This window comes from Nocardia halotolerans (assembly GCF_042650145.1).
Classification (GTDB): domain Bacteria; phylum Actinomycetota; class Actinomycetes; order Mycobacteriales; family Mycobacteriaceae; genus Nocardia; species Nocardia halotolerans.
The window spans coordinates 1-56502 of the sequence record NZ_JBHSDL010000042.1 but is presented as its reverse complement, the minus strand read 5'-3'; the positions used below and the strand labels follow the sequence as shown (position 1 = coordinate 56502).

Genomic DNA, 56502 nt, shown 5'->3' with positions numbered 1-56502 from the left:
CTCCACCGGCACCTCGAAGGGCTGGGGCGGGTCGATGCACATGTACGACACCACCACTCGGCTGCTGGGCGGCTACGCCATCGTCGGCGGACAGGTTCCGCTCGCGGTCGGGGCGGCGCTGGCGATCGACTATCACGGCAAAGACGATGTGGTGGTCTGCCAGATGGGGGAGGGCACCACGAATATCGGGGCCTTCCACGAGTCGCTCAATATCGCGGCGCTGTGGCGGCTGCCGGTGGTGTTCCTGGTGATCAACAACCAGACCGGCATGGGCACCACGGTCGAGAATTCCTCGGCCGAACCGGAACTGTGGAAGCGCGCCGCTTCGTATCGGATGCGCGGTGAGCGGGTCGACGGCACCGATGTGCTGGCCGTGCGCGATATGGCGAGCGAACTCGTCGAGGCCGCTCGCGCCGACGGCGGACCCGCGTTGCTCGAGGCGGTGAGCTACCGGCTCAAAGGTCATTCGGTCGTCGATCCGGCCAAGTACCGCAGCACCGACGCGGTCGCCACGGCCAAGGAGCACGACCCGATCGCACTGTGGCGCGCACGCCTGCTCGCGGCCGGGGCGCTGACCGACCGGGCGCTCACCGAGATCGATGACGAAGTCGCCGAGGGTGTGGCCGCCGCCGTCGAATTCGCCGATGCCAGCCCGCATCCCGAGCCGTCGACCCTGTTCGACTACAACTACGCCACCCCCGTGCCGGGCGATTCCCGCCGGTTGCCCGCCGATCCGCTCTTCACCTTCTGAGGACTCCCACTGTGCCTGTCATGACCTATCGCGAAGCGCTGCGCGAAACCCTGCGCGAAGAGATGCGCCGCGACGACGACGTATTCCTGATCGGGGAGGAGATCGGCGTCTTCGAAGGCTCCTACAAGATCACCGCGGGCCTGCTCGACGAGTTCGGGGAGAAACGGGTGCGCGACACTCCCATCGCCGAGGAAGGCTTCGTCGGGGCGGCGATCGGGGCGGCGATGCTGGGCCTGCGCCCGGTCGTGGAGATCATGACGATCAACTTCTCGCTGCTCGCCCTCGACCAGATCGTCAATCACGCCGCCAAGATCTACGGCATGTTCGGTGGGCAGACCTGCGTGCCCATGGTCATCCGGACCCCGGGCGGCGGCGGTCAGCAGCTCGGCGCGACGCACTCGCAGAACATCGAGCTGTACTACGCGTTCGTGCCAGGTCTGAAAGTGGTGGCGCCCAGCACCCCCGCCGACGCGCGGGCCCTGCTCAAGGCCGCGATCGAAGACGACGATCCCGTGCTGTTCCTGGAGAACCTGTCGCTCTACAACACCAAGGGCGAAGTGCCCGAGGACCTTCCGCCCGTGCGCATCGGCAAGGCGGCGATCACCCGCGAAGGTACCGACATCACCGTGATCGGCTACTCCCGGATGGCGACGGTCGCTACGCAGGTAGCCGAGCGTCTTGCCGCCGAAGGGGTTTCGGTCGAGGTGATCGATCTGCGTAGCCTGCGTCCGCTGGACCGCGACACCCTCGTGGCCTCGGTCCGCAAAACCGGGTGCGCCGTGATCGGCGAGGACGACTGGCTCACCTACGGCATCGGCGCCGAGATCGCCGCCACGATCTCCGACGGCGCGTTCGACTACCTCGACGCACCGGTCCGCCGGGTCGCCATGGCCGAGGTTCCGCTTCCCTACGCCAAACCGCTGGAAAAGCTCGCGTTGCCGTCGGCGGACTCGCTGTACACCGCGGTGACCGAAACGCTGGCCGCCGTCGGTCGTCGGCGCTGAGAACCGCCGAAGACAAAGGACACGTTATGCCTGAAATCATCATGCCCCGGCTGTCGGACACCATGGAGGACGGCGTCGTCGCCGGCTGGCTGAAGCAGGTCGGCGACCGGGTGACTCGCGGGGAGATCATCGCCGAGATCGAAACCGACAAGGCGCTGATGGAGCTGGAAGCCTACGACGACGGGGTACTCGAACAGATCCTCGTCGAGGCCGGCACGCGCATTCCGATCGGTGAGCCGATCGGAATCGTCGGTGACGGCAGTGGCTCGAGCGTATCCGTCCCGGCGCCGAGCAGACCGGTGGCCACCGGAACACCGCAGGCGACGGAATCCGCTGCGCAGCGGCAGGCAGCGGCAACCGCCGGTGGGTCGAACACGCAACAGGCGCCGCGGAAGAAGACCTCGCCGCTGGCGCGCAAGGTCGCTCGTGAGCTCGGCGTGGACATCGACACCGTGGTCGGCACCGGGCCAGGTGGGCGGATCACCAGACAGGATGTCGAGACTGCACACCAGCATTATTCCGCGGCAACCGAATCCGCACCCGCCCTGCCCCGGCAACCCGCGAGACCCGGTGGCGTGTCGGCAACGTCGGGGTCCGACGATGTCGAGGAGGTCCCGCTCACCGGCATCCAACGGGTCTCCGCGGCGCGGTTGACCGAAAGCAAACAGCAAGCGCCCCACATCTATCTCACCAGTGCGATCGACGTCACCGAGCTGCTCGCCTTCCGGTCACAGCTCAACGAGACGCTGGCCGCGGTGGGGGAGAACAAGGTCAGCGTGAACGATCTGCTGGTGAAGTCGGCGGCACTCACGCTGGGGCGGGTTCGCTCGGTCAACGTGAGCCTGCGTGGCGACACGCTCCTGCGGCACAAGCGGATCCACATCGGCGTCGCGGTCGCGACTCCCGAGGGGTTGCTCGTGCCGGTGATCGACGACGCGGACCGCAAGAGCGTGTCCGAGATCGCCGCCGAGACCCGCGACAAGGCGACCCGGGCCCGCGAACGCACCTTGCGCGCCCACGAGATGTCCGGGGGCACCTTCACCATCTCCAACCTGGGCATGTTCGGCATCGAGCATTTCACCGCGGTGATCAACCCACCGGAGTCGGCGATCCTGGCCGTCGGCGCGGCCGCCGACGAGCTGCGACTCGACAACGGTGCGGTGGTCAGCCGCAAGATACTGCGGGTCACCTTGTCGGCGGATCATCGTGCCATCGACGGCGCCGTCGCCGCCGAGTTCCTGGCGCAGCTGAAGCAGCTGCTCGAGAACCCGCTGCGCATCGTGGCCTAGGGGACGCCGGGGCGGGGATCAGCCTTGGTGCACCGACTGCGCGACCTACTCGATCCCCGCGCCACCGAAGGCGTCACCCGCACCGAGGCAGCGGCAGTCCTGCACGCCGATTCCACCCACCTGATCCGTGCGTTCCACCGCGAGTTCGGGATGCCACCCCACCAATACCTGATCTCCCGGCGCGTCGACCTCGCCCGCCCGCTGCTACTGGCGGGCATGCCCGCGCGAGATGTGGCCGCTGCGACCGGGTTTCACGACCAGCCGCACCTGATTCGGCACTTCAAACGCATTTTCGGCACCACCCCCGGGACAATATGCGCGCAGCGCTGAGCGCTTCGCATGAACCTCGACGACGCCGCGGGTAATCTCCGGTGATGAGTCCCGGTCGCTCGTCACTTGTCCTGTTCCACGGCGTCACCATGTCGTCGGCGGCATGGGACGAAGTCGTCCCGCACCTGAGCGAACACCACGAGGTGTTCGCCCCGACTGCGCTCGGGCACCGGGGCGGGCCCGAGGCGCGGCAGCGTCCGGTCCGGGTGCGCGACGTCGTCGACGCGGCCGAGCGGATGCTCGACGATCGAGGTATCGGACAGGCCCATCTCGCGGGGAACTCACTCGGTGGCTGGATCGCGATCGAACTGGCGCTGCGGGGGCGGGCGTTGAGCGTCTGCGCGCTCTCACCCGCCGGATTCTGGAACGCGGGCGGGCACGGGCAGACCGCCGCGGTCAGGAAACTGCGCCGCCTGGGCGCCCTCACCCGGTCCACGCACCGAGTTCAGCCGCTGGTCTTCCGATCGGCGATGGTTCGGCGGCTCGCGATGCGCGATATCGCCTGCCACGCCGACCGTTCGACGCCGGCGCGAGCACTGACCGCGGCTACGGACCTCGTCGGATGCACCGTCACCGACGACCTGCTCGGCACCGACGAACAGATGGCTGCCGTGCCCGAGCTGCCGTGCCCGATCACGCTGGCCTGGTCGGGTGAAGACGCGATCCTGCCGCCCGCGATCAACGGCCGCATCGCCCGCGAACGGCTGCCGCGGGCTCGCTTCGAAATCCTGCCCGGCGTCGGCCATGTCCCGATGATCGACGATCCGGAACTGGTCGCCGCCACGATCCTGGCGACCACCGGCGCGGCCTCGCCCCCGCACCGCACCTAGGCATTCGGCCACTCGGCATAAGACTCGGAACGAAAGGTTGCATAATCGGGCGGTGCACTCTGGTGATGGCCTTTTCGATCGACGCCTGTCCGACCGCGCGCGAGAAGTGATCTGCCAAGGTGCCGAGATCGCGCTGAACGCGCCGGCGGAGTGGCTCGACGAGCTGTACGACGCCACGCTGCTCAAGACCAGCCTGCGAACGATCGCCGGCGACCCGTTGCTGGCCGAGGCGGTTCGGCGGGTCAATCGGGCCAATCTGCTGCATTGGGCCTCGGCCAATGTGGCCGATCCGGGGATGCCGGTGCCGATCAACCTCGGTGCCGACCAGATCGCCATTGTTCGCGACCTGGTTCGTCGCGGCATGAACGAGGCCGCTCTGCAGGCCTATCGCGTGGGCCAGGACGTGGCCTGGCAACGGTGGATGACCATCGTTTTCATCCTGACGCCCGACCCGTTCGAGTTGCGCGAGGTATTAGAGGTCACCGCCGCTTCCATCGCCAGATTCGTGGACGGCACCATCGAGGCGATCACCGAGGTCATCGGCAGCGAGCGCGACCAACTCGCCCGTGGCTCGTACGCCGAACGGCGCGAATTGATCTCGCTCATTCTCGAGGGCGAACCGGTCAATCTCGAACGCGCCGGGTCCCGGCTCGGATACCGGCTCGACACCGCGCACACCGCCGCCATCGCCTGGAGCGACGTTCCCGGCGCCGAACTCGACGAACCGCATCGGGTGACCAGAGCCCTCACCCAGGCGGCCGGCGCGGCCACAGCACTGAGTGTGCTCGCCAGCGCGGCCACCCTGTGGGTGTGGGTCCCCGGACCGACACCTCCTGACACCGCCGCCCTGACCGAAGCGCTGGACGATATCCCGGGCGTGCGCATCGCCATCGGCTCGACCGGACGCGATCTCGCCGGCTTCCGGACCAGTCACCTCGACGCGCAGGCCGCGCACCGAATCCTGGCCCGCCCGTACAACACTCGTCGCCTCGTTACGTTCGGTGAGGTGCAACTGACCTCGCTGATCACCGAGAACGGCGCGCAGGCGGACCGTTTCATCAAGTACACCCTCGGAGACCTGGAACACGCCGACAGCGAACTGCGCGAATCGGTTCTCGCCTACATCGACGAGCAGTGCAACGCCACCCGCGCGGCGGCGCGCCTGTTCACCCACCGGAACACGATCCTGCGCAGGATCGCCCGCGCGGACGAATTGCTGCCCCGCCCACTGGCGGAGAACAGCGTCCACGTCGCGGTCGCGCTGGACGCGCTGTACTGGCGGCAGAACACGCCGCGGCCCGGGCGAACTATGGCGCCGCGGACACCGGGGTGAGGTGGTGGGTGCCGCGCAGGCCCTTGAGACTCGCGTCGCGACCCGCGCCGATCGCGAGACCGGTACCGGTGCCGATCGCCGCCAATACCGGCTCGCTGACGAGCACCTCACCGCCGTCGGCCTGCGCGGTGACCCGCGCGGCCATGGCGACATTGCGTCCGAACAAGTCATCACCCCGGCGCACGGAACTCCCCATGTGGATACCGATCCGGACCCGGAAATCGGCGGAACCGCGCGACGATTCGGCGTCTTTGCACAGCGCATTCTGGATGGCCACGCCGCAGCCGACCGCCTGATCCGGCGCGGCGAAGGCGATCATGTACCCGTCGCCCTGGTTCTTGACCACGTGTCCGCCGTGTTTCTGCACGCATCGTTCGACGAGGCGTTGGTGGCGGTCGAGTAGCTTGACCCAGGCGCGGTCGCCCAATTGCTCGTTGAGAGCGGTCGATTGCTCGATGTCGGAGAACATGATCACGACGTTGCCGTCGGGTGCCAGCCTGGCCAGGTCGGGACGTTCGACGCGCGCCCAGCCCGCGAGGTCTTCGATGGAAGTGAGCACGGCTCCACGAAACCCCTTGGCCCGCACCAGATCTGCGGCCTGCCAGGCGGTGCGCACTGCTTCGCGCCCGCTCACGACCAATCGCTGCGTCGTCGTCGCGCGAGGCGGTTGTCGCCGTTTGCGCCTGCTGCGGGCGAGCAGGATCGACAGGGTGATCAAGCCGACGGCTTCACCGGCGGCGATGATGGAGAGGGCCACGATCGCGACTGTGGTCATCGGAGGATTCCCGGCGGAGTAGCGTGGCTTTCCGACGCCTGTACCGGCTGCGCGCCCGAGCTGTTCACGGCGAAATAGTACACAGGTGTTCACTCGAATATCGAATGGCTTGCTGGTGCTCTGATTGCGGCCGACATCGCGGCTGTCGCCGTTGCGTCGGCGAGCGAACCGTTCGCGGTTCCACCAGTCGAAGGGCTCATGTACTGCTGATATGACCCGACCTACGTGACCACCTATGGCGCGGCGCGGTGTCGGTCGAGGTTGCCCGACGACGGGTGCGCCGGGTGGGTCGGAGCGACGGATGCGCCCGTGTCGGTGTACGGGTGATGCCCTCCTTCGACGGCTTGTGGTGCATATTGCACATCGAAAGTTCCATTCGGGTGCGAATCACCATTGGAAAGGGGTGCTCTCAGGCGCACGATAGGGCGCAAACAGCGGAAAGTAGGAAAAGTGCGCATGCCCGACAGCGTCCTGTCGGCCCAGCCGGGAACTATGGCAGGTCAGCCGATTCTCGATCATCTCCCCGCCGCGTCGACGATCGCGGCCGAGATCATGAGTCGATTCGTCGTCGTCAGCGCGCTACCCGGAAGGGTGCCCGTGGCGGTTCTGCGCCGCGAGGTCACCGCGATGGCGAATGCCTGCCTCGAGGTGACCGCCGGACTGCTGACCGGTGACGACGTCGAGAAGCCGCTGGCCGATGTGCGCGCCGCCGTCCGGGAGTGGGCGCACGAGGGCGTCCCGATCCACGCGATGTTCAAGGCGGTCCACCTGGGTACGCGGAAAGTGTTCGACCACCTCGCCACACGGGCGAACGACGGTGCGGAGTGCACCGCACTGATCGACACGTTTCGCGTCTTCGTAGAACTCGCTAGCCGGCTGTCCACGGCGATCTCACAGGCGTATCTGGATCAACAGCGCACGGCGCACAGCGACGACGCGGACGCGGTGGCCGCCGCCCTGATCGCCGGGAACGCGACACCGGCCATGGCCCGCGCCCACGGGGTCCGGCTGGCCGAAAGCTATGTCGTCTTCGCCGTGGAGTTCCCGGGCCACAGCGACGCGAGTGAGCCGGACCGCCGAGTCGCCCGCCGGTTGCTTCGCAGAGTCAGGGCCGAGGTGCGCGACCGCTACGGTGACCATGCGCTGATGCAGACGGGAGCGGGCACCGCGACCCTGCTGATTCCACGGAACCAGTTCGACCCCGCCGGCGCACGACGATTGGCGGACAACATCGCCGCCACGGCGCACACCAGGATTCGTGCCACGTATCTGGCGGTGGAAACCGGCGACATTCCCGAAGGAGCCGAGCGCGCGAGCGCGGTGCTCGCCATCATGCGCCGCCTGCGCCGCAACGGGCTCGAGCCTTTCGACAACCTCTCGCTGGAGTACCAACTGTCCCGGCCGGGCGCGGCAGCCGGACATCTGACCGCACTACTGGAACCGCTCGACAAACATCCCGTTCTCCTGGAGACATTGACTACGCACCTCGCGAGCCGGGCCACCCGGCTGCGTACGGCCCGCACGCTGCATGTGCACCCCAACACCGTCGACTACCGACTGAACAGGATCGCCGAGATCACCGGGTTGGACCCGATGCAGCCGGACGGCATGTGGCGTCTGCGTTCCGCGCTCGTGGCCCGCATGATCGGTGCGGTCGAGGACGAACCTGTCGACCCCGATCAGACCGCGACCACCGCGCGAGCGTGCTGATCGGGGTCGGCCGTCCGGCAGCCAGATCCTGTCGAACGGGTCCCGGGCGGTGCGCGGGTTCGGTCCGCGATGCGGCGGGCGGACGGAGCAGAGGACGGAAAGGTGCAGCATACGGCCTGGAAATTCGCGGCCGGTGCGGTCGAGGGGTATACCAGCTCGTCACCTGGCTTCTCGACGAAAACCATTGCTTAAAACTGAAACACGTTCTATCTTCTCGGTATGGCTTTGAACGTCGCAGATCTTCTCGAGCACGCCGTGGATGCGGTGCCCGACCGCACAGCAATCATTTGTGGGGATCGTCAGGTCACTTATCGTGAGCTCGACGAGCGCGCCAACCGGTTAGCGCACCACCTGGCCTCGCGGGGAGTCGGCAAGGGTGACCACGTCGGGGTCTACTCGCGCAACTCGATCGAGGCGCTCGAGACGATGATCGCGACGTACAAGCTGCGGGCGATTTCGGTCAGCGTCAACTACCGCTACACCGCCGACGAGGTGCGCTACATCGTCGACAATGCCGATTTGGTGGCGCTGGTACACGAGCGCCGATACGCCGACACCGTCGCCGAGGTGCTGCCCAACACCCCGAAGCTGACCGATGTGGTCGTGATCGAGGACGGTTCGGACTGCGACTACAGCCGATATGACGGCGTGGAGTACGGCGCCGCGATCGAGGCGCAATCACCCGAACGTGATTTCGAGCAACGCAGCTCCGATGATGTCTACATTCTCTACACGGGCGGCACAACGGGTTTCCCGAAGGGGGTGATGTGGCGGCACGAGGATGTGTGGCGCACCCTCGGTGGCGGGATCAACCATGTCACCGGGGAGTATGTGAAGGACGAATGGGAGCTGTCCGAGCAAGCCAAACAGTCCCCGGTCGGCATGGTCATGGCGCCGCTGTCGCCGCTGATTCACGGGGCGGCACAGTGGGCGGCGTTCATCGGGCTGAATTCCGGCGGCACTATCGTCTTCGTGCCGCAGTTCGACGCCGAGGAAGTCTGGCGCACCGTCGAAAAGCATCGAGTCAACGTACTCACCGTCGTCGGTGATGCGATGGCGAAGCCGCTCCTGGATGCCTACAAGGCCGGCAGTTACGACACCTCGTCGCTGTGGTCGTTCAGTAGTCACGCGGCACTGTTCTCGCATTCGCTGAAACAGGAATACCTCGAATTGTTCCCGAATGTGTACATCACCGATGTCATCGGATCGTCGGAGAGCGGCGGAACCGGACTGGGTGTGGTGACCAAGGACGCCGACCATACGCAGGGACCGCGAGTGAAGTTCAGTGCGCAGGCCGCGCTGATCGACGATGACGGCAACATCGTCGAGCCGAAGGCGGGCGCCGTGGGCCGGATGGCTCGTACCGGGCATGTCCCGATCGGCTACTACAAGGATCCGGAGAAGACCAAGACGATCTTCGTCGAGGTCGATGGCAAGCGCTATGTCGTCCCGGGCGACTATGCCCGCTACGAGGCGGACGGCACGGTCACTCTGCTCGGCCGCGGCTCCGAGTGCATCAACACCGGCGGCGAGAAAGTGTACCCGGAGGAAGTCGAAGGCGCTCTCAAGTCGCACCCGGATGTCTTCGATGCTTTGGTGATCGGGGTGACCGATGAACGATACGGTCAGGCAGTCGCCGCGCTCGTTCAGCCGCGGCCGGGCGTGGCATTGGATCTCGCGCAGCTCGACACCCACGCGCGAACGAAGGTCGCGGGGTACAAGGCTCCACGTACCTACTGGATTGTCGATGAGATGATGCGCCAGCCCAGTGGCAAAGCGAACTACCCGGCCGCGAAGAGGTACGCCGCTGACCACGCCGAGCAGGCGAAGTCGCCGCGCCAGTAGTTGTCAGCTGCGATTCAGCGGCGAGGTGGCGGGCCGGACCGCGGTGACGTGTGTCCGGCCCGCCTGCCTGTTCGTTCACGTCCGGTCCCGCTGTGGCCGATGCGCGTCCATTGCGTCGAATTGAAACGTGTTCTAGATTTTCGGCATGGCTTTCAACGTCGCTGATCTCTTCGAGCACGCCGTCGACGCGGTGCCCGATCGCATCGCGGTCATCTGCGGGGATCGGCAGGTCACCTACCGCGAGCTCGACGCACGTGCCAATCGCTTGGCGCACCACCTCGCCGCGCGGGGAGTCGGCAAGGGCGACCACGTCGGCGTGTATTCACGCAACTCCATCGAAGCACTCGAGACCATGATCGCGACCTACAAACTGCGCGCGATCTCGGTCAGCGTGAACTTCCGCTACACCGCCGACGAGGTGCGCTACATCGTCGACAACGCCGACATGGTCGCGCTGATCCATGAGCGCCGGTACGCCGGCATCGTCGCCCAGGTCCTGCCGCACACCCCGAAGCTGGCCGATGTCGTCGTGGTCGAGGACGGCTCCGATGCCGATTACAGCGGATACAACGCTGTCGAATACAACGTGGCAATCGACGCCCGCTCGCCGGAACGCGACTTCGGCGCACGTAGCTCCGATGATCTCTATATTCTCTACACCGGCGGCACCACGGGATTCCCCAAAGGCGTTGTGTGGCGGCACGAAGATGTGTGGCGCGCGCTCGGCGGCGGGATCGACCACGTCACGGGTGAATACGTGAAAGACGAGTGGGAACTGGCCAACCGAGCCGAGCAGTCCGCAGCCGGAGTCGTGATGGCGCCATTGTCGCCCCTCATCCATGGCGCGGCGCAGTGGGCGGCCTTCATCGGGCTGAACTCCGGCGCCACCATCGTTTTCGTACCGCAGTTCGATGCCGACGAGGTCTGGCGCCTCGTGGCGAAGCATGAAGTCAACACGGTCACTGTCGTCGGCGACGCAATGGCCCGGCCGCTGCTGGACGCCTACCGGGCCGGCGACTACGACACGTCGTCACTGCGGAAGATCAGTAGCCACGCCGCACTGTTCTCACAGTCCCTCAAGCAGCAATACGTCGAGATGTTCCCGAACGTCTTCATCGTCGATGTGATCGGTTCGTCGGAGAGCGGTGGCACCGGAATCGGCGTGGTCACCAAGGACAGCGATCATTCGCAGGGCCCGCGAGTGAAATTCAGCGCCCAGGCTGCGTTGATCGATGACGACGGCAACCTGGTCGAACAGAAACCCGGTGCGGTCGGGCGGATGGCCCGGACGGGGCATGTGCCGATCGGTTATTACAAGGACCCGGCGAAAACCGAAAAGATCTTCGTCGAGATCGACGGCAAGCGGTATGTGGTGCCGGGTGACTACGCCCGCTATGAGGACGACGGCACCGTCACACTGCTCGGCCGGGGCTCGGAGTGCATCAACACCGGCGGGGAAAAGGTGTTCCCCGAGGAGGTCGAGGGCGCACTCCGGTCGCATCCGGACATCTTCGACGCGTTGGTGATCGGCATCGAGGACGAACGATTCGGCCAGGCCGTGGCGGCGGTGGTCCAACCCCGTTCGAGCTCGGCTCTCGACCTGGCCGACCTGGACGGCCACGTTCGTACGAAGGTCGCCGGCTACAAGGCGCCGCGTGTTTACTGGATTGTCGATGAGATGATGCGGCAGCCCAGCGGTAAAGCCGATTACCCGGCGGCGAAGAAATATGCCGCTGAGCACGCTGGTCTCGCCGAACCCGCTCGATGAGAAGGAATCAGTGGATTTCGGTATCGGCGTTACTGGCCGTCGTCGTATCAGGGGCCCTGACGGCGGGAGCGGGTGTCGCGGTGCCGGACTCGCTCGCGGCGCCGAACCCCTTTCTGGGGCCGGTCGGTACCGCGACCATGCACGGAGACGCGGGGTCCTCGGACGCGGTGCCGCATCCGGGGCCGGGGGTGGGTGCGCAGGCTGTCGGTGGCTATCCGCTCGGTGCTGCCTGCCCCACCCTGCTCCAGGGGTCCGACGGTCTGGTCGTCGCCTTGTGCACGGCCGTGACGGATCGCGCGCCCGTGGTGCATCTCATCGATCCGTCCGGCGAGGGGCTGCTCGGTGGTGGCTCGGACGGGTCTGTCTCCGGGTCGGCGAGTGCGCTGACCGGATCGCTGGCGCAGTTGAGTTTGACCAAGGGCGGTCTGCTCGGCGGGGTGTACGCCTATCTCGACAATGCCGATCGTCTGGTCGTGGTGGACGGCACCCGCACCCTGAAGCGGATCGCCCACGAACGCACCGCCGCGGGCTGGGAACTTCGCGTGGCCGAATCCGTCGACCTCACCTCGGCTGTCCCGGAGGGTGACAGCGTCACCGGTCTGGTGCCCGACTGGTCGGGCACCGTGTGGTTCGCCACCGCGAACGGCATTGTCGGCGTGGCGAAGCCGGGCGGGGGAGTGTCCACGCTCGAGCTGCCCGACGGGGAGAAAGTGGCCAACAGTATCTCCGCCGCGCCCACCGGCCGGGTAGCTGTGGCCAGCACGCACGCGCTCTATGAATTCGCCGCCGATGCCTCGGGCGATCCGACCCAGCTCTGGCGTGCAGCCTATGACCGGGGTCCGGCTCGTAAGCCGGGGCAACTGTCCTGGGGCACCGGATCGACGCCGACCTACTTCGGTCCGGCCACCGGGGCCGACTACCTCACCATGGTCGACAACGCGCCCGGTCGAGTGCGGGTCCTGGTATTCCGTTCCGGCAGCGGCGAACTCGTCTGCGGGCAGCCGGTGTTCGCCAATGATGCTGCGGGTAGCGAGAATTCGCCTATCGGTATCGGTGGATCGGTCTTCGTAGCCGCTACATACGGGTACCCGTATCCGGCGGTACCGGAGGACGCAGGCCCGGCGCAGCCGGAAACCGCGCCGTTCACAGGTGGGATGACGCGCATCGATGTGGACGATGACGGCTGCCGCACAGTGTGGGAGAACGCTGTGCGCAGTGCCGCCGTTCCCCATGCTTCGGTGGCGGACGGGCTGATCTACACGGTCGGCCGCAACGGGCTGCCGAACACGACGCCGCTGGACGGCTACTCCTTCACGGTGGTCGACCCGAACACCGGTGCGGTGGTGAGTGAGGGTGCCATGCCGAGCACCGTGCTCGCCGATCCGCTGCAGACCTCGCCCTTGATCATGCGCGGGGGTGGGGTGCTGCAGGGCACCACGACCGGGATCGTGCGCATCGAAGGTTGACCCGCTGTGCCCTGGGAGTCCTCAGGTCAGTTCCTGGAACCAGGTGAGGTAGGCGGTGGTGGCTTCGCGTAGCGCGTCGACCGCCCAGTCCGCGGGGAGCAGCTCGGTGGGCAGGACCGGGTCGGTGGTGATCAGGTCGAGGCCCGCGCACACCGCCGCGAATGTGGCGGCCGGGTCGGCGCCCTCGATGGCTCCGAGCAGTCCCCGTGCGCGGCGGGCGATGTCGGTCAACGGCCACAGGCGGGTGCACAGGGCAGCCGGGTCTTCGACGGCGTGGGTGCGCAGTGTGATCGTGGTGTCGCCGAGGTCGTCGGGCCGGTCGCGCACGAGGTTGGCGGGACGCATCCAGACGCCTTCGCGCAGTTCCGCCAGGCGCAGCGAGAGCAGCGTCGCACGCAGCGCGGCGCGGTCCGCGGCGGGTCGTCCGGTCGCGGTGACCACGACCTGTTCCCAATCGCCCTGCCACGGCACGGTGTGTGGCGCGACGAGGTCGTCACGCCGGGCGCGCAGGTGTGGGGCGAGAGTGTATGCGCGGTGTTCGCGTACGAGGTCACCGGCCGCGACCATGCGGGACACGGCCACGCGCACCGTGGCCTCGGGGTAGCCGACGGCGGTGGTGGCGGTGCAGATTTCGCGCGATGTCATCGTCGGTGAGTCGGCGGCGATGAGGATCCGGATCAGCGCCGAGCGTGCGGAGACCGGACGGACTTCCACGCCGGGGCCGGTGAGAGCGGATTGCACGGGTCGAGTGTACATATTTCACTATTGTCACGACTGTCAGGCATATGTAATGTCGCCGGGCATGACGACTTCTGATCCCACACCCTTGGCCGGACGCACCATGATCATGTCCGGCGGCAGCCGCGGCATCGGGCTGGCCATCGCACTCGCCGCCGCGCGACAGGGCGCCAATATCGCGCTGCTGGCCAAGACGGACGTTCCCGACCCACGGCTACCCGGCACCATCCATACGGCCGCCGCCGAGATCGAAGCCGCCGGTGGTCGAGCACTGGCCGTGGTGGGCGACGTCCGCGACGAGGCGTCGGTGACCGACGCGGTGCGCCGGACCGTCGAGCGGTTCGGCGGCATCGACTACTGCGTCAACAACGCCTCGGCCATCGCGCTCGCTCCGACCGAAGAGCTGCCCGTCAAGCGCTTCGACCTCATGCAGCAGATCCAATTGCGAGGCACCTACCTGCTCGCCAGCACCTGCCTGCCGCACCTGCGCCACAGCGACAACGCCCACATCCTGAGCCTGTCGCCACCGCTGAATCTGGCGCCTGCCTGGCTGGGTGCCCACCCCGCCTACATGGTCGCGAAATACGGTATGTCGCTGCTGACACTGGGCTGGGCCGCCGAGTACGCCGAGCACGGCGTCGCCGCCAACTGCCTGTGGCCCGAGACCCTCATCGCGACCGCCGCGGTGCAGAACTTGCTCGGCGGTGACGAGGCGACCGCCAAGGCTCGCACGCCGCAGATCGTGGCCGACGCGGCGATCGCGATTCTCGGCAAAGACGCGCGAACGGTCACCGGGAACACCTTCCTCGACGTGGAGGTGTTGCGGGCCGAGGGGCACACCGATTTCTCCGCTTATGGCGGCGACGGTGAACTCGAGTACGACATCTTCGTCGACCCGCCTCGTGTCTGATCCGTCGGGCTGATGCCGTCCGCTGACGGTCTCAGGCTGGAAAGACGCCGGCCAGGACGGTGCCGATCTGCGCCACCGCGCGGTCGACACTGCCGGTCGGCTGGAACAGGTGACTCAGGGTCAGCCGGACCATGATCTCGACGATCGAGGTGAGTTCGTCGTCGGATGATTCGGCCAGCCGGTAATGGTCGCGGACGGTGACGGTGAGCGCGGCGACGGCCCGGCCGAGCACCGGTTGCGCATCGCTCACCAGGGCGGGGAGCAGGGCGGTGTCGGCGTCCTGGCGAGCGGACAGAACGGCTTTGATCAGTGTGTTGTCGCCTGCGGTGCGCAGGATGTACTCCGCGGCGGCGGTCATCCCGGCGAGCGGGTCCGCCGGGTGCTCGCCCAGTGTTTCGGCCACCCCGTTCAGGTAGATGCCGGTCTCGCGCTCGATGAGGGCGTCCGCCAGTGCCTGCTTGGTGCCGATCTCCTTGTAGAGGACCGGTCTGCTGACGCCGACCTCCTTGGCGACGCGCGACATGTTCACCGCGCCCCATCCCTCGGCGACCACCATCGTGCGGGCGGCGTCGAGCATGCGATCGCGCAACAGCTGACGCATCTCGGACTGGAAGTTCGGCGATTCGGCCACTTGATCATCGTACATGTGGGTCGAAGTTGCAGATCCGTTGACAACTTGTGCTGATGTGTATTTACTGAGAACACATTTGGTTAAGTTGTAAACAGCGGCAACAACCGGGCGCCCCTGTCTCGGTGATCAGGAGAACGAGATGACGACATCGCGAAACTACGACGAGCCGCCCGCGGCTCTGCACTGGCGTGATTCCAAGCGCTATCTGTGGTTGTTCGGCCTGGTCGCCCCCAGTGCGGCACTGCTGGCCACCGGATTCGTCTGGTTGTTCAACCAGCTCGGCTGGCAGGCAGTGGCGCCGGTGTGGTGGTGGCTCGGGCCGATCCTGCTGTACGTCCTGCTGCCGGCCCTCGATCGCTTCTTCGGGCCCGACGGCGCGAATCCGCCGGAGGAGGTGATGGCACGGCTGGAGAACGACAAGTACTACCGCTACTGCACCTACGCCTACATTCCGGTGCAGCTGTCCAGCCTGGTCTTCGCCTGCTACCTCTGGACCGCGGACAACCTGTCCTGGCTCGGCATCGACGGCGGCCTCGGCCTGGCCTCGAAGATCGGCCTGGCCTTCACCATCGGTGCGATGGGCGGCGTCGGCATCAACACCGCGCACGAGCTCGGCCACAAGAAGGACGAACTCGAGCGCTGGCTGTCGAAGATCACCCTGGCCCAGACCTTCTACGGGCATTTCTACATCGAGCACAACCGCGGCCACCACGTGCGGGTCGCGACGCCGGAGGACCCGGCCAGCGCTCGCTTCGGTGAGTCGTTCTGGAGTTTCCTGCCACGCAGCGTCTGGGGCAGCCTGAAGTCAGCGTGGGAGCTGGAGGCCACCCGCCTGCGACGGCTGGACAAGGGCCCGTTCTCGCTGCGCAACGACGTGCTCAACGCCTGGCTCATGTCGGTGGTGCTGTGGGTGGCACTGATCGCGGTGTTCGGTCCATCGATCCTGCCGTTTCTGCTGATCCAAGCGATCTACGGCTTCTCCCTGCTCGAGACGGTGAACTACCTCGAGCACTACGGTCTGCTGCGGAGCAGGACCGCCTCGGGTCGCTACGAGCGCTGCACCCCCGAGCACAGCTGGAACTCCGACCACATCGTCACCAATATCTTCCTCTACCACCTGCAGCGCCACAGCGACCATCACGCCAATCCGACCCGGCGCTACCAGATCCTGCGGCACATGGACGGTGCGCCCGAGTTGCCCAGCGGGTACGCGAGCCTGATCGGCTTGGCCTACCTCACCCCGTTGTGGCGCAAGGTGATGGACCATCGCGTCCTCGCGCATTACCAGGGCGACATCACCCGGGTGAACATCCAGCCCAGCAAGCGCGCGAAGATCCTGGCGCAATACGGAGCGAACTGATGGCCGCCTACCTGTGCCCCGTGTGCGATTACGTCTACGACGAGCGATTCGGTGCGCCCCGTGAGGGTTTCGCCGCAGGCACCGCCTGGTCGCTGATTCCCGAACAGTGGTGCTGTCCGGACTGCGGTGTCCGCGAGAAGGTCGATTTCGAAGCGAAGGACGTGTGACGATGAACGACTACCGACTGTTCCAGTGTGTCCAATGCGGATTCGAGTACGACGAGGCGCTCGGCTGGCCCGAGGACGGCATCGAACCGGGTACCCGATGGGACGACATCCCCGAGGACTGGTCCTGCCCCGACTGCGGTGCGGCCAAGGCCGACTTCGACATGCGTGAAGTGAGCCGGGGGTGAGCGGGCGGATCGTGATCGTCGGCGCGGGCGCCGCCGGTGCCACCGCGGCACAGACGCTGCGCCGCGAGGGGTACGCGGGTGAGATCGTGCTCGTCGGTGCGGAACCGAATCTGCCCTACCGGCGGCCCGCGGTGTCGAAGGAACTGCTCGCGGGCACCGCGTCGCTGGACCGCGTGCTCCTGAAATCGGCAAAGTTCTGGGCCGACAACGCCATCGACCTGCGCCCCGCGACGCGGGTCGACGCGATCGACATCGACCGCACGTCGGTGCGATTGAGCACGGGTGAGCGGCTCGGTTACGACAGCTTGCTGCTCGCGACCGGCGCACGGGCGCGTGCGATCGACACCGTGTCCAGCCGGGTGCACACCTTGCGGACACTGTCCGATATCGCGGCGCTGCGGACGGCGGTCGACACCGGCCGGTCGCTGCTCATCGTCGGCGGTGGGCTGATCGGTTGTGAGGTCGCCGCCACCGCCCGCGGCCTCGGTGCGGAGGTGACGCTGTTGCACGCGGGCCCCGCACTGCTGGACCGGGTGGTGCCGCGGATCGTGTCGGAGCTGGTGCGCGACATCCATGTCGAGCGCGGCGTGTTCATCCGGACAGGCGCCGCAACAACGCAGCTCGCCGACTCCGCGGACGGTGTCACCGCCACCGCGGCCGACGGACGCAGCTGGTCGGGCGCCGCCGCCCTGGTCGCCATCGGCGCGACCCCGGAAACCACCCTCGCCGAATCCGCCGGTCTCGCCGTCAACGACGGCATCATCATCGACCAGCACTACCGCACCTCGGCACCGGGAGTGTTCGCCGCGGGCGACGCCACCACGGCGTTCACCCCGCGCCGCGGCGAATTCGTGCGCGGCCAGCAGTGGAACTCGGCGGTGTCCGCCGGTGCCGCGGCCGCCGCGGCGATCCTGGGCCGCCCCGCCACTCCCGCCGAGGTCCCCTGGGGTTGGACCGACCAATACGGCTTCTCCATGCAATTCGCCGGCTGGTTCCACCCGCACGACGAACTCTTCATCGAAGGCGACCTGGAATCCAGGGACTTTCTCGCGGTGGCCGTTCGCGACGGTCTACCTGTCGGCGCCGTGGCAATGTCGAGGCCACGGGAACTCCGCGCCGCGAGGGCGATCATCGCCGCAGGTGAGCCGTGGCCGACAACGCGTTCCGCCGTTGTGGCCCGCATCCGGTAGCTCCGATCAGCGAGGCCGCCGCGCCGTTCGCGCGAGCTCGCGCAGGTACTCGCACACCTCGTCGATCGCCTGCCCGGCCTGGGCGAACACCGCGACCTCGGTGAAGAAGCCGTGGAAGACGCCGGTGTACCTGGTCGACGACACCGCGACGCCGTCGCCGCGCAGCCGTTGCGCGTACGCCTCGGCGTCGTCGCGGATCGGGTCGACCTCCGCGGTGATGATCAGCGCGGGTGGGAGCCCGCGCAGTGACGGCGCGCGCATGGGGGCCGCGAGGTGGTCGCCGCCCGGGTGTCCGGCGCCGACGTAGCGCTCCCAGCACCAGTGCCCGTCCGCGGCGCCGAGTAGCGGCGCGTCGACGAATTCGGACCACGAGGGCCTGGTGAACGTGTCGTCGACGGCTGGGTAGGCGAGTACCTGCGCGATGGGCAGGGTGTTGTCCTCGTCGCGCCGGTACAGGCACAGGGCGGCGGCGAGATTGCCGCCGGCGGAGTCGCCGCCGATCGCGATCCGATCCGGGTCGATGCCGAGTTCGGGCGCCGATCGGGTCAGCCACGCGTAAGCGTCGACGCAGTCTTGCAGCGCCGCCGGGTACGGGTTCTCCGGTGCCAGGCGGTATTCGAGCGACAGGACCGTCCATCCGGACCCGGCGGCGATCGCGCGGCACAGCTCGTCGCAACCGTCCAGGGTGCCCAGGACGAAACCGCCGCCGTGCAGGTAGACCAGCGCGGGCGCGGCGTCGTGAGATGTGCCGTCCGTGCGGTACAGCCGGGCCGCGATCGCGCCCGCACGCGTCGGCACGGTCAACTCTTCGACATGGTCGAGTCGTGTGATCGGGTCGGCGGCCGGGGCTGAGTTCACCAGCGCGCGGGCTCCCGCCGGCCCCAGCTGGTGCAGGGGCATCGGCAACATCTGGTCGATCATCCGGGCCATGGCCGCGGCCTGCTCGTCGAGCAGATTCCACCAGGTGGGGGCGGTGTCGTTCATGAGGAAACCTCGCTGGTCGTTGACAAGTAGTGATCTGTGCCTCACCATCATAGTCACGTGACCCAGACATCTGACTATGAGTTCACGTTCCATTTGGGATCCGCTGTCGACGGTGTACCGCGCACACGATCTCGTCGAATCGAAAGGACAACATGATGACCGAAACGACGATCGGTCCCGCGACGCGCGGGGCCGACGCGGTCGGCGGGGTCGACATCCGGATCGAGGACGACGCGAGTCCGATCGTCCGGCTCATCGCCCGGACCGTCACCGATTCGCTGCGCGCCGACAGCTCGCTGGTGCCCGCAGGTGTTTCCGGGGCGATCGCGATCCGCTCCCACGACACACCGCAGGCCGCGACGATCACCCTCGCCGACGGTGCCGTCGCGGTCTCGGGCGGGGTGTTCGTCGAGCCCGACCTCGACGTGACCGTCGACCTGAACCAGTCCCTCACCCCGGTCGGCGAGCCTGCCGGCTCGCCCGAGCTCATCGGCATCGCCGTGGCGCTGCTGTCGCCACCGATGCCGGACTGGAAGACCGCCGCGGCGAGCTTCTGGGAAAAGGCCAGGTCCGTCCCTGGAATCCCGGACGTGCTGGTCGCCGTCGTCGAGGGCCCCGACGGTATCGACCAGGTTGTCGTGGGGGAGGGGCAGACTCACTACGTCATCGCGGGCCCGCCGGATCTGCTGGCGGCCGTCTTCACCGGTGCGGTCGATCTGCTCGCCGCCTTGTCCACCGGCCTCATGGGTGTGCGTGGCACGCTCACGCAGCTGTCCGTGCTGGTCGCAGCTTCCTGGAAGGTTCGTTACGATGTCTGAAATCTCTACCACCGCAACGAGGCTCGAGCCTGACGTGCACACCGTCCGGATCGAATCGACCAATCATGACGGCTCCTTCCACGGCAAGAACATCTCGCCCGCGAAATTCACCGCGTGCGCGGATTCGGGCTTCGCGATGGCCGATCTGCTCTTCGGTCTCGACCTCGGCAACGCGCCGACCCTGGGTTTCGCCTACCCCGCCTGGCGTGGTCATCTCGCCGACCTGCAGTTCCGGCCGGACATGTCGACGCTGGTGCGGTGGGCGCCCGGTGTGCAGTCGGTGATCGGCGACTACTGGCAGGCCGACGGCACCCCGATCGGTACCTGCCCGCGCAATCTCGCTCGTATGATGGTCGATCGGCTCGCCACGCGTGGGTTCACCGCGACCATCGCGGTCGAGATCGAAGCCACCCTGTTCCAGGAGTCGGTGCACGAGGCCAGGGCGAAGGGGTATCGCGATCTCACCCCGCTCGGCGGGTCGGCGGGCACCGCCTACAACCTGGCGAAGTCCAAGGACTGGGTCGACTACATGTCGGCCGTGGTGCGGCGACTCGAGCAGATCGGCATCGAGTGGGAGGCGTGGAGCGACGAGGACGCGGCCGGTCAGGTCGAGCTCAATCTCATCCCTGCCGACCCGATCTCTGTGTGCGACAACTGGGCTCGGACCCGGCAGGTGATGCGCGAGGTGGCCTTCGAACTCGGTCACACCGTGACCTTCATGGCCAAGCCCACTGCGGGCTACGGCCAGGCCTCCCATGTGAACCTGTCCTTGCAGCGCGACGGGGGCAACGCCTTCTACGCGCCCGACGGGCCATCGGACACCATGCGGCACGCCGTCGCCGGGTTGCTCGCCACGATGCGCGGGGCGACCTCGGTCATGCTCCCGCAGATCACTTCGTTCCGCCGCCTCGTCGACCTGAGCGGCCCGCCGACCACGGTGACCTGGGGCATCGCCAACAAGACCACCGCGGTGCGCGCGGTCGTCGGGCACCCCGCCTACTCCCGCCTCGAGTACCGCGTTCCCGGTGCCGACGCCAACCTCTACCTCGCGGTGGCGACGATTCTGGCCGGGGTGATCGCCGGGATCGACGGCAAGCTGGAACCAGCCGACCCGATCAGCGATATGGCGTGGTGCGCGCCCGATCTCGAACGGCTGCCCGACACCATCACCAAGGCGGCCGACGCACTCGAATCGGACCTGATCCTGCGCGAACAGCTCGGTGACGAGTTCGTCGACTACTGGGTCGGCACGCGGCGGTGGGAATGGATGCAGTTCCACACCACCGGCGGTGATCCGTTCGCCGAGCTGTCGGAGTGGGAGTCCACGCGCTACTTCGAGTTCCCGTGATCGCGGGCGCGAACCGGCGTAAGCCCCTGATCGGCCTGACCGGGCGTCGGTTCCGGATGGAGCTGGTCAAGGGCTCGCACCCGGGGTACGGCCATCGCCTCACCGACAGTTTCATCTCCGACTTCGCCGACCGGATCAGCCGCGCGGGTGGCGTGCCGGTGATGCTGCCCTACGACGCCGATCCGGTGGCGTTGGGCGACTGGTTGTCCGGTGTGCTGATCACCGGCGGTCAGGACATGCATCCGAGCTGCTGGGGTGGGGACGAGTCGGTGCTCAGCGGCATCGATCCGGTCGTCGACCCCTCGGTCCACGATCGCAGTCGCGACGAGTTCGAGATCGCGCTGACCAGGGTGGCACTGGAACGACAGATCCCGCTGCTCGGCGTGTGCCGCGGCATGCAGGTGCTCAACGTGACCCTCGGCGGCACGCTGGTTCCCGACCTGCAGGTCGGGTCGATCGAGCACCTCATGGCGGTGGGTCCGCTGTCGGACGGCGACCCCGAGCACGTCGTCACCTTCGATGCGGGCACGACGGCACAGAAGGTGTTCGGTGATCGGCTGATGACCAACTCGTGGCATCACCAGGCGATCGATGTGTGTGGTGACGGCTTGGTGATCACCGGTCGCACCGACGACGGTGTCGCCGAGTCGGTCGAGCTGCCCGGTGCCGCCGTGCTCGGCGTGCAGTGGCATCCCGAGTGGATGACCGCCGAGGACGGCGCGCTGCGCTGGCTCGTCGACGCGGCGGGCGAGCGGAGCTGAGCGAAGCGAAAAATACTGTGGCCGCTACCTTTCCGGCGGCGGCCACAGTGGCTTCGGCGTGGTGTTCAGTCGACGCTTACCCAGGACACCAGCGACCGCATATCCGGCTCGGGCGTGCTCTCGGGTGTCTCGACCGGGGGCGTTTCTGCGGTGTCGCCGCCGAGATTGGCCGCTATCCACGCGTCGAGCACGCCGAGGGTGATCTCCATCTGGGCCTTCGCCGCGGCCACGTCGGTGAAGACCAGCCAGTTGAGCGCGAAGCCGTCGGACAGGGCGGCCACGATGTAGATCAACCGGTCGATGGTGTCCGGGGGAACCGGTCGGCCCGCCGCGGTCATCGGAGCGCCGAGGATCGTGCGCATGGTGTCGAACGCCGAGTTGTACACGACCTTGGCCTGCGTGCCCTCCCGCTGACCCCAGCTGATCAGCTCGATGATCGTCGCGCCGAAGGCCGGATTCTCCAGATACCACTCCATCAGGCCGCGTAGCAGTGCCCGTGCGGTGGTCTGCACGTCGCTGTGGACGTCGTTGCGGACGAGCACGTCACGATACTCGCCGGCGAGGTATTCGAACACCGCCCCGAACAGCACCTCTTTGGTGGCGAAGCAGTAGTGCAGCGTGGCCAGTGGCGCATTCGCCTCCTCGGCGATGCGGCGCGTGGTCGCACCGTCCACCCCGTGGGCGGCGATCACACGCACGGCCGCGGCCACCAGCTCGGCGCGACGTTCGGCGGCAGGTATGCGAGCCATGCGCAACTCCTTCGAATCAGATTTGAACGAGTGATCAAGTCAAGTCTGACATTACCAGCCTGAGCTGCGCATCCAGTACGTACCGGGACGGGCGCGTTCCAAGTAGTTAGTCATACGGCTTGATCAAATGACCCACTACCGCTACCGTTATGGCAGGCCTCACATTTCCTGGCGAACCGGGCCCTTCGAGAACCATCCCATGGCGGCGTGCGAGCCGCGCCGACCGCAGCCCGGCGACTGCAGGTCGATCGATGACCTACCACCTGCTACCCGCGAAGAGGACGACATGACCAAAGTCGAATCGGTCCACCCGGAACGCGCGATCGCGCTCGAACGGCTGACCGTGGATCCCCCGATCGGCACCCTCATCGGTCTCCTGGCCGACCAGGCCGTCCGCTCGCCCGATCGCGAATTCCTCCGCTTCGCCGACGGGTCCTGGACCTTCGCCGAGGTCGATGACTGGACCTCGCGACTGGCCCGGCGACTGGTCACCGACGACGCTGTGCGCCCGGGTGACCGAGTCGCGATCATGCTGCCCAACGTGGTGCAGTGGCCGATCGCCTGGCTGACGGTCCTCAAAGCGGGCGCGGTGACGGTTCCGGTGAATTCGTCGTATCAACGGGCCGATCTCGAGTTCGTGCTCCAGGATTCCGGCGCGCGAGTGATCTTCACCGACGCCGAGCACACCGCACTGGTCGAGGAGGTGCGCGCCGCGAACAGCGAACTGGCTGACGTCCGGATCGTCGACGCCGCATCACCCGCCGAGCTCGCGGCCTACCCGGCGGACCGGCCCGCGGTCGAGGTCACCGGCGAGACGCTCGCGAACCTCCAATACACCTCGGGCACAACAGGATTCCCCAAGGCGTGCATGCTGACCCACGACTACTGGACCCGGCTCGGCTGGGTGTGCGCGAATGCCACCGGCCTCGGTGCCGACGACGTGGCGCTCACCTCTCAGCCGTTCTCCTACATGGACCCGCAGTGGAACACCGCGCTGTGCCTCACGATCGGGGCACCGCTGGTGGTGCTACCCCGGTTCTCCGCGTCCGGATTCATGGCCGATGTCCGCAAGCACCGGGCCACCTTCGCCTACGTGCTCGGTTCGATGCCGACTCTGCTGTTCAAGCAGCCACCCACCCCGCACGACCGCGACAACGACCTGCGCATCGTGCTGTGCTCGGCCATCCCCGTCGCGCTGCACGCGGAGCTCGAACAGCGCTGGGGCGCACCGTGGCGGGAGATCTTCGGGATGACCGAGAGCGGCGTCGACCTGGTCAGCCTGCCGGAAAGTGCCGAGGATGTCGGCAGTGGGCGGCTGGGTCGCCCGGTGCCGACCAAGCAGGTCCGCATCGTGGACCCGCAGGGCCGCGAGGTCGGTGCGGGTGAGGCCGGCGAGCTGATCACCTCGGGCAAGCCGATGATGCTCGGCTACTGGAACCGGCCCGAGGAAACCGCCCAGACCCTGCGCGACGGCTGGCTGCACACCGGCGATGTCGCCGTCGGTGAGGCGGGCAGCTACCGCCTGGTCGGCCGGATCAAGGACATGGTCCGCCGCGGCGGGGAGAACATCGCCGGCGCCGAGGTCGAACGTGCCCTGGAACGCGACGATGCGGTCGTGGCGGCCGCGGTCGTCGGGGTGCCGGACGAACTGTTCGGCGAGGAGGTCAAGGCCTTCGTGCAACTGGCCCCCGGCGTGGGGGAGGACCGCGAGGCTGCGCAGCGCATCCTCGACAACGTCCGAATCCAGTTGGCGCGCTTCAAGCTTCCGCGCTACGTGGAATTCGTCGCCGACTTCCCGCGCACCCCGTCCGAGCGGGTGTCCAAACCCGCGCTGAAAGCGCGTGCCACCGAAAACCCCGGCACCACCTACGACCTGCAACCACCGCGCGACTGAGGAGCCGGACATGACCGACAACTATCTCGATATACGCATCGACGACGACGTCGCGGTGCTCACGCTGAACCGCCCGGCCAAGCTGAACGTGCTCGATGTGGCCACACGGGTGCTGCTGGCGCGGGCCATCCGCGATCTCGGCACCGGTGATCTGGTGCGCGGGATCGTGCTCACCGGCACCGGTCGGGCATTTTCCGCAGGTGAGGACCTGCAGGCGGTTCCGTCCACCTACGACGAGATTCGCGAGGCTGTCGGCACCTTCCACGACATCACCCGCGCGATCATCGAGACGAAGATCCCGGTGATCGCGGCCGTGAACGGGATCGCCGTCGGCGGCGCCTCGGAGATCACGCTGTCCTGCGACGGGCGAATCGGCAGCACAGCCGCTGAGTATTTCCAGCCGGAGAACCACCGCGGCATCATCATCTCCAACGCCTCGAGCTTCCTGATGGGCAGGCTGGTCCGCAACCACGCGATGCGCGTCGTCCTCGGTTCGCCGCGGGTCGGCGCCGAGGAGGCGCTGCGCATCGGGCTGCTAGACGAGATCGTCGCCCCGGAGACGCTGATCGGCCGAGCCGTCGAGGTGGTCCGGCAGTGGAACTCCGATCCCCGCATCACCGCACTGCACCTCGGTTTGCTGCGTCCGCTGCCCGCCGAGATCGAGGCCGCGTTCGCCCGCGAGGACGACGCCGCCCGCCAGGCCTGGGAGTCGGGCGCCTTCAGCGCGGGCATCGAGGGCTTTTGGACATCGAAGAACGCGGCGTCCCCGGCGTCCGCGCAGAGCAACCGAGATCGGAGCCGATCATGATCACCACCGAAGCAGCTGTCCTCACGGCGGTCGACGAACCGCTGGAGTTCACCGAGATCCTGGTCGACGACCCGGAGCCCGGCGAGATCCGTCTCGCAGTCTCGAATGTCGGTCTGTGCCACAGCGACCTGCACTACATGACCGGAACCGTCGGCGCCGACCTGCCCGTGGTGGTCGGCCACGAGGTAGCCGGTGTGGTCGAGTCGGTCGGCTCCGGGGTGACCACCTTGCGCCCCGGCGACCGGGTGGTCGGTGCGCTGACGCCCTCGTGCGGATCGTGCCGCAACTGCCAGGTCGGGCACTCGACTCAGTGCCTGCGCACCGCCGAGATCCGGCGGCGACCACGGCCCGCCTTCCAGCTACCCAGCGGCCAGGTCGTACACCGGCTCGGTGATGTCGGCGCGTTCTCCCGCCACACCCTGATGCGGGAGAACTCGCTGGTCAAGGTCGCCGACGAAGTGGGTCTGCACGTGGGCTGCCTGCTCTCGTGCTGCATCATCACCGGCGTCGGCGCCGTGTTCCGCGGTGCCGAGGTGCGGCCCGGCGCCACCGTCGCCGTGATCGGTTGCGGCGGTGTGGGTTCGGCCATCATCCAGGGTGCGCGGTTGGCCGGCGCCTCGGCGATCGTCGCCGTCGACCTCGACGACGCCCGACTGGCCGCCGCCAAGACCTACGGTGCCACGCACGTCGTGAACGGCGCGGCCGATGTGGCCGCCGAGATCCAGAACTTGCTCGGCGACGGCGTGGACTACTCGTTCGAGGCCGTCGGTAGCGCGCGGACCGCGGCCACCGCACTGGAGGTGCTGCGCCCCACCGGCACCGCGTGCCTGGTCGGTATCGCCCCCGACGGCACCGATCTGAAGCTGCCCGCCTGGAACTTCTTCTTCAGCGAGAAGCGTCTCATCGGTTCCTACATGGGGTCGGGCCAGGCGCAGGAGGACATCGCCCAGTTCGCCCGCCTGTACCAGCAGGGGCGTCTGCTGCTCGACGAGATGGTCAGCGATGTCATTCCGTTCCACGACATCGGCAAGGGCTTCGAGGCGATGAAGTCCGGCGAGGTCACCCGCATCGTCGCCGACCTCACCGTGTGAGCCGTTACCGCCCGAGCCGTTACCGCCGGAGCCCCGAAGGAGCCCGAGGTGTCTGATCCGCAACTGCCCCAACCCATCAACTACATCGCCGACGACTGGTCCGAGTGCGCGACGACCCCCGACGCCTGGAACCTCGACCCCAACACCGGCCGGCCGGTGCACCGCGCGGTCACCACCACCCCCGAAGACGTGGAACGCGCTCTGCGCCACGCCGAGCAGTCCTACGGTTTCGAACGCTGGGACGACGCGGCGAGCGAGGAACGCGCCGAAGTCATCGAGCGCGCCGCCGACATCGTCGAGTCCCGTATCGAGGAAATCGCCCGCACCGATGCCCTCACCAGCGGGGTCCCGATAGCCAAGGCCCGGATGGTCGCGCAGTTCCTGCCCTACCGGATCCGTGCCGCGGCGGCGGAACTGTGCACCATCCCACGCCGTACCACGCTGGCGGCCGATGGCCGTGACGTGCGGCTGTACAAGGTCCCGTGGGGTCCCGCCGCCATTCTCACCCCGTGGAACGGCCCGAGTTTCATTCCGGCCGCGAAAATGGTGAGTGCGATCGCCGCCGGCTGCCCGGTGATCCTCAAGCCGTCCGAACACGCGCCGAGCAGCGCCCAGATCATCGTCGAGAGCTTCGTCAGGGCCGGTCTGCCCGCCGGTGCGTTGCAGTTGCTGCACGGTGCGGGTGACGTGGGCGCGGCTGTCACCGGTGACCCCCGCGTGAAGATCGTCTCGTTCACCGGCGGCCCGAACGCAGGCCGGGCGATCGCCCGCGCGGCGGCCGAGGACTTCAAGGTGCTCCAGCTCGAACTCGGTGGAAACAACCCGGCCCTGGTGCTCGACGACGCCGATATCGATGTGGCCGCCGACGGCATCCTCGCGGGGATGACCAAACTCAACGGGCAGTGGTGTGAGGGCCCCGGCAAGGTGCTGGCACACAAGGGCCTGGTCGAACCGCTGCTCGAGGCGCTGCTCGACCGGATCGCCCACATCGAGATCGGGAACTCGCTCGACGAGAGCACCGAACTCGGCCCCATCTCGAACGCCCCGCACTTCGCGACATTGCAGAGCCGGATCGAAGGGCTGCGGGGCAACGGCGCGACCATCCACCAGCCCGCGAAGCTCCCCGGCCCGGACGGCTTCTTCCTGTCGCCCACCGTCGCTACCGGTGTCGACGCGTCGCTGGCGACCGCCGAACTGTTCGGCCCGCTCATCAGCCTGCACGCCGTGGAATCCGACGAGGAGGCGCTGCGCGTGGCCAACGCCAACCCGTCGGGTCTGGACGCCTACGTGTTCGGCGGCGACCTGGACCGCGCCATCGAGGTCGGTTCGCGAATCCTGTCGGGCGAGGTGCGGGTGAACGGCGCCAAGGTCGCCGACCTGGCCGACGGTTCCGCTCAAAGCTTCTGGGGCACTTCGGGAATCGGCGGTCACGCCCCCGGTGAGTCCGTCCGGGTGTTCTGCGGCGACCGCGTGGTCGGCGTCGATTCACCCGACCTGCCGATGTAGCGATCGCGGAACTACTTCCGCCCCACCCCTTGAATGTGCCCGGTACCACTAAGGAAAGCGGCTCCTGCCATGAACTCCACCCCTACCTCAGAGATCGTCGACGTCATCGGCGTCGGCGCCGGCTTCACCGGTCTCTACCTCTCGCACCGGCTGACGACAGCAGGCTGGACCTTCGCCGGCTTCGAGGCCGGACCCAGCGTCGGCGGCACCTGGTTCTGGAACACCTATCCGGGCGCACGCTGTGACGTCGAGAGCATCTACTACTCGTACTCGTTCGACGAGGCACTCCAGCAGGAGTGGACATGGAGTCAGCGGTTCGCCCCGCAGGCCGAGATCCTCAGCTACATCGAGCATGTCGCCGACCGTTTCGACCTGCGCAAGCACTTCACCTTCAACACCCGGGTGGTGGCCTCGACCTGGAACGCCGTCGATCGGCTGTGGGAGGTGCAGCTCGACAACGGCGAGGTCCGGCGCAGCCGCTATCTGATCTCGGGTGCGGGAGGCCTGTCCACGCCGAAGGATTTCGACGTGCCGGGTCTGTCGAACTTCACCGGCCTGCAGGTGTCGACCAGCCGGTGGAACATCCCGCTCGACGACCTCGCGGGCAAGCGCGTCGCGGTGATCGGCACCGGATCCTCTGGTGTGCAGGCCATTCCGTTGATCGCCGAGGTCGCCGAACACCTCACGGTCTTCCAGCGCACCCCGAACTACGTGATGCCCGCCCGCAACGCCGTGCTCCCGCCGGAGCGAGTCGGTGCCGTGAAGGACGAGTACGCGGCGATCCGTGAGGAATGCAGGCACTCGCCCGGCGGCATCCCCGACCGCCCCGTCACCGACAATGCTTTCGACGTCTCCGACTCCGAGCGCAAGCGGCGCTACGAGCAGGCATACGAGCGCAGCGGTTTCCAGGGGGTGGGCGCGGAGTTCGCCGACCTGATGATCGACGCCGAAGCCAACCGCACCGCCTCGGAATTCATCCACGACAAGATCCGCGAGATCGTCGAGGATCCGGCCACCGCCGAGCTGCTCGTGCCCAAATACCACCCGCTGGGCGCCAAGCGCAGCGTCTTCGGCACCGACTACTACGAGACCTACAACCGGCCGAACGTGTCGCTGGTTTCGCTGCGCGACGAGTCGATCGAGACGATGACCGCGAACGCCATCGTCACCTCGAAGGGCGCCTACGAGGTCGACGCCATCGTCCTCGCCATCGGCTTCGACGCCTTCACCGGTCCGCTGTACGGTCTCAACCTCACCGGCGCCTCCGGCCGGAAGCTGCAGGACGCCTGGAGCGACGGCATCCGCTCGTTCCTCGGGATCATGGCCGCGGACTTCCCCAACTTCTTCATGGTCGGCGGCCCGCTGAGCCCCGCACTGGTGAGCAACGTGGTGGTGACCATCGAACAGGCCGTCGACTGGATCGCCGACCTCATCGAGCACGGCCGTGAGCAGGGCGCCACGGTGATCGAAGCCACCGCCGAGGCTGAGCAGGAGTGGGTGGACATCACCGAGGCGACAGTCGCCCCCACACTGTTCGCCACCACCGAATCCTGGTACCGCGGCTCCAATATCGAGGGTAAACCCAACACCTTCATGGGTTACGTGGGCGGCGTCGGCAAATACCGGCGGATGTGCACCGAGATCGCCAAGCGAGGTTATCCCGGCGTCGCGATCGACGGTGCAGCACAGTCGAGCACGATCGGCCCGATTCACCTGGAGATCGCATGAGCAAGGCAGTTCACCGGCGGTATGTGGCCTTCTCCGACGCGCACTACGCCGGCAACCTCGTCGACGGTGCCTACGCCTTGAAGCTCTTCGGCGATGTCGGCACCAACCTGGCGATAGAAATGGACGGCCACGAGGGTCTGTTCGCCGGCTACTCGTCGGTGGAATTCCTCGCCCCGGTCCGTGGCGGCGATGTCGTCGAGGCCGAGGCAGCCCTGGTGAAGAAGGGGAACCGAAGCCGCACAGTCGATTTCGAGCTCCGGGTGATCTGTCGTGGTTCCGACGACACCGGCCGGGCGCAGGTCCTGGATCCACCCCTGGTCGCGGTGCGCGCTCGCGGCACCGCGGTCATCCCCGCGAACGGAGCGGAGTAGGCGCCATGGAACTGATCACCGACACCGGCTGGGCCGACGGTCCCACCGCGGTCGAACCGTCACTCACCGGTGACATCGACTGCGACGTGGTGGTGATCGGTGGTGGTGGTGGCGGCATGTCGGCGGCCCTTCGCCTCGCCGAGAAGGGCGTGGACGTGGTGCTGCTCGAGGCGAAGATCCTCGGCTGGGGTGCCACCTCCCGCAACGCCGGCTACATCACGAACTCGGTCGCCGCCGACCCCGAGTTGCTGGGCTTCCTGCTGAAGCGTGAGCGGTTGCGCGAGCTGTACCGCTACGCCGAGAACGCGGTGCATTTCACCGAGGACGCGATCGAGCACCACGCGATCGACTGCGATTACAAGCAAGAAGGCATCGTGATGGCCGCGGTGTCGAAGGGGCAGTTGCGCCATGCCCGCCGCAACGCCAAGGTCCTGGCCGCGGCCGGATCGTCGGGCGAATTCGTCGAAGGCCCCGAGGCGGGTCTGCCGGAGGGCTTCCTCGGTGGTATCCGCGAAGGAGTCGGCGGCACCGTCAACCCCGGCAAGTTCGCCTTCGGCCTGCGCGCCGCGACGATCGCCGCCGGTGTGCGCGTCTACGAGTCCACGCCTGCGGTCGACGTCGTCGACACCGGCGACCGGGTCACCGTCGAGACCCCGCACGGCCAGGTCAGAGCCCGCAAGGCGCTGCTGATCACCAACGCCGCGAGCAACAGCCTGTCCATCGCGCCGAAACACCTCGCGACACCGGTCTGGACCTCGCTGATCGAAACCGAACCGATCCCGCCGGAGCGGCTCGACGAGATCGGCTGGACCAGCCGCGCTCCCTTGGTCACCCTGCACATGATCTTGGAGAGCTACCGCGTCACCCCGGGCGGAACCATCGCCTTCGGTACACGCCGGCTGCAGACGGGTCGCAACCCGCTGCCGGAGCGCACCCCCGCGCCGCACGTTGCCGAGGACCTCGTCCGTGGCTTCCACGACCGGTTCCCCGGTCTGCGCGACATCAAAGCGGAGACGGCCTGGGGCGGCTGGATCGGCATGAGCTCCACGTGGCTTCCGGTCGCGGGCACCGCATCCGAGAACGTGCTCTACTCGGCGGCCTGTAACGGCCATGGCTTCGCCCAGGCGCAGTACGTGGGACACATGCTGGCCGACCACGTCACCGGTGCGCCTCGACACGAGGATCTCGAAGCGATCTGGCACGGCGGCAAGCGGTTCTGGCCCAGCTTCGTCAGCAACCCCGCGCTGTACATGGGTTGGGTCGCTGACCGCACCGTCGACCGTTGGGCCGCACTCTGGAAGTGATACCACCTTGTTCGCGCCGGTCGTAGAAGAAGGCACTCTTCATAGACGGCCGGCGCGTTGTGTGCGGTTCACTGTGAGGGTCGGATGAAGGCCAGCAACCGTGCGGTGGTGTGCTGACGGATCTCGCCGTGCTGGTTGATCGTGTCGTAGGTCGCAGTGATGAATCCGCGGCGAGGATCGGACCGGGAAATTCGGACGTCGGTCACCTCGAGTTCGACGTGCAGGCGGTCCCCCGGCCGGGTCGGTGTCGGCCAGGCCAGGTCGATGGAAGCGCCGATGATACCGGTGGCCAACGGCAGTCCAGTGGTGACCAACAGGCGCATGGTGATGGCGGCGGTGTGCCAGCCGCTGGCCGCCAGGCCCTGGAAAAAGGTCTCCTTCGCGGTGTCCTCGCCGAGGTGGGACGGTTGGGGGTCCCAGGCGGTGGCGAAGTCGACGATGGCATCGACCCCGAGGTCGTAGGTGTCGGTGCGGAACCGATCTCCGACGGCGATGTCGTCCAGCCACAGCGCGTTGGTGGTCACTGGTGTGCTCCTCATTGACAAAGGGTGACTCCTGACTCACCATCATAGTCATACGACTCAGACAAATGACTATGATTAGGTCAGGATGCAGATGTTCACCAACACCTTCACCGAGACGTTCGGCATTGAGCACCCCCTCGTCTGTGGCGGCATGACCGCCGTCGGCACCGCCGATCTGATCGGCGCCGTAGCCAACGCCGGTGCCCTCGGATTCCTCACCGCTCTCACCCAGCCCACGCCCGAGGCGCTGGTCAAGGAGGTCAACCGCTGTCGCGACCTCACCGACAAGCCCTTCGGTGTGAACCTGACGATCCTGCCGACCATCGACCCCGTGCCCTACGACGAATACCGCGACGCAATCGTCGACAGCGGCATCACCATCGTGGAGACCGCGGGCGGCAACCCCCAGCCGCACCTGCCCACGTTCAAGGCGGCGGGGGTGAAGGTGATCCACAAGGCGGTGGCTGTTCGCCACGCGCTCAAGGCCTAGCAGCTCGGTGTCGACGCGGTGAGCATCGACGGCTTCGAATGTGCGGGACATCCCGGTGAAGACGATGTCCCCGGCCTGGTGCTGATCCCCGCCGCCGCCAGGGAGTTGTCCGTTCCGATCATCGCCAGCGGCGGAATCGCCACCGGCGCAGGTCTGGTGGCGGCCCTCGCGCTCGGCGCGTGCGCGGTGAACATGGGCACGCGTTTCATGGCGACCACCGAGGCGCCCATCCATGACAATGTCAAGCGGCAGATCGTGGGCAACAGCGAACGCGACACGGTCATCGTGTTCCGCGAGTTCCACAACTCGGCCCGGGTGGCCCGCAACGCGGTGTCGGAGGAGATCGCGGCGGTCTCCAGCGAGCCCGGTGCGACCTTTGGCGACATCGCCCACCTGGCCAGTGGTGCTCGCGCCCGCGAGCAGGTGTACGGCAACGGCGATGTCGACGGTGGTCTGTGGTGGGCCGGCCGGGCGCAGGGTTTGATCCATGACATCAGCAGCTGCCGAGAAGTGGTCGACGCCATCCTTGCCGAGGCGCGCCAGATCATCACCGGCACGCTGCCACGCCAGCTCGCGCACTAGTACCTCACGCCGAAACCGCCGAAACCGCGCACACGCGGGTTCGGCGGTTTCTGCGTTCGGACCGGTTCCGCGACGGTCGCTCAGCGCCTCTGTAGCGGGGTGACGCGAAATAGTGGGTCAATTGCCTTGATCATATGACTTACTCGCGGTACCGTTATGACAGGCATCACATCCCGACCCGCGTCGGGACTACGCGCGCGCATCCCGCTCGCTGGCCGGATGCCGGACCTGGATGCCGAAGCGACACGACCATCAGTTTGCGATCGCTCGGCAGTACTCACTGAACAACCCGTGCCGCTGGCCGACGGGTGTCCCCTTTCAAGGAGAAGATCATGTCCATCAGGGAACTGCTTTTCGCGGTCGCGGACATCTGGATGGTTGCCGTCGGTTTCACCTACGGCATCAAATTCATCCGGAACTACAAGAACTACCTGCTCGGAATCGAGTGGATCATCGTCGCGACATCGGGGACGAATTTCCTGATCTACGGCATGCTGAAAGCGGGCCACGACAGCCCGATGTACACCGCCGCGGCCTATTTGGACGCCTTCTCCCGGTCGATCGGCATCACGCTGATCCTGGTTCTCGGGCTGATGCAGGTGACCCACCGGTACAAGCCGTCGGCGGCGGTGGATATCGGCGCGTTCGCCCTCGCGGGCGTAGCCGGCCTGCTCCTGCTCGGATACCAGGACACCATCGGCTTGCCTGCCGCGATCTTCTTCATCGTCGCCAACGTGCTCACCACCGTCTTCCTCGCCTACTTCGTCAAACGGCTGTGGCAGATCGGCGAGCGTGGACACGCTGTGTGGGCTGCCATCGCGACCGCGTGCGGGTTCCTGGTCGCGGCGACCTACGACTTCGTCAAGATCCCCGGTGACGACGCCGAGCACACGATCTTCTACATCTTCGCCCTGTCGACGTGGGGTCTGCAGATGTTCGCTTACTACCGCGCCTACCGGGCATTCGCCGAGTACAACAAGCGCATGGCCGCGCCGACCGTGACCGGCGACACGCCGGTCTCTGCGTGAATACCAGACTTTTACCCGAGAACCACAGGTAGGGAGCCCGAAATGGCCACGCAGAATCCGCAGGAAGAAACCACCGAGGTTGTCGTCATCGGCGCCGGAATGGCGGGCTTGACGGCCGCGACGACCCTGGCTCCGAAGTCCGAGGTGGTAGTCCTCGAATCGACCGGCCGCACGGGCGGACGCGTCGACACCATTCGGCAGGACGACTATTGGATCAACCTCGGCACGCAGTTCACCGAGGGCACCGGCACGTTGATCGACGCCCTCGACCGGCACAACATCGAAATGGGCTCGCTCGCGGGTAAGAGCATCGCGCTGCACCTGAACGGTTCGACGGTCGACACCTCGAATCCGTTGGCGCTGATGTTCCGTACGCGGATGACGATGATGGATCGACTGGGGCTCGCCATCGTCGGTGCGCGCATCCTGTCGGCCGCACCGTTCCTGGAATCCCAGAGCCGGTTCGCCAAGCGGGTGCGTGCCCGGCTCGAGTCCAGACTGGCGTCCTACCTGCTCAACGGCGTCCGCTCGGAACTGGCCGCCACGATCGTCCGGTCCTGGTCGGCACAGTGGATGGGTTGCGATCCGGACGAGACGGCCGCGGCACAGTTCGTCTATTCGGTCGGCATCGCGCTCGCCGACCCGGAGAAGGTCCCGAACTTCTCGCTGCCCGCAGGTGGTAACCAGACGTTGACCGACGTGCTGGCCGAGGATCTCGGCGCCCGTATCCGTCTGAACTCGGTCGTGCGGTCGGTGCGTCCCGATGGCGACGGTGTGGTCGTCGACTATCTCGCCGGAGATCAGCCCAAGCGGTTGCGCGCCGAACGCGCGATCGTCACCGCACCCGCCGATATCACCGAACGGATCATCCCGGACCTGCCACAGCAGTATCGCAACGCGTTCAACGACATCACCTATGGCCGCTACGTGGTGGTCGGCTTCTTCACCGACGAGGTCGGGCCGCAGCGATGGGACAAATACTTCGCGATCTCGGCGCCGCAGTTGTCGTTCCAGGCGGTGTTCAACCACGCCGCGGCACTGCGCACCGGCGGCGACCGGAAGCCGGGCGGGGCGCTGGCCTGTTTCGCCGGTGGCGGCAAGGCCGACGCACTGCTCGACCTGCCTGACGAGGAGATCGTGTCGCGCTTCCGGAACGACCTGCTCAGCGTGCTGCCCGAACTGGAAGGCAAACTGGGGGAACCCGTCCTGCGCAGGCACCGCAGAGTCGTGCCGTTCTGGGCGCCCGGCAGGCGCAAGACGCTACCCACCTTGCGCGACCCGCTCGGCAACATCTATCTCGCCGGCGACTATCAGCTCGATGTGCCCTCGCTCGCCGATGCGGCCGCCTCGGGGGAGCGTTCGGCGTGGGCGGTGCTGGAGAGCCTCGGCAGGTCGCGATAGACGTCAACGGGTGCCTGTGAATGGTCGATGGTCGCGGGCGAGACCGGTGAGTCGAGTCGGTCGACGAGCAGATCCGCGTCGAGGAGGGCCGGACTCCGCTCGTGGCGGCCACCAAGGCGCGGGCCGGGGTATCGTGACGATCCTGCGGGCCTATCCCGACGGGGAACGGTGAGCAGGCAGTCCCGCGTCCACTGAGGTTTCGACCGGGGCACCACCGAGTTCGCGGGCGGTATTGACCAGCCCGACCATGGTGAACGCCTGCGGTGTGTTGCCCAGCTGGCGACCGGTGGCGGGGTCGTATTCCTCGCTGAGCAGGCCGACGTCGTTGCGCAGGTCGAGGAGTCGCTGGAACAGTGCGCGGGCCTCGTCGGGGCGGCCGACGTGGTGCAAGGCGTCGGCCAGCCAGAATGCGCAGGGCAGGAAGGCGCCTTCGGTACCTGGTAGGCCGTCGACATTGCCGGGGGCCTCCGGGCGATAACGCAGCAGGAAACCATCACTGCTGAGTTCGCGTTGCACGGCGTCGACGGTGCCGCGCATCCGCGGGTCGTTCCACGGCAGAAAGCCCACTCTCGGAATCAGCAGTAGAGCGGCATCGAGCCCCTGCGATCCGTAGAACTGGGTGAAGGTATTTCGCTGGGCGTCGTATCCCTTTTCGCACACTTCGGCGTGGATTCGATCGCGGACCGCGCGCCAGCGGTCGATCGGGCCGTCGAGGCCGTGTGCGCGGACCGTGTGCACCGCACGGTCGAGTCCGGCCCAGGCCATCACCTTCGAATGGACGAAGTGCCGTCGCGGGCCACGCATCTCCCACAAACTGTTGTCCGGCTCGTCCCAGTGGCCCTCGAGGTGGTCGAGTAGCGCACGCTGCAGATCCCATGCGACATCGGTGGTCGCCAGACCGGATTGCCTGGCCAGGTGCAGACCGTCGAGAACTTCGCCCCACACGTCGAGCTGGTACTGCCCGGCGGCGGCGTTGCCGATCCGCACCGGCCTCGCGCCTTCGTAGCCCGACAGCCAGGGCAGGGTTTGTTCGGGCAACCGCCTCGACCCGTCGAGTCCGTACATGATCTGCAACTTCGACGGGTCCCCGGCCACCGCACGGATCAGCCATTCCCGCCACGCCCTGGCTTCGTCGACGAATCCGGTGCCGAGCAGTGCCTGCAAGGTGAAGGTGGCATCGCGCAGCCAGCAGTAGCGGTAGTCCCAATTGCGCCGGCCGCCGAGCTGTTCGGGCAGCGACGTGGTCGCCGCGGCGACGATGCCTCCGGTCGGCGCGTAGGTCAGCGCCTTGAGCGTGACCAGGGCGCGGCGCACCTCAGCCGACCACGGCCCGTCATAAGTGCACTGGCGTATCCAATCGGACCAGAACTGCTCGGTTTCGATCAACGCCGTTTCGGCATCGGCCGACCGGGGCTGGGGGAGGTGGGAAGCTTGATGGGTGAGCACGAACGGGACGCGCTGCCCGGCACGCACCTCGAATTCGGCGGTGGTGGTCATGTCGTGGCCGTGTAGTTCGACCGGAGTGTGCAGCCACACCGAGTCGGGCCCGGCCACCGCCGACAGCGCGCCGTCGCTGTGGCGCACCCAGGGCACGATGTTGCCGTAGTCGAACCGTAGTCGCAGGTCCATCCGCATCGGCACGGTGCCGGTCACACCCTCCACGACGCGCACCACATCGGCCGCCCCGCCACGTGGCGGCATACAGTCCAGTACGCGTACGGTGCCGTGCGGGGTTCGCCATCGCGTCTCCAGGATCAGCGAGTCACCACGATAGGTCCGGCCGACGGTGGTGTCGGCGCAAGCCGGCGCCAGCTGCCACCGGCCCGCGTCCACGTCGTCGAGCAGTGCGGCGAAACAGGCGGACGAGTCGAACCGCGGCAGGCACAGCCAGTCGATGCTGCCGTCCTTGCCCACCAGCGCTGCGGTCTGCAGGTCGCCCAGCAGCGCGTAATCTTCGATCCGCGATGGAATAGCTTGCCTCCCTGTGTATTTTGCTCAGATTGTGGCTATGCACCGGGTGGCCGGTCCCGGAGGTCGCCGTCGAGTCCCTTGCCGGACCCCCATTTCCCCGATCCGGCATGGGCTTCGGCGCGCATCGGCTCGGACATGTGCGGGTAGTGCAGTTCGAACGCGGGGCGTTCGGAGCGGATGCGCGGCAGTTCGTAGAAGTTGTGCCGTGGTGGCGGTGACGACGTCGCCCACTCGAGCGAATTGCCGTATCCCCACGGGTCGTCCACCGTGACCACCTGGCCGTAGCGATAACTCTTGAACACATTCCACACGAAGGTCACCATCGAGAAGCCCAGAATGAATGACCCGATGGTCGATACCGTGTTCAACGTGGTGAATCCATCGGTGGCCAGATAGTCCGCATAGCGGCGCGGCATACCCATATCGCCCAGCCAGTGCTGAACCAGGAATGTGAGGTGGAAGCCGAGCAGTGTGGTCCAGAAATGCAGCTTGCCGAGACGTTCGTCCAGGAACCGGCCGATGAATTTGGGGAACCAGAAATAGATACCGGAAAAGGTCGCGAACACGATGGTCCCGAACAGCACGTAATGGAAGTGCGCCACCACGAAGTACGAGTCGTGGATGTGGAAGTCCAGCGGCGGGCTGGCCAGGATCACCCCGGACAGGCCGCCGAGCAGGAAGGTCACGATGAAACCGAGCGCGAACAGCATCGGTGTCTCGAAGGTCAACTGCCCCTTCCACATCGTGAAGATCCAGTTGAAGAACTTGACGCCGGTGGGCACCGCGATCAAGAAGGTCATGAGGGAGAAGAACGGCAGCAGAACGGCTCCGGTCGCGTACATGTGATGCGCCCACACCGCCATCGACAATCCCGCGATGGCGAGGGTGGCCGCGACCAGTGCGGTATAGCCGAAGATCGGCTTGCGGCTGAACACCGGGAGCACCTCACTGATGATCCCGAAGAAGGGCAACGCGACGATGTACACCTCGGGATGTCCGAAGAACCAGAACAGGTGCTGCCACAGGAGGGTCCCGCCGGTGGCGGGGTCGTAGATGTGCCCGCCGAGGTGGCGGTCGTAGGCCAGTGCCATCAGCGCCGCGGTCAGGATCGGAAAGGCGAGCAGCACCAGAATGCTGGTCACCAGAATGTTCCAGGTGAAGATCGGCATCCGGAACATCGTCATGCCGGGCGCGCGCAGGCACACCACGGTGGTGATCATATTGACCGCGCCCAGAATGGTGCCCAGACCCGACACCACCAGGCCCATGATCCACAGGTCCGCGCCGACGCCGGGCGCGTGCTCCATCAGGCTGAGGGGCGTATAACCGGTCCAGCCGAAATCAGCGGCGCCACCCGGGGTGATGAAACCCGACGTCGCGATCGTCGCCCCGAAGAGGTACAGCCAGTAGCTCAGCGCGTTCAATCGTGGGAACGCCACATCGGGCGCACCGATCTGGAGCGGCAGCACGGCGTTGGCGAATCCGAAAACCACCGGCGTGGCGTAGAACAGCAGCATGATCGTGCCGTGCATGGTGAACAGCTGGTTGTACTGCTCGGGGGACAGGAATTGCAGCTGTGGCCGTGCCAGCTCACCGCGCATCAGCATCGCCATCAGACCGGCGATCAGGAAGAAGACGGTCGCAGTACTCAGATAGAGAATTCCGAGCACCTTCGGGTCGGTCGTGGTGGCGATCTTCCAGATGCGCGAACCCTTGGGGGCGACCCGCCGGGGATATGGGCGCACGGCAGGCGGTGCCGGAATCCGGTCAGACGATACTTCGGCCAAAGCGCCTCCTGGGAAGATCCGCGTCCGCACGACGGCGCCGAATTACCCACGCTGCCGCCGCCCAAACGTGTCGGAGATCGGGCCGGCCTGGTCGCGGCAGCGGAGTGAAGAGGGGTTCGCTGGGTAGGCGGCCGGTGAGTACACCATCGAGAAAGGCGACGAGATGCGAATCAGCAGACGAGGCACACCGGCATCGCCGCGCACGTTCGCGGTCACCGCGGCGATCGCCGTTGCCGGGGCCCTGGTGGCCGCCTGTTCACCGGACCAGGAGACAAGTGACGCGACCGGAACCACCCCTGCGGTGTGGACCGGCTCCACGATTCCCGGCACCGCCGGGGAGACCCCGGCGTACCCGGGCCATTCCCCCGGAGGCAACGCGCTGACGGCGGGATTCGTGGACGCGCAGGGCACCACCGCGAGCAAGGTCACCTTCATCGAGCGGGCCGGATTCGTCGAAGTGCAAGTGGACGTGTCAGGTCTGAGCCCGGGCTTCCACGGCGTGCACATACACGAACGCGGCGTGTGCGAAACCGATTCGGCCGCACCCACCGGTGGCGAGCGGGGTGACTTCCTGTCCGCCGGCGGCCACCTCCAGGTCGACGGGCACAGCGAATATCCGGCGAGCGGTGATCTGACGAATATCCATGTCCGTCCCGACGGGACAGGCATGCTCACCACCGCCACCAGTGCCTTCTCCCTCGAAGATCTACGCAACGGGGGACAGGGACGAGCCGTGATCGTGCATGCCGAGCCCAGCAATTTCGGCAACGTGCCGGACCGCTATACGTTGCCCGGCGGCGGTCCCGTACCGGACGAGGAGACACTGTCCACCAGCGACGCGGGTGCTCGAGTCGCTTGTGCGGTCGTCTCCTGAGGTAGGTACGACCCAGCGCCGGCAATGGTGTTTGTCCGTATCGCGGACGGGTAGGGCGCCGGTAGTGGCCGAATCCGGATCAGCCGCTCCGAGAAGTCGATTCGATCGGGAGGAGCACTGTGAACTCGGCACTGCCGAACGCGCCCGCCGGGCTGGCACGGGTCGATGTCCCCGGTGTGGAGGCGGCACTGCGGGCCGCCGTCGACGGTGACATCCGCTTCGATGCGGGAGCCAGAGGCGCATACGCCACCGACGCATCCAACTATCGGCAGGTGCCGATCGGGGTGGTGCTGCCGCGGACTGTCGATGCCGCCGTCACCGCCCTGCGCGTCTGCGAGGAGTACGGCGCGCCGGTCCTCTCGCGGGGCGGCGGTACGAGCCTGGCGGGCCAGAGCACCAATGCCGCGGTGATCATCGACTGGACGAAGTACTGCAACAGACTCGTTTCGGTGGATGTCGAGGCGAAGACCTGCGTGGTGGAGCCCGGCATCGTGCTCGACGACTTGAACCGGCAACTCGGTGAGTACGGACTGGAGTTCGGGCCGCGGCCCTCCACCCACAGTCACTGCTCGATCGGTGGCATGATCGGCAACAATTCCTGTGGCGCCACCGCGCAGCGGACCGGCAAGACCGTGGACAACGTGCACCGCCTCGAGATCCGCACCTACGACGGGCTGCGTTTGTGGGTGGGCTCGACCGATGCCGGTGAACTCGATCGGATCATCGACGCGGGTGGGCGGCGCGGCGAGCTGTACCACGGTCTTCGCGAGCTACGTGATCGCCACAGCGAGCAGATCCGTCGGTATTTCCCGGAGATCCCCAGGCGTGTATCGGGGTACAACCTCGATGCCCTGCTGCCCGAACACGGGTTCCAGGTCGCTGAACTGCTCGTGGGTAGCGAGGGCACGCTGGCCACCGTCCTGCGGGCAGAGCTGAAGCTGATGCCCGTGGTGCCCGAGACCGCGATGCTGGTGCTGGGTTATCCCGATATCGGTGCCGCGGCCGATGCGGTTCCCGCGGTGCTCGAGCATTCGGTTCCGGTGCAGTTGGAGGCAGTCGATCAGCGGCTGACCGAGTTCATGCGCGCCAAGGACCTCCACGTGGATTCGCTCGCGCTGCTGCCCGCGGGACGCGGCTGGTTGCTCGCCCAGTACGGCGGAGACACACCGGATTCCGCCTTGGAGCATGCCCGCGAAGCACTCCGTGGCCTGGGCAGAGGTGAGGACGACATCGACGTGGTGCTCACCGCCGATGCCGATGAGCAGACAGAATTGCTCAAAGCCCGCGAATCCGGGCTCGGTGCCACCGCGCGCGCACCGGAGATATCCGATGGCTGGCCCGGCTGGGAGGACTCAGCGGTCGCGCCGGAGCGACTCGGGGATTACATCCGGGACCTGAACGAGCTCTTCGAGGAGTTCGGCTACAACCATCCCGCCCTGTACGGCCACTTCGGCCACGGCTGTCTGCACGTGCGCATCCCGTTCCGGCTCACCACCGCGTCGGGGGTACGGACCTATCGGGACTTCGTCCAGCGAAGTGCCGATCTGGTGCGGTCCTACGGCGGATCGCTGTCCGGTGAGCACGGTGACGGTCAGGCGCGCGGTGAGCTGCTGGTGCGCATGTTCGGCTCGGAGATCGTGCAGGCGTTCGCGGAGCTGAAAGGACTCTTCGATCCGGCGAATCGGATGAACCCCGGCAAGGTCACCGCACCGTATCCGCTCGACGCCCACCTGCGGTTCGGCGCGGACTGGGATCCGGATGCCGGCCCCACCCAATTCGCCTATCCGCACGACGACCACAGCTTCAACCGCGCGGTGCTGCGGTGCGTCGGGGTGGGGCAGTGCAGGCAGCCGCACCCGGAACAAGGCGTGATGTGCCCGTCGTACCAGGCGACCAGGGACGAGGAACACTCCACTCGCGGACGTGCCCGGTTGCTGTTCGAAATGCTGGGCGGCCATCCCGATTCACCGATCAGTGACGGCTGGCGTTCGACGGCGGTGCGCGACGCGCTCGATCTCTGCCTGGCCTGCAAGGGTTGCAAAAGCGACTGCCCGGTCGGGGTCGACATGGCCACCTACAAGGCAGAATTCCTCTACCAGCACTATCGGCACCGGCTACGTCCGATGGCGCACTACTCACTCGGCTGGCTGCCGCTACTGGCCAAACTCGCCGAGCCGGTGCCCGAGCTGGCGAACCTCCTGCTACACGCCCCGGTCATCGCTGCCCTCGGCAAGCGGTTGGCCGGGATCGCGCCGCAACGGCGCGCGCCCGACTTCGCGACCGAGACGTTTCAGTCGTGGTGGCGTCGTGAGCGGGCGGCAGGACAACCGCGGCCGGGCGATCCCGCGACGGTGGTGCTGTGGCCCGACACCTTCACCAACCATTTCGACCCGCACATCGGCCGGGCCGCGGTCGAGGTACTCGAATCCGCGGGGTTCGCGGTAGCCGTGCCGACCGACACCGTCTGCTGCGGGCTCACCTGGATATCCTCCGGGCAACTGCCGACCGCGAAGAAGGCCCTGCGGCGGACCATCGAAGTACTTCGACCCTGGATCGAAACAGACACCCTCGTCGTGGGTCTGGAGCCCTCGTGCACGGCCGTGTTCCGGGCAGACGCCGAAGAGTTGATGCCCGAAGACCAACAGGTGCAACGTCTTTCGCGTCGCTTCGTGACCCTGTCCGAGGCGCTGCTGCATCACGCCCCGCGCCGGTGGGAACCAGATCAGGTCGATGTGGCCGCGATCGTACAGAAGCATTGCCACCACCACGCGGTCATGGGCTTCGCCACCGACACCACGGCAATGCGCCGGGCCGGTATCGACGCCGAGGTGCTCGACTCCGGTTGTTGCGGGCTGGCGGGGAATTTCGGTTTCGAGCGCGGCCACTACGAGGTATCCATGCGGTGCGGGGAAAGTGCCCTGCTCCCGGCGGTCCGCGCGGCGGCAGCTGAAACCCTGGTCCTCGCGGACGGTTTCAGTTGCCGCACGCAGATCGAGCAGGGCGACACCGGGCGCCGGGCGGTGCATCTCGCCGAGGCGCTACTGCCCGCGGTACGCCGCGACAGCCGGTCCACCGAAGACGCCGATGCGCCGCGTTCGGACAACCGGACAGCCAGGCGCGCTGCGGCGGTGGGGGCGGCGGGCGCTGTCGCGGGCGTACTGCTCTGGCGCCACCGCCGCCGCCGCTGAATCCGGGGGCAAGCTGCTGGTCCCCGGGGTCAGGCCGCTGGTTCCGGGGTCAGCGCAGGAATTCCTGGGCTTTCATCTTGACGCCCTTTTTGATGAGTTCCCACGCGTCCGGGTCGCCACGCAGCACCGCCTCGGCGGTATCGCGCATCTGGTCATAGCTGGCGTGCGGTGGAATCGGCGCCATCTCCGGATCACAACGCACGTCGAGCACGACCGGCCGCCGGGCGGCCAGCGCCGTGTCCCAGGCCGAGCCGAGTTCGTCGGGATGGTCCACAGCGATCGCCTCGAGCCCCATGTCGCGGGCGATGTCGCAATAGGAGATGTCGGGAATGATCTGTGATTCCTCGAATTTCGGCGCCCCGCCCATCGCTCGCAGTTCCCAGGTGACCTGATTGAGGTCGTTGTTGTGGAATACGCAGACGACGAGGCGCGGATCGCTCCACTGTTCGTGGTAGCGGCGAATGGTGAGCAGTTCGGCCAGTCCGTTCATCTGCATGGCGCCGTCGCCGACCAGAGCGATCACCGGTCGGTCGGGGTGAGCGAATTTCGCGCCGATGGCGTACGGCACGCCCGGACCCATGGTCGCCAGGGTGCCGGACAGGGAACCTCGCATCTCGCCGCGGAATTTCAGGCAGCGGGCATACCAATTGGTCGAGGAACCGGAATCCGCGGTGACGATGGCGTTGTCGGGAATGCACTGCGACAGCTCCCACACCACCCGCATCGGATTGACCGGATCGGCACTCAACATCGACTGACGTTCCACGGTCTCCCACCACCGCTGCACGTTCTTCTCGATATCTTCGCGCCACGCACGGTCGGTCTGGCGCTCGAGCATCGGGAGCAGCGCTCGCAGCGTCGCTTTCGCGTCGCCGACCAGATTCGCCTCCGTCGGATAGCGCATCCCGATGAACGTGCCGTCACAATCGATCTGAATCGCACGCGCCTGCCCGGGTTCGGGTAGGAACTGGGTGTACGGGAAGTTGGATCCGACGATCAGCAAGGTGTCGCAATCGCGCATCAGCTCATAGCTGGGCCGACTGCCGAGCAGCCCGATCGGGCCGGTGACAAAAGGCAGGTCATCAGCCAGCACATCCTTGCCCAACAGGGCTTTCGCCACTCCCGCGCCGGTGATGTCGGCTACCTCGATGACCTCGTCGGCAGCTTCTCGCGCACCCTGGCCGATCAGGATCGCCACCTTGGAGCCCGCATTGAGTACCTCGGCGGCCTGCCGGATCTCGTCCTCGGCGGGAATCAGGGTCGAAACGGGCAAACCGGGCGGGCTCGACAGCACATGTTTGAACGCGTGCTCCGGCGGCTCGTACTCCTCCTCTTGCAGATCGGCGGGAATGATGATCGCGGTCGGTGCCCGTCGCGTGGCCGCGACCCGGAACGCTCGATCCAGCGCGTTCGGCAGCTGGGCCGAGACATTGACCTCCACCAGGTAGTCCGACGCCACATCCTTGAACAGGCTCTGGAGGTCGACCTCCTGCTGGTAGCTGCCGCCCATCGCGCTGCGCGCGGTCTGGCCGATGATCGCCACTACCGGCACGTGATCGAGTTTGGCGTCGTACAGACCGTTGAGCAGATGAATCGCACCCGGTCCAGAGGTGGCCGTGCAAACACCGACTCGACCGCTGAATTTGGCGTAGCCGACCGCTTCGAAGGCCGACATCTCCTCATGCCGGGACTGCACGAACTGCGGGTCGTTGCCGGCCCTGCCGAACGCGGCGACGAGCCCGTTGATCCCGTCACCCGGATATCCGAACACTTGCCGGACATCCCACTCTCGCAATCGTTGCAGTACGTAATCGCCGACCTGCATCGACATGCGCTGCCTCCAATCTCGGTCCGTGGGTACCTCGTCAACTCGGCGTCGGCCGCAGTTACGCGGCGACTACCCGCTGCCAACGGGGCCAACCACGATTACGGGTGGCGGTGGGCGCCGACGCTGTGGCCGGTGCCCGACACCTCGGTGCCCCGGTCAGTGCTGTCGATAGTCGGCCGCCGTCGCCGCGATCCGCATTCCGTGCCCGGGCCCGTCGACCGGCACGGGCAGCTCACCGTGGGCGACCGTGGGCGCGCCGTCGACCAGCAGCGGTTCCAGCCGGGCATGGTCGATGAACCATTCGATATCGCGCAGGTTCGGTACGGCGCCGGCCACGGGTGCGTGCAAGGAGGGCGCGCAGTGCGCGGACACGTCCAGCCCCCGGGCCGCGGCCAGCGCCGCACACCGGAGAAAACCCGTGTAGCCGCCGCATCTGGTCAGATCCAGCTGTAGACAGTCCACCACCCCGAGCAGTTCGGCGGCGTCGTATTCGTCGTATACGTACTCACCGGCGGCGACGTCGCAGCGCACCGAATCGCGCACGACGGCGAGTCCGTCGAGGTTGTCGCTGGTCACCGGCTCCTCGAACCATTCGACTCCCAACCGGTCCAGCTCGGCCCCGACCCGGCGCGCCTGTCCTGGCGTATATCCGCCATTGGCGTCGACCATCAATCGGACGCCCTCGCCGGCGCGATCGGAGAATCGGCGCACGCGAGTCAGATCCCGCGCGGGGTCGCTGCCGCACCGCTCGCCGATCTTGATCTTCATCGCCGGACAACCCGCTCGCCGCCACAGGTCGATCTGATCGTCCAGCTGCCCGTCGTCGAGCGTCGTGAAGCCACCGGACCCGTACACCGCGATCGCGTGCCGTGAGGTACCGAACAGCGTGGACAAAGGCACCGCCAGCAGCCGGGCCCGCAGATCCCACAGCGCCACGTCCACGGCACTGATCGCCTGGGCGACCACACCCTTGGTCCCGATATTTCGGCACGCTCTGCGCATGGCGATCAGGGTTCCCGAGGGGTCGAACACCGACCTGCCCGACAGCACCGGGACGAGGTCGGCGGTGACGATCCGCGCGGCCGCCGGCGAGCTGTACGTCCAGCCGAGGCCCTGCGCACCGTGCGCGCCGATCCGCACCACCACCGCGGTGGTCGCCTCCCACGTCAATGTCGCGTCGGCCTGCGGTTGCGGAGTGGGGAACTCGTACACCGCGACTGCCACGTCACTGTCGATACGCGCTCGGGCAGTACTCACTTCGGGCTCCGTTCACTCACCTCGCGCGGTAGTGCACCGTCATCGGCGACTGCGTTCGCCTCCCGCCGATGTCGAACTCGACCGGTAGTTCCGCGGAATCGGGGTACTGCGAACCCATGATGTGGATCATCGCTGTTGTCGCCGTTGTCAGCATCGTCGTGATCGCCGTGGGATTCGCCCTGCTGGGCAGACGTAGCTGACCACGTGCCGAGCCAACCGGTTGCCCAGCGCAATTCACTCGCGTACCGCTCGGGCCGCGACGGCAACGCCCGCCGCCGCACCGAGCAGCGCGAGCAGACGATGGTGCCGTGACAACCACATCTGCGGGCTGACGGTCCTCGCCTGGTCATCGAAACGCCCGCGGGCGCCGAAATCCTCGCCGTCCTCGTCGTCGAGGGGCTGCCACAAATTGGCCCGACGACCCGGCTCCGCGGATTCGTCGGTCTGTTGTGCCGCGTAGCCGGTACGGCCCAGATAGCGATCGAGCAGCCCGGGCGCGAATTTGTTGGCCAGCAGCGTGGCGACCGTACTCGTACCCACCCAGTACTCGCGGCGCTGCGGATGCTCGGCGGCGTACACGACGGCGTCCGCGGCCACTTCCGGTTGATAGATCGGCGGCACCGGCTGGGCCTTGCGTGACATCCGGCTCAGCGCCCAGTCGAACTGGGGCGTGTTCACCGCGGGCAACTGCACCATCGTCACCTGCACGGGACTACCGCGATGCTTCAGTTCACAACGCACGGACTCGGTGAACCCCTCGATCGCGTGCTTGGCGCCGCAATAGGCCGACTGCAACGGAATCCCCCGGTAGGCCAGGGCCGACCCGACCTGCACGATCGCCCCGGACTGCCGTGACCGCATGCGTTCCAGCGCGACCCGGGTCCCGTGGACATACCCGTGGTAGGTCACCTCGGTGACACGGTGGAATTCCTCCGGCCGCATTTCCTCGAAGGGCCCGAAGACGGTGATGAAGGCGTTGTTGACCCACACATCGATCGGTCCCAGTTCTTCTTCGATCTGTTTCGCCGCCTTCTCGACCGCATCGAAATCCGACATATCGACGCTGATCGGAAGAACGGCCGCGGCCCGATGACCGATATCGGTGGCGGCGGCCGCCAACCCGTGTTCCCCGCGGGCCAGCAGGGCCAGCTTGTCACCTCGGGCGGCGAACGCTCTGGCGGTCGCGCGTCCGACCCCCGCACTGGCACCGGTCACCACGACAACTTTCGGTTCAGTCGGATCCATTGCCTCCTCCTCACTTCGGACGCTGTGTGGCGGGTGCCCGACGAGGATTCGGTCAAACTCCGGGCATCGCTTTCCACCGGCCCGGCGCGGCGGGCCTGCCTTCCCGATGAGCGGGAGGACAGGCGAGCAACGGCATCGGCGCGGTCGTACGGTGTCGGCTGCGGGAGCGGTGCCGGATTGTCACCGCGGCGTTCTCGCCGACCGAGCTGTCGATTCGACCCAGGGAGCCCCATGCCGGCAACAGCACACCCCGACGACCCGGCAAGCCGGCTCGCCCGATCGGCGGCCGTCGAGTCGATCACCGCGCTCAAACACCGCTACTTCCGTGCCTGCGACGCCAAAGACCCGGTGGGCTTCCGCGACTGCTTCGTCGCGGTCGGATCGGCGCTGGACTACGGCACCCTCGGCGCGACCGATGCCGACGGCATGGCCGCGGTCTTCGCCTCGATCGCCTTGCAGCAGGTGGACGGCGCGCACGCGATCCTCGACATGCACCACGGCGTACACCCCGACATCACCGTGCACGACGACGGCACCGCGAGTGGACAGTGGACGCTGCGGTTTCGCCAGGTCAACCTGATCGAACACACCGAAACCGTGGCCACCGGCGAGTACGCCGACGAGTACCGGCTCGAAGACGGCAGCTGGAAGATCGCCTCGTGCACATTCCACCAGACGTGGGCGATCACCCGTTCGCTCGACGACGCCCGAATCACCCAGTAGGAGTGGACATGTCCGAGATCGCACTGGTGACCGGCGCCAGCCGTGGCGTCGGCAAGGGAATCGCGCTGGCGCTGGGCGCCGCGGGTTGGACGGTGTACCTGACCGGGCGCGGCACCGCGGGTGACGGCGGACCGTTGGAGGTCGCCGCCGACGAGGTGAGCGCCCGGGGCGGCCAGGGCATCGCGGTGCGCTGCGACCACCGCGACGACGCGCAGATCGCCGCGGTGTTCGCCCGCATCGCCGCCGAGCAGGACGGGCTCGACTTGCTCGTCAACAATGTCTGGGCCAATCCCGCCGGATTCGCCGGTTTCAGTGACCCGTTCTGGCAGCGGCCCGTCGATGACTGGGACACGCTGATCGGGGTCGGCCTTCGGGCGCACTACGTCGCCTCGGTCGAGGCGGCGCGGCTCATGGTGGCTCGTGGCAGCGGCGTCATCGCCAACATCTCCTCGTTCGGCACCCGCGGCCACCTGCACTCGGTGCTGTACGGGATGTCGAAGGCGGGTCTGGACAAGATGGCCGCCGACATGGCCGTCGAACTGGACGGCACCGGTGTGAGCACACTGTCGCTGTGGCCCGGAATCGTGCGCACCGAACAGGTTCTGGCGATGGGCGTCGAGGACATCGAGGGCTTCCCGATCGCGGGCGCGGAGAGCCCGGAGTTCGTCGGCCGGGTCGTCCTCGCCCTGACCACCGATCCCGGGATCGGCGAACGCAGCGGCAGCACGGTGATCACCGCCGAGGCGGCCCTCGAGTACGGGATCACCGATACCGATGGCGGACAGCCGGTTTCGCACCGCGCCGCGTTCGGTGGGGGAGCGCTCTTCGGCGTTCGGTGAGCTGTCGAAGGTCCTGTCCCGGCCGGACGACCGCGTCGCGGCCGAACCCAAGGAGTGCCTCGGTGACCACGCTGCCACCCGAGAATGTGAATGCCTCTGTGCCCCGAGCCGATATCGCGACCGATGCGCGATCTCGCCGTCGCGCGGCATTGTCGAGCCTGCTCGGAACGACGATCGAATACTACGATTTCATGCTGTACGGGACGATGGCCGCGGTGGTGTTCGGGCCGCTGTTCTTTCCCGGTTCGAATCCGGCGTTGAGCACGATCGCCTCGTTCGGCACACTCGCCGCCGGGTATGTCGCCCGTCCGCTCGGTGGTGTGATCTTCGGCCATTTCGGTGACCGCGTCGGCCGCAAGTCGATGTTGATGATCACCATGCTGATGATGGGGATCGCCAGCGCGGCGATCGGTCTGCTACCCACCTATCACACCATCGGCGTCGCGGCCCCGATCCTGTTGGTGCTGCTGCGGGTCGTGCAGGGTGTCGCGGTCGGCGGCGAATGGGGTGGTGCCGCGCTGATGGTGGTCGAGCACGCCGATGCGGACAACCGCGGTCGGTGGGCCGGAATCATGCAGCTGGGAACACCATTCGGGTTCCTGCTGTCCACCGGGGCGGTCGCCGTGGTGACCCAGCTTCCCGAACCGGAGTTCACGACCTGGGGCTGGCGGGTGCCGTTCCTGCTGAGCGCGGCCCTGCTCGTGCTCGGGATGTACGTTCGGCTGCGAGTCACCGAGAGCCCGGTCTTCGCCACCACGCCGCGGTCGGACTCGACGCCCGCGAAGCAGGTGCTACGGCGTCCTCGGCTGCTGGTCCCCGCCGTGATCGCGGGCCTCGCGCCGTTCGCGCTGACCGCCCTGACGAGCTCACACATCATCGCCTACGCCACCGGCATCGGTTACGCGGTCGGCGACGTGATGCGATCGTTGCTCGTGGTGGTCGTTGTCTCGATCATCGCCATTCCCGCGAGCGCGGCGCTGTCGGACCGGTTGGGCAGACGGCGGGTGATGATGATCGGCGCGGTGGGCGCGATCCTGTACGCGTTCCCGCTGTACAGCCTGATCAACAGTCATTCCTGGTGGATCATGACGGGGGCGCTGATGTTCGCCCAGCTGCTGCAGAACCTGATGTACGCGCCGCTGACTCCGATGCTGTCGGAAATGTTCCCCACCCAGGTGCGTTACACCGGCGTCTCGATCGCCTACCAGAGCGCGGCACTCATCGGCGCCGGCTTCACCCCGCTGATCGCGAGCAGCCTGCTGGTCGCCTTCGACGGGTCGAGCGTCGCACTGAGCGCGATCATCGTGGCCACCGCCGCACTCACCCTGGCCGCTCTCGCCGCTACGGTGGATGTCACGGGCCGGGACCTGCGTGCCGAAGCGCACGACCAACCACTGTCATAGCGGCCAGGAGGTCATCAGATGCGGGGCATCAACCACATCGTCTTGTTCGTCGCGGATCTGGGCCGCAGTATCGCCTTCTACGAGGACGTTCTCGGATTCGAAAGACTCGCCGAGGGCTTTCCGGGCGGCGCGTTCCTGCGCCATCCCGGCTCGGCGAACGATCACGATCTCGGGCTCTTCCAGGCCAGGCGGCCCGCGGCGGGCGCGCCGGGCTCGGTCGGGCTCTATCACGTCGCCTGGGAAGTGGACACGTTGTCCGAGCTCGCGGAGATCCGGGACCAGCTCGTCGCGGCACACGCGCTGACCGGTGCGAGCGATCACGGATCGACCAAGGCGCTCTACGCGCGCGACCCCGACGGCATCGAGTTCGAGGTGTGCTGGCTGGTGCCCGACGAACACGTCGAGGACGCGCTGGCGCCGGGAACCTCGTTGACCGCGCCGCTGGACCTCGAAGCCCAGATCACGCGGTACGGCGCCGACACACCGGGCGGTCCCCGCACCGACCCGCAGGTGTGGGCGCGGGTCGAGGCGCGCCGGGCCGCGATGTCGTGAACCCTGGCTCGCGGTAGACCGTCGCGCCCAGTTCAGGTCAACGCTCGGACCTGGATGCCACCACCTCGCCGGACTCGGCGTCGATCGTCACTTCGTGCTTGACCCGCGAGCTGTCGATCACGTCCGCTTCCCAGACGGTGGTCCCGTTGTCGCCGTCGAGGTTCAGTTCGGTGATGGTGCCACCGGGCACCTCTTCCAGCACAGTGTCGGCGGCCGCCTGATAGTCGACGCGCGCGGCCCCGATCCGGTCGCGATGCTCGGCTCTGTCGGACTCGTCCTCGTTCTTCGCGGTGGGCCCCAGGACGACGGTGTTCCCGTCGCCGGACACTTCCAGCTCGTGCTCGACGCCGTCACCGGTGACGACCTGCACCTCCCAGCCCCGATCGCGCTCGGTCTCGATCGAGATCAGCGTGCTGTCCTGGACGGCGGCGAGCGCGGTCCGGCCGGCGGTACGCAGCGCGCCGAGGTCCAGTTCGGGCTGATTCGTCGTGATCGCGGTCGTCGAAGTCGGGATCAACGGGGTGCCCGGTGCCGCAACGCCCTCGTCGGCGTCCTCGCCGCATCCCGCGACGGCCACCAACAACGCGCCGACCGCCGCCAGGGAAGCGCGGCGCCACCGCCTCGGAGCAGATTCGACATGGACTGGCATCTCGTCCTCCGTCCGTTGCTTGTGCCACCGACGTGCCCACTCCTACGACGCCCAAACGGGCGCGTCGGCGTCGGAGTGACCATCGCCTCCGTGGCAGCCACACTCAATCGAATCCGGTGCGCACGGTGCCCGCCGCCCGGCGCGAACATACAGCTCAACCCCCCGCGGCAGTGCGTGCGAACAGCCTGCTTGTCACACGCGTACCAGGGTCTCGCTATCGTTGAACGGCACGGTGATTGTTCAGTCGCGACCGGACCGAAGTGTCGGAGCCGGCTCGCGAATCGGAGAGAACGGCGTCGGATCATGGCAGCGGACCTGACGGTGACCCGGGCGCTGGTGATACCCGGATCCGAGCTGCGTGAGCGGTTCTCCCGGTCGTCGGGTCCGGGTGGACAGCACGTCAACACCACCGACAGCCGGGTGGAGCTGTCTTTCGATCTGGCCGGCTCGCCCGCGGTCCCGGAGTGGCTGCGCACCCGCATGCTCGACCGCCTGGCCACTCGCTTGGTCAACGGGGTGCTGACGATCGCCGCCTCGGAGCAACGCACACAGGTACAGAACCGTGCGACAGCCCGCGAGCGCATGGCTTCGCTGTTGCGTGACGCCGCTGCCGCCCCGCCACCGGTCCGGCGCGCCACCAAGCCTTCGCGCGGCGCGAAGGAGCGTCGGATCTCGGCGAAGAAGCGGCGCGGCGTCGTCAAACGCAACCGCCGCGCCGCCCCCGACGACTAGCTGTAGGAGGCCGTGATCAGCCGGTGCGGCTACCGCTGTTCGGCGAAGGCCCGACGCGATTCCTCGTGCAGGATCGTGAGCAGTTCCTCTTCCAGCGCGACGAACTCGGGGGCGGTGATCGTGGCCAGCCCGCGCGGACGCGGCAGGTCGATGCGTAGTTCGTGGCGCACGGTGGCCGGGCGCGCCGACAGGACGATCACACGGTCCGACAGGTACACCGCCTCACGGACGTCGTGGGTGATCATCAGCACCATCCAGCGGTAGCGTTGCCAGACCTGTTCCAACCACGACTGCATCTCGGTGCGGGTCAGCGAGTCGAGCGCGCCGAAGGGTTCGTCGAGCAGCAGCAGTTCGCGATCCTGGACGACGGTCCGCAGCAGCGCGGCCCGCTGCCGCATCCCACCCGAGAGCTGGGACGGCCGGGCCTCTTCGAAACCCGACAGGCCGAACACCGGGAACAGCTCGCGGGCGCGGCGCCGGGCCTCGGCCTTGGGAACACCCTGGACACGCAAGCCGAGGATCGTGTTGTCGACAACGGTGCGCCACGGGAACAGCAGATCCTTCTGCGGCATGTAGGCGCAGTGGGATGCGGTGTCCTCGCCGGCGGCCGCGCGGAAGCTCACACTGCCGGAGTCGGGGGATTCGAGGCCGGCCAGCATGTTGAACACGGTGCTCTTGCCGCAACCACTGGGCCCGATGACGGTGACGAATTCCCCCGATCGCACCGTGAACGACACCCCGCCCAGTACGGCGAGGTCCGGGCTGGACCGCCCGGGCTGCGGGAACGACTTGGTGAGGTGGTCGACGACGATTCGGTCGCCTCCGGTGTCAGTCACGTCGGCTCCTGTTCTGCGCGCGCGACCACGGCGCGACGAATCGTTCGATCGCGAACGTCGACAGGTAGAGCGCGATACTCAGCAGCGCCGCCACCAGCACCGCCGCCAGCACCAGGTCGGTGCGGAACGAATTCTTCTGCAAGCTCATGTAGATGCCGAGACCGACGCTCGCGCCGACGTACTCGGCGAACACCGCGCCGACGACCGCGTAGGTGATCCCGATCCGCAGCGCCGTGAAGAACCGCGGTAGGGCCGACGGCAGTCGCACATAGCGGAACACCTGTAGCCGGGTGGCGCCCATACTGCGCAGCAGCGCGCCCGCGTCGCGGTCGGCCGCGGCGAAGCCCTCGATCAGGCCGATGGCCATCGGGAAGAAGGTGACCAACGCGACGACCAGGATCTTGGGCAACAGACCGAACCCGAACCAGATGATCATCAACGGCGCGATCGCGACGATCGGCACGGTCTGCGACGCGACGAACAGCGGCACCAACGCGCGCCGCAGCCAGGGGGAGAAGTCCACGACCACCGCCAGCGCCCATGCCAGGCTCAGCGACACCGCGAACCCGATCAGTGTCACCTGCAAGGTGGCCGCGGCGTGGGTGCTGATCTCGTCGCGATGCGCCCATCCCTGCTGGACGACGCGCAGCGGTGACGGCAGCACCTGCGGACGGACACCACTGATCGCGACATAGACCTGCCAGATCACGACGAGCAACGCCACCGTGACCAACGACGGCACCGCCCACCGGATCCCCGCCCACGGGCCCGTCCCGCCGTCGCCGGTGGGGGCCGGCGACGACGCGACTACCGACAGCTCACGGGGTGGCGAGGTACTCATTGGTGAAATATGTCGACCAGTCGGGTTCGGTGGTCAGCGGTTTCCCATCGGGTCCGGTCAGCAGACCGCTGCGGTACAGGAAGCTGGAATTGGCCGACCACTGCTCCACGGTCTGGGTGCCGACCTTGCCCTCGGCGTCGGTCATGAACTGCTCGGCCAGCATGCGCTGGCTCTCGAACACCAGCGCCTCATCGGTGAACGCGCCCGGATTGGCGTCGATGAGATCCTGGGCCGCCGCATCCGGGTTGTCCGCGGCGAACCGGTAGCCACGTTGCAGCGCCTGCACGAATTGCGCGGCGCGGTCCGGGTTGTCGGCCAGCCAGCCCTCGTTGGCGTCGATCACGATGGCGTAGGCGTCCGGAAAACCGAAGTCCGTGTACTTGAAGTAGCGCATCGGGGTGCCGTGGTGTTCGGCCTCGATCCCTTCCCACGCCAGGTACGACACGGTGAAGTCGGCCTTGCCGGAATAGACCGCTTCGTAGGCCGAGGATCCCAGCACCACCGAGGTGAAATCACCGGTGCCGCCGTCGTTGCGGATCACCTGCTGCAACGCCTCACGCTCACCGGGGTCGCCGAACCCGGCATAGGTCTTGCCGTCGAGGTCCTTCGGGCTCGCGAGGTCGGCGCGATCGGCGCGTACCCCGATGCCCGTCGCCCAGTGCTGTAGCGGGGCGAGCACCGACTTCACCCGCGCACCCGAGGCCCGGGCGAAGGTCGACGAATTGTGGGTGCTGATCCCGAATTCGGCGTTGCCGGCATCGATCACCGTGTCGACCGAGGTGTTGTTGTACGGCAGGACCTGCACATCCAGACCGGCATCGGCGAAGTAGCCGCGCTGCAACGCGACATAGAGGCCGACGTGATTGGTGTTCGGGGTCCAGTCCAGCGCGAATCGGATGGTCTGGTCGGAGCCGCCGCCGGTGCCGCAGGCGGTGAGCAGCGACAGCGTCGCGATGGTGGTCGCCATGACCGCGATCGCGCGGCGCAGACGCCCCCTCATGCGGCGGGCCAGGGCTGCGGGCGCAGGGCGGTGTCCCAGAACATCAACTCGTAGCGCACGGCGAGTACGAATGCCTTCTCCATGGCCGCGCGCTCCTGTTCGCTCGCCGCCTCGGCAGCCGCGTCGACCAGCGCGCGTGCGGTGGCCGCGGCCTGCTGGAACTCCTCGGCGCCGTAGGTGGTGACCCACTGCGCGTAGGGGTGGGCCGGGTCGGCCGCGATCACTTTCGCGGCGCTCGCGGCCAGGTCGCGTCCCACTTCGGCGTAGATCCAGAAACAGGGCAGCGCGGCCGCCGCGGCGACGGCGTAGGACTCGGTCGCGGCGGCGGCGATCAGGTAGGAGACATAGGCCAGGCAGGTCTGGGAATGTTGCGGCTCGCCCTGTCGTGGGGGCAGCGCGCCACCGGTGAGCAGCTCGTTGTGCATGGCGGACTCGACCGTGGCCGCGTTCGCGGACGAGGTGGCCCAGAACGCCGCGGTCTGCGGGTCCGGCGATTTGGCGGCGAGTATCGCCAGCGCCTTGGAGTACCCGGTGAGGTACAGCGAATCCTGTTCGATGTAGGTGCGGAACACCTCGAGTGGCAACGTGCCCTCGCCGAGGTGGCGCAGGAATTCCAGGTCGTCGATCGCACTGCGCAGGACTTCGGTCCGGTCCCAGAGGTGATCGGTGAACAGGTCATTTTTCGTGGTGGTGGCGCGCAACACCGTGACATCCCTTCGTCAGCATTACCTGAACAGGTTCATCGGGTCTGTTCTCAGCCTCGCGGTCGCGAGACACCCCGTGTCCGAACTCGACCGACCCTAGCAGCGACCGCCGACATGCGGGTTCGGACCGGGTTCCGCGCGTAGTCCCGGCAGTTGTGGTAACCGGCGCTGCCGAGCACGGCCTCGTGCTCGGCCCGTCGGCCACCCGGACGCTGTGGATCATGGAGGGCTACGGATTCTTCATCGCCGGATTTCTCATCACCATGGGCATCGCCGAACGTAGTCAGTGACAGAATTCGACTACTAGGTCATGTCTCCCAATCGAGTTCTCGGTTCTCGCCCGATAGATGGCCAGGTCGGGCATCATGTTCGCCGTGGCGGCAACTGTCGGTGATCGGCATCAG

Annotated in this window: 52 protein-coding genes, 1 pseudogene and 1 riboswitch (1 of these 54 only partly in view); of the genes and pseudogenes, 37 read left to right on the top strand and 16 right to left on the bottom strand. The window is 67.2% G+C overall.

Features of this window, described 5'->3' with window-relative positions; translation table 11 throughout:
* The 6 genes in view from pdhA to ACFO5K_RS26970 are tightly spaced (at most 52 nt apart) and all read left to right on the top strand, a layout consistent with a single transcriptional unit that may run on beyond the window.
* Positions 1 to 751 carry the 3' portion of a pyruvate dehydrogenase (acetyl-transferring) E1 component subunit alpha gene (gene pdhA / locus ACFO5K_RS26995; RefSeq protein WP_378568705.1) on the top strand. The gene continues 347 nt to the left of window position 1, outside the view, so 751 of the gene's 1098 nt are visible here — the last part of the coding sequence; its start codon lies beyond the left edge, outside the window; the stop codon is at positions 749 to 751.
* Between the two features lie 20 nt (positions 752 to 771).
* On the top strand, positions 772 to 1755 hold the full coding sequence (locus ACFO5K_RS26990; RefSeq protein WP_378568703.1) for an alpha-ketoacid dehydrogenase subunit beta: 984 nt from the start codon (positions 772 to 774) through the stop codon (positions 1753 to 1755).
* Positions 1756 to 1781: 26 nt separating this feature from the next.
* Positions 1782 to 3044 (top strand): dihydrolipoamide acetyltransferase family protein, encoded by a 1263-nt coding sequence (locus ACFO5K_RS26985; RefSeq protein ID WP_378568701.1) that lies wholly within the window; start codon positions 1782 to 1784, stop codon positions 3042 to 3044.
* A gap of 27 nt (positions 3045 to 3071) precedes the next feature.
* Positions 3072 to 3374, top strand: a complete 303-nt coding sequence (locus tag ACFO5K_RS26980) for a helix-turn-helix domain-containing protein (protein ID WP_378568699.1) — start codon at positions 3072 to 3074, stop codon at positions 3372 to 3374.
* Between the two features lie 44 nt (positions 3375 to 3418).
* Positions 3419 to 4204 carry an alpha/beta fold hydrolase gene (locus tag ACFO5K_RS26975; protein WP_378568697.1) on the top strand — a complete coding sequence of 262 codons (786 nt, stop codon included), beginning with the start codon at positions 3419 to 3421 and terminating at the stop codon, positions 4202 to 4204.
* A gap of 52 nt (positions 4205 to 4256) precedes the next feature.
* On the top strand, positions 4257 to 5537 hold the full coding sequence (locus ACFO5K_RS26970) for a PucR family transcriptional regulator (protein ID WP_378568695.1): 1281 nt from the start codon (positions 4257 to 4259) through the stop codon (positions 5535 to 5537).
* Here ACFO5K_RS26970 and ACFO5K_RS26965 read toward each other — a convergent pair.
* Entirely contained in the window at positions 5512 to 6312 is an 801-nt protein-coding gene (locus ACFO5K_RS26965; protein ID WP_378568693.1) for an adenylate/guanylate cyclase domain-containing protein, read from the bottom strand. The genes ACFO5K_RS26970 and ACFO5K_RS26965 overlap by 26 nt on opposite strands.
* Before the next feature lie 456 nt (positions 6313 to 6768).
* Here ACFO5K_RS26965 and ACFO5K_RS26960 point away from each other — a divergent pair, with 456 nt between their 5' ends.
* The 4 genes from ACFO5K_RS26960 (at position 6769) to ACFO5K_RS26945 (ending at position 13101) form a co-directional block, all read left to right on the top strand.
* Positions 6769 to 8022 carry a PucR family transcriptional regulator gene (locus tag ACFO5K_RS26960; protein WP_378568691.1) on the top strand — a complete coding sequence of 418 codons (1254 nt, stop codon included), beginning with the start codon at positions 6769 to 6771 and terminating at the stop codon, positions 8020 to 8022.
* 219 nt (positions 8023 to 8241) lie between these two features.
* Positions 8242 to 9867, top strand: a complete 1626-nt coding sequence (locus ACFO5K_RS26955; RefSeq protein ID WP_378568689.1) for an acyl-CoA synthetase — start codon at positions 8242 to 8244, stop codon at positions 9865 to 9867.
* A gap of 145 nt (positions 9868 to 10012) precedes the next feature.
* On the top strand, positions 10013 to 11635 hold the full coding sequence (locus ACFO5K_RS26950; RefSeq protein WP_378568687.1) for an acyl-CoA synthetase: 1623 nt from the start codon (positions 10013 to 10015) through the stop codon (positions 11633 to 11635).
* Positions 11632 to 13101, top strand: a complete 1470-nt coding sequence (locus ACFO5K_RS26945; protein ID WP_378568685.1) for a hypothetical protein — start codon at positions 11632 to 11634, stop codon at positions 13099 to 13101. Before ACFO5K_RS26950 ends, ACFO5K_RS26945 begins: the two co-directional genes overlap by 4 nt.
* A gap of 21 nt (positions 13102 to 13122) precedes the next feature.
* On the opposite strand, the gene ACFO5K_RS26940 is transcribed toward ACFO5K_RS26945, so the two are convergent.
* On the bottom strand, positions 13123 to 13842 hold the full coding sequence (locus ACFO5K_RS26940; RefSeq protein ID WP_378568683.1) for a PaaX domain-containing protein, C- domain protein: 720 nt from the start codon (positions 13840 to 13842) through the stop codon (positions 13123 to 13125).
* A gap of 61 nt (positions 13843 to 13903) precedes the next feature.
* On the opposite strand from ACFO5K_RS26940, the gene ACFO5K_RS26935 reads away from it, so the two are divergent.
* Complete coding sequence (locus ACFO5K_RS26935; RefSeq protein WP_378568681.1) at positions 13904 to 14749, top strand: SDR family oxidoreductase; 846 nt, start codon at positions 13904 to 13906, stop codon at positions 14747 to 14749.
* 31 nt (positions 14750 to 14780) lie between these two features.
* Here ACFO5K_RS26935 and ACFO5K_RS26930 read toward each other — a convergent pair whose 3' ends face one another.
* Positions 14781 to 15380, bottom strand: coding sequence for a TetR/AcrR family transcriptional regulator (locus ACFO5K_RS26930; RefSeq protein WP_378568679.1), 600 nt, complete (start codon positions 15378 to 15380; stop codon positions 14781 to 14783).
* 139 nt (positions 15381 to 15519) lie between these two features.
* Here ACFO5K_RS26930 and ACFO5K_RS26925 point away from each other — a divergent pair, with 139 nt between their 5' ends.
* Genes ACFO5K_RS26925 through ACFO5K_RS26910 form a run of 4 tightly spaced genes read left to right on the top strand, consistent with a single transcriptional unit; the run spans position 15520 to position 18282 of the window.
* Positions 15520 to 16740, top strand: coding sequence for an alkane 1-monooxygenase (locus ACFO5K_RS26925; RefSeq protein WP_378568677.1), 1221 nt, complete (start codon positions 15520 to 15522; stop codon positions 16738 to 16740).
* Entirely contained in the window at positions 16740 to 16907 is a 168-nt protein-coding gene (locus tag ACFO5K_RS26920; RefSeq protein WP_378568675.1) for a rubredoxin, read from the top strand. Before ACFO5K_RS26925 ends, ACFO5K_RS26920 begins: the two co-directional genes overlap by 1 nt.
* Before the next feature lie 2 nt (positions 16908 to 16909).
* On the top strand, positions 16910 to 17092 hold the full coding sequence (locus ACFO5K_RS26915) for a rubredoxin (RefSeq protein WP_378568673.1): 183 nt from the start codon (positions 16910 to 16912) through the stop codon (positions 17090 to 17092).
* Positions 17089 to 18282: an NAD(P)/FAD-dependent oxidoreductase gene (locus tag ACFO5K_RS26910; protein WP_378568671.1), complete on the top strand. Its 1194-nt coding sequence runs from the start codon at positions 17089 to 17091 to the stop codon at positions 18280 to 18282. Before ACFO5K_RS26915 ends, ACFO5K_RS26910 begins: the two co-directional genes overlap by 4 nt.
* A gap of 6 nt (positions 18283 to 18288) precedes the next feature.
* Here the strand turns inward: ACFO5K_RS26910 and ACFO5K_RS26905 are convergent, their stop codons facing one another.
* Positions 18289 to 19266 carry an alpha/beta hydrolase gene (locus tag ACFO5K_RS26905; protein ID WP_378568669.1) on the bottom strand — a complete coding sequence of 326 codons (978 nt, stop codon included), beginning with the start codon at positions 19264 to 19266 and terminating at the stop codon, positions 18289 to 18291.
* Between the two features lie 155 nt (positions 19267 to 19421).
* Here ACFO5K_RS26905 and ACFO5K_RS26900 point away from each other — a divergent pair, with 155 nt between their 5' ends.
* From ACFO5K_RS26900 to ACFO5K_RS26890, 3 genes are read left to right on the top strand one after another with little or no spacing between them, the layout of a single operon-like run.
* Positions 19422 to 20084, top strand: coding sequence for a hypothetical protein (locus ACFO5K_RS26900; RefSeq protein WP_378568667.1), 663 nt, complete (start codon positions 19422 to 19424; stop codon positions 20082 to 20084).
* Positions 20077 to 21432: a glutamine synthetase family protein gene (locus tag ACFO5K_RS26895; protein ID WP_378568665.1), complete on the top strand. Its 1356-nt coding sequence runs from the start codon at positions 20077 to 20079 to the stop codon at positions 21430 to 21432. The genes ACFO5K_RS26900 and ACFO5K_RS26895 overlap by 8 nt, the downstream gene beginning before the upstream one ends.
* Before the next feature lie 56 nt (positions 21433 to 21488).
* Complete coding sequence (locus tag ACFO5K_RS26890) at positions 21489 to 22193, top strand: gamma-glutamyl-gamma-aminobutyrate hydrolase family protein (RefSeq protein ID WP_378568663.1); 705 nt, start codon at positions 21489 to 21491, stop codon at positions 22191 to 22193.
* Between the two features lie 65 nt (positions 22194 to 22258).
* Here the strand turns inward: ACFO5K_RS26890 and ACFO5K_RS26885 are convergent, their stop codons facing one another.
* The gene (locus tag ACFO5K_RS26885; RefSeq protein ID WP_378568661.1) at positions 22259 to 22942 is read right to left on the bottom strand and encodes a TetR/AcrR family transcriptional regulator; all 684 of its coding nucleotides are present in this window, start codon (positions 22940 to 22942) and stop codon (positions 22259 to 22261) included.
* Positions 22943 to 23228: 286 nt separating this feature from the next.
* On the opposite strand from ACFO5K_RS26885, the gene ACFO5K_RS26880 reads away from it, so the two are divergent.
* The 7 genes from ACFO5K_RS26880 to ACFO5K_RS26850 all read left to right on the top strand — a co-directional run bounded on the left by ACFO5K_RS26880 (position 23229) and on the right by ACFO5K_RS26850 (position 31644).
* Positions 23229 to 24836, top strand: coding sequence for a class I adenylate-forming enzyme family protein (locus ACFO5K_RS26880; protein ID WP_378568659.1), 1608 nt, complete (start codon positions 23229 to 23231; stop codon positions 24834 to 24836).
* A gap of 10 nt (positions 24837 to 24846) precedes the next feature.
* Positions 24847 to 25644 carry an enoyl-CoA hydratase/isomerase family protein gene (locus ACFO5K_RS26875; RefSeq protein ID WP_378568657.1) on the top strand — a complete coding sequence of 266 codons (798 nt, stop codon included), beginning with the start codon at positions 24847 to 24849 and terminating at the stop codon, positions 25642 to 25644.
* Entirely contained in the window at positions 25641 to 26735 is a 1095-nt protein-coding gene (locus ACFO5K_RS26870; RefSeq protein ID WP_378568655.1) for a Zn-dependent alcohol dehydrogenase, read from the top strand. Before ACFO5K_RS26875 ends, ACFO5K_RS26870 begins: the two co-directional genes overlap by 4 nt.
* Before the next feature lie 48 nt (positions 26736 to 26783).
* Positions 26784 to 28241, top strand: a complete 1458-nt coding sequence (locus ACFO5K_RS26865) for an aldehyde dehydrogenase family protein (RefSeq protein ID WP_378568653.1) — start codon at positions 26784 to 26786, stop codon at positions 28239 to 28241.
* Between the two features lie 69 nt (positions 28242 to 28310).
* Entirely contained in the window at positions 28311 to 29969 is a 1659-nt protein-coding gene (locus ACFO5K_RS26860) for a flavin-containing monooxygenase (RefSeq protein WP_378568651.1), read from the top strand.
* Positions 29966 to 30340, top strand: a complete 375-nt coding sequence (kal, locus tag ACFO5K_RS26855) for a 3-aminobutyryl-CoA ammonia lyase (RefSeq protein ID WP_378568649.1) — start codon at positions 29966 to 29968, stop codon at positions 30338 to 30340. Before ACFO5K_RS26860 ends, kal begins: the two co-directional genes overlap by 4 nt.
* A gap of 5 nt (positions 30341 to 30345) precedes the next feature.
* Positions 30346 to 31644 (top strand): NAD(P)/FAD-dependent oxidoreductase, encoded by a 1299-nt coding sequence (locus ACFO5K_RS26850; protein WP_378568647.1) that lies wholly within the window; start codon positions 30346 to 30348, stop codon positions 31642 to 31644.
* A 68-nt stretch (positions 31645 to 31712) separates the two neighbouring features.
* Here the strand turns inward: ACFO5K_RS26850 and ACFO5K_RS26845 are convergent, their stop codons facing one another.
* A complete protein-coding gene (locus ACFO5K_RS26845) occupies positions 31713 to 32183 on the bottom strand; it encodes a MaoC family dehydratase (RefSeq protein ID WP_378568645.1) in 471 nt (156 codons plus the stop codon).
* Positions 32184 to 32259: 76 nt separating this feature from the next.
* On the opposite strand from ACFO5K_RS26845, the pseudogene ACFO5K_RS26840 reads away from it, so the two are divergent.
* From ACFO5K_RS26840 to ACFO5K_RS26830, 3 genes and pseudogenes are all read left to right on the top strand, one after another.
* Positions 32260 to 33240, top strand: a pseudogene (locus ACFO5K_RS26840) (NAD(P)H-dependent flavin oxidoreductase).
* A 332-nt stretch (positions 33241 to 33572) separates the two neighbouring features.
* Positions 33573 to 34268, top strand: a complete 696-nt coding sequence (locus ACFO5K_RS26835; RefSeq protein WP_378568643.1) for a transporter — start codon at positions 33573 to 33575, stop codon at positions 34266 to 34268.
* Positions 34269 to 34310: 42 nt separating this feature from the next.
* The gene (locus ACFO5K_RS26830) at positions 34311 to 35669 is read left to right on the top strand and encodes a flavin monoamine oxidase family protein (protein ID WP_378568641.1); all 1359 of its coding nucleotides are present in this window, start codon (positions 34311 to 34313) and stop codon (positions 35667 to 35669) included.
* Positions 35670 to 35819: 150 nt separating this feature from the next.
* Here ACFO5K_RS26830 and ACFO5K_RS26825 read toward each other — a convergent pair whose 3' ends face one another.
* A complete protein-coding gene (locus ACFO5K_RS26825) occupies positions 35820 to 37640 on the bottom strand; it encodes a glycoside hydrolase family 15 protein (protein WP_378568773.1) in 1821 nt (606 codons plus the stop codon).
* 35 nt (positions 37641 to 37675) lie between these two features.
* A complete protein-coding gene (gene ctaD / locus ACFO5K_RS26820; protein WP_378568639.1) occupies positions 37676 to 39427 on the bottom strand; it encodes an aa3-type cytochrome oxidase subunit I in 1752 nt (583 codons plus the stop codon).
* A gap of 163 nt (positions 39428 to 39590) precedes the next feature.
* Between ctaD and sodC the strand changes: the two genes are divergently transcribed.
* The gene (sodC, locus tag ACFO5K_RS26815) at positions 39591 to 40301 is read left to right on the top strand and encodes a superoxide dismutase[Cu-Zn] (protein WP_378568637.1); all 711 of its coding nucleotides are present in this window, start codon (positions 39591 to 39593) and stop codon (positions 40299 to 40301) included.
* Positions 40302 to 40420: 119 nt separating this feature from the next.
* Positions 40421 to 43489: an FAD-binding and (Fe-S)-binding domain-containing protein gene (locus ACFO5K_RS26810; protein WP_378568635.1), complete on the top strand. Its 3069-nt coding sequence runs from the start codon at positions 40421 to 40423 to the stop codon at positions 43487 to 43489.
* A gap of 49 nt (positions 43490 to 43538) precedes the next feature.
* Here ACFO5K_RS26810 and ACFO5K_RS26805 read toward each other — a convergent pair whose 3' ends face one another.
* Positions 43539 to 45320 carry a thiamine pyrophosphate-requiring protein gene (locus ACFO5K_RS26805; protein ID WP_378568633.1) on the bottom strand — a complete coding sequence of 594 codons (1782 nt, stop codon included), beginning with the start codon at positions 45318 to 45320 and terminating at the stop codon, positions 43539 to 43541.
* A gap of 153 nt (positions 45321 to 45473) precedes the next feature.
* The gene (locus ACFO5K_RS26800) at positions 45474 to 46574 is read right to left on the bottom strand and encodes an enolase C-terminal domain-like protein (protein ID WP_378568631.1); all 1101 of its coding nucleotides are present in this window, start codon (positions 46572 to 46574) and stop codon (positions 45474 to 45476) included.
* A gap of 68 nt (positions 46575 to 46642) precedes the next feature.
* Here ACFO5K_RS26800 and ACFO5K_RS26795 point away from each other — a divergent pair, with 68 nt between their 5' ends.
* A complete protein-coding gene (locus ACFO5K_RS26795; RefSeq protein WP_378568629.1) occupies positions 46643 to 46774 on the top strand; it encodes a hypothetical protein in 132 nt (43 codons plus the stop codon).
* Between the two features lie 34 nt (positions 46775 to 46808).
* Here ACFO5K_RS26795 and ACFO5K_RS26790 read toward each other — a convergent pair whose 3' ends face one another.
* Positions 46809 to 47819 (bottom strand): SDR family oxidoreductase, encoded by a 1011-nt coding sequence (locus ACFO5K_RS26790; RefSeq protein ID WP_378568627.1) that lies wholly within the window; start codon positions 47817 to 47819, stop codon positions 46809 to 46811.
* A gap of 231 nt (positions 47820 to 48050) precedes the next feature.
* Between ACFO5K_RS26790 and ACFO5K_RS26785 the strand changes: the two genes are divergently transcribed.
* From ACFO5K_RS26785 to ACFO5K_RS26770, 4 genes are all read left to right on the top strand, one after another.
* Positions 48051 to 48542, top strand: coding sequence for a nuclear transport factor 2 family protein (locus tag ACFO5K_RS26785; RefSeq protein WP_378568625.1), 492 nt, complete (start codon positions 48051 to 48053; stop codon positions 48540 to 48542).
* Positions 48543 to 48550: 8 nt separating this feature from the next.
* Complete coding sequence (locus ACFO5K_RS26780; RefSeq protein WP_378568623.1) at positions 48551 to 49381, top strand: SDR family NAD(P)-dependent oxidoreductase; 831 nt, start codon at positions 48551 to 48553, stop codon at positions 49379 to 49381.
* 62 nt (positions 49382 to 49443) lie between these two features.
* Positions 49444 to 50784 carry an MFS transporter gene (locus tag ACFO5K_RS26775; RefSeq protein WP_378568621.1) on the top strand — a complete coding sequence of 447 codons (1341 nt, stop codon included), beginning with the start codon at positions 49444 to 49446 and terminating at the stop codon, positions 50782 to 50784.
* Positions 50785 to 50802: 18 nt separating this feature from the next.
* Entirely contained in the window at positions 50803 to 51336 is a 534-nt protein-coding gene (locus ACFO5K_RS26770; RefSeq protein ID WP_378568619.1) for a VOC family protein, read from the top strand.
* A gap of 37 nt (positions 51337 to 51373) precedes the next feature.
* On the opposite strand, the gene ACFO5K_RS26765 is transcribed toward ACFO5K_RS26770, so the two are convergent.
* Positions 51374 to 51985, bottom strand: a complete 612-nt coding sequence (locus ACFO5K_RS26765; protein ID WP_378568617.1) for a PepSY domain-containing protein — start codon at positions 51983 to 51985, stop codon at positions 51374 to 51376.
* Between the two features lie 303 nt (positions 51986 to 52288).
* On the opposite strand from ACFO5K_RS26765, the gene arfB reads away from it, so the two are divergent.
* A complete protein-coding gene (gene arfB, locus ACFO5K_RS26760) occupies positions 52289 to 52717 on the top strand; it encodes an alternative ribosome rescue aminoacyl-tRNA hydrolase ArfB (RefSeq protein WP_378568615.1) in 429 nt (142 codons plus the stop codon).
* 29 nt (positions 52718 to 52746) lie between these two features.
* Here arfB and ACFO5K_RS26755 read toward each other — a convergent pair whose 3' ends face one another.
* From ACFO5K_RS26755 to ACFO5K_RS26740, 4 genes are all read right to left on the bottom strand, one after another.
* The gene (locus tag ACFO5K_RS26755; protein ID WP_378568613.1) at positions 52747 to 53553 is read right to left on the bottom strand and encodes an ABC transporter ATP-binding protein; all 807 of its coding nucleotides are present in this window, start codon (positions 53551 to 53553) and stop codon (positions 52747 to 52749) included.
* Positions 53546 to 54394 (bottom strand): ABC transporter permease, encoded by an 849-nt coding sequence (locus ACFO5K_RS26750; RefSeq protein WP_378568611.1) that lies wholly within the window; start codon positions 54392 to 54394, stop codon positions 53546 to 53548. The genes ACFO5K_RS26755 and ACFO5K_RS26750 overlap by 8 nt, the downstream gene beginning before the upstream one ends.
* A complete protein-coding gene (locus tag ACFO5K_RS26745; protein ID WP_378568609.1) occupies positions 54372 to 55394 on the bottom strand; it encodes an ABC transporter substrate-binding protein in 1023 nt (340 codons plus the stop codon). Before ACFO5K_RS26745 ends, ACFO5K_RS26750 begins: the two co-directional genes overlap by 23 nt.
* Positions 55391 to 56098 (bottom strand): TenA family protein, encoded by a 708-nt coding sequence (locus ACFO5K_RS26740; protein WP_378568607.1) that lies wholly within the window; start codon positions 56096 to 56098, stop codon positions 55391 to 55393. Before ACFO5K_RS26740 ends, ACFO5K_RS26745 begins: the two co-directional genes overlap by 4 nt.
* A riboswitch (TPP riboswitch) is annotated at positions 56089 to 56185 on the bottom strand. (Overlaps the previous gene by 10 nt.)
* 68 nt (positions 56186 to 56253) lie before the next feature.
* On the opposite strand from ACFO5K_RS26740, the gene ACFO5K_RS26735 reads away from it, so the two are divergent.
* Positions 56254 to 56388 (top strand): hypothetical protein, encoded by a 135-nt coding sequence (locus ACFO5K_RS26735; protein WP_378568605.1) that lies wholly within the window; start codon positions 56254 to 56256, stop codon positions 56386 to 56388.
* The last annotated feature ends 114 nt before the right edge of the window (positions 56389 to 56502 follow it).

Excerpts from the sequence above, each read along its gene's own strand:
- ACFO5K_RS26920 (WP_378568675.1), top strand. The coding sequence starts at position 16,740 with ATGGCCGCCTACCTGTGCCCCGTGTGCGATTACGTCTACGACGAGCGA.
- ACFO5K_RS26870 (WP_378568655.1), top strand. The coding sequence starts at position 25,641 with ATGATCACCACCGAAGCAGCTGTCCTCACGGCGGTCGACGAACCGCTG.
- ACFO5K_RS26890 (WP_378568663.1), top strand. The coding sequence starts at position 21,489 with ATGGAGCTGGTCAAGGGCTCGCACCCGGGGTACGGCCATCGCCTCACC.
- ACFO5K_RS26985 (WP_378568701.1), top strand. The coding sequence starts at position 1,782 with ATGCCTGAAATCATCATGCCCCGGCTGTCGGACACCATGGAGGACGGC.
- ACFO5K_RS26770 (WP_378568619.1), top strand. The coding sequence starts at position 50,803 with ATGCGGGGCATCAACCACATCGTCTTGTTCGTCGCGGATCTGGGCCGC.
- ACFO5K_RS26955 (WP_378568689.1), top strand. The coding sequence starts at position 8,242 with ATGGCTTTGAACGTCGCAGATCTTCTCGAGCACGCCGTGGATGCGGTG.
- ACFO5K_RS26905 (WP_378568669.1), bottom strand. The coding sequence starts at position 19,266 with ATGAACGACACCGCCCCCACCTGGTGGAATCTGCTCGACGAGCAGGCC.
- ACFO5K_RS26745 (WP_378568609.1), bottom strand. The coding sequence starts at position 55,394 with ATGAGGGGGCGTCTGCGCCGCGCGATCGCGGTCATGGCGACCACCATC.
- ACFO5K_RS26945 (WP_378568685.1), top strand. The coding sequence starts at position 11,632 with ATGAGAAGGAATCAGTGGATTTCGGTATCGGCGTTACTGGCCGTCGTC.
- ACFO5K_RS26990 (WP_378568703.1), top strand. The coding sequence starts at position 772 with ATGACCTATCGCGAAGCGCTGCGCGAAACCCTGCGCGAAGAGATGCGC.
- ACFO5K_RS26950 (WP_378568687.1), top strand. The coding sequence starts at position 10,013 with ATGGCTTTCAACGTCGCTGATCTCTTCGAGCACGCCGTCGACGCGGTG.
- ACFO5K_RS26785 (WP_378568625.1), top strand. The coding sequence starts at position 48,051 with ATGCCGGCAACAGCACACCCCGACGACCCGGCAAGCCGGCTCGCCCGA.
- ACFO5K_RS26880 (WP_378568659.1), top strand. The coding sequence starts at position 23,229 with ATGACCAAAGTCGAATCGGTCCACCCGGAACGCGCGATCGCGCTCGAA.
- ACFO5K_RS26895 (WP_378568665.1), top strand. The coding sequence starts at position 20,077 with ATGTCTGAAATCTCTACCACCGCAACGAGGCTCGAGCCTGACGTGCAC.
- ACFO5K_RS26765 (WP_378568617.1), bottom strand. The coding sequence starts at position 51,985 with ATGCCAGTCCATGTCGAATCTGCTCCGAGGCGGTGGCGCCGCGCTTCC.
- ACFO5K_RS26845 (WP_378568645.1), bottom strand. The coding sequence starts at position 32,183 with ATGAGGAGCACACCAGTGACCACCAACGCGCTGTGGCTGGACGACATC.
- ACFO5K_RS26860 (WP_378568651.1), top strand. The coding sequence starts at position 28,311 with ATGAACTCCACCCCTACCTCAGAGATCGTCGACGTCATCGGCGTCGGC.
- ACFO5K_RS26750 (WP_378568611.1), bottom strand. The coding sequence starts at position 54,394 with ATGAGTACCTCGCCACCCCGTGAGCTGTCGGTAGTCGCGTCGTCGCCG.
- kal (WP_378568649.1), top strand. The coding sequence starts at position 29,966 with ATGAGCAAGGCAGTTCACCGGCGGTATGTGGCCTTCTCCGACGCGCAC.
- ACFO5K_RS26795 (WP_378568629.1), top strand. The coding sequence starts at position 46,643 with ATGTCGAACTCGACCGGTAGTTCCGCGGAATCGGGGTACTGCGAACCC.
- ACFO5K_RS26780 (WP_378568623.1), top strand. The coding sequence starts at position 48,551 with ATGTCCGAGATCGCACTGGTGACCGGCGCCAGCCGTGGCGTCGGCAAG.
- ACFO5K_RS26790 (WP_378568627.1), bottom strand. The coding sequence starts at position 47,819 with ATGGATCCGACTGAACCGAAAGTTGTCGTGGTGACCGGTGCCAGTGCG.
- ACFO5K_RS26900 (WP_378568667.1), top strand. The coding sequence starts at position 19,422 with ATGACCGAAACGACGATCGGTCCCGCGACGCGCGGGGCCGACGCGGTC.
- ACFO5K_RS26925 (WP_378568677.1), top strand. The coding sequence starts at position 15,520 with ATGACGACATCGCGAAACTACGACGAGCCGCCCGCGGCTCTGCACTGG.
- sodC (WP_378568637.1), top strand. The coding sequence starts at position 39,591 with ATGCGAATCAGCAGACGAGGCACACCGGCATCGCCGCGCACGTTCGCG.
- arfB (WP_378568615.1), top strand. The coding sequence starts at position 52,289 with ATGGCAGCGGACCTGACGGTGACCCGGGCGCTGGTGATACCCGGATCC.
- ACFO5K_RS26935 (WP_378568681.1), top strand. The coding sequence starts at position 13,904 with ATGACGACTTCTGATCCCACACCCTTGGCCGGACGCACCATGATCATG.
- ACFO5K_RS26965 (WP_378568693.1), bottom strand. The coding sequence starts at position 6,312 with ATGACCACAGTCGCGATCGTGGCCCTCTCCATCATCGCCGCCGGTGAA.
- ACFO5K_RS26885 (WP_378568661.1), bottom strand. The coding sequence starts at position 22,942 with ATGGCTCGCATACCTGCCGCCGAACGTCGCGCCGAGCTGGTGGCCGCG.
- ACFO5K_RS26805 (WP_378568633.1), bottom strand. The coding sequence starts at position 45,320 with ATGTCGATGCAGGTCGGCGATTACGTACTGCAACGATTGCGAGAGTGG.
- ACFO5K_RS26875 (WP_378568657.1), top strand. The coding sequence starts at position 24,847 with ATGACCGACAACTATCTCGATATACGCATCGACGACGACGTCGCGGTG.
- ACFO5K_RS26975 (WP_378568697.1), top strand. The coding sequence starts at position 3,419 with ATGAGTCCCGGTCGCTCGTCACTTGTCCTGTTCCACGGCGTCACCATG.
- ACFO5K_RS26830 (WP_378568641.1), top strand. The coding sequence starts at position 34,311 with ATGGCCACGCAGAATCCGCAGGAAGAAACCACCGAGGTTGTCGTCATC.
- ACFO5K_RS26915 (WP_378568673.1), top strand. The coding sequence starts at position 16,910 with ATGAACGACTACCGACTGTTCCAGTGTGTCCAATGCGGATTCGAGTAC.
- ACFO5K_RS26850 (WP_378568647.1), top strand. The coding sequence starts at position 30,346 with ATGGAACTGATCACCGACACCGGCTGGGCCGACGGTCCCACCGCGGTC.
- ACFO5K_RS26835 (WP_378568643.1), top strand. The coding sequence starts at position 33,573 with ATGTCCATCAGGGAACTGCTTTTCGCGGTCGCGGACATCTGGATGGTT.
- ACFO5K_RS26960 (WP_378568691.1), top strand. The coding sequence starts at position 6,769 with ATGCCCGACAGCGTCCTGTCGGCCCAGCCGGGAACTATGGCAGGTCAG.